This window comes from Arthrobacter sp. P2b (assembly GCF_900168295.1).
GTDB lineage: Bacteria > Actinomycetota > Actinomycetes > Actinomycetales > Micrococcaceae > Arthrobacter.
The window spans coordinates 55,747-112,537 of the sequence record NZ_FVZL01000007.1; the positions used below are offsets into that span (position 1 = coordinate 55,747).

Genomic DNA, 56,791 nt, shown 5'->3' on the forward strand with positions numbered 1-56,791 from the left:
GACGGCGCTGGATGGTGCCGTGCTGTTCTGGAGATCTGTGGGGGTACTTTGAGGCACAACGGTTCCTTGTGGGTTGGGGGTTGGCCGCATCCGGGATACGAATGATTTAGCTCACAAAATTCGGTCTTTTACTTCTTGAGCAACCGTTTGTGAGCGTAATTCTCCGTACAGCCGAAGCTTCGCGCGGCTCGTCCATCCTACAAGACGTGAGGGGGTGCTACGTGACGTGCACTACACGGCCCCCGTCTCCAGCACCAGATTCTGCTCGCCATCCAGGCTCACGCGGTAGGTGGCCAGCGGTTCCGTCCCGGTGGTTGAGCACCCGCTGAGGAGGTCGAAGGCGTGCTGGTGCAGCGGGCAGATCACCACCTGCTGGTCGATGGTGCCGTCCGCGAGTGGTCCCCCGCGGTGCGGGCAGACCGCAGACACTGCCCGCAGGGACCCGTCCCGCAGCCGGAAGACGGCCACCTGTTTCCCGTTGACGGCGAAGGCCCGCCCCTCCCCCGGCGGGATCTGGTCAGCCGGGCCCAGGTTGTGCGACCGGACGCTGCCCATGCCGCTCATCATTCCGCTCATCGGACCGGCACCTGCGGCAGGACCGTCAGCGGCAGCGAGGTGCGGAACTGGCCGGGCGTCAGCGGGTCATCGCGCTCCCGCCACGGGTCCACGTAGCCGTCCACGGAGGCCTGCATGGCGGCGTCCAGTCCGGCTGCACGGCCTTCCGCATCCTCCACGATCACGGCGCGAAGGTGCTCGATGCCCACCCGCGGCACAAACGCGTACGTCCGCTCCAGCCAGTTGGCGCGCTCGCGGTAGTACTGCATGAACCGGCCGGTAAGGACCTGGACCTCTTCGGGGCTGTCCACGGTGGCCAGCAGGTCACCCTTGCGGATGTGGGCTCCGGCCGCTCCCCCTACATAGATTTCCCAGCGGCCGCCCTCCACGGCCACAACGCCCACGTCCTTGACCAGGGATTCGGCGCAGTTCCGCGGGCAGCCGGACACCGCCAGCTTCAGTTTGGCCGGTGACTCGAGGCCCTGGAAACGGGACTCGATGTCGATGCCGAGCTTTGTGGAATCCCCTGTGCCGTAACGGCAGAAGTCCTGGCCCACGCAGGTTTTGACGGTGCGGAAGCTCTTGCCGTACGCGTAGCCGGAGGGCATGTCCAGGTCCGCCCACACCTGCGGCAGGTCTTCCTTCCGGATCCCCAGCAGGTCAATCCGCTGCCCGCCGGTCAGCTTGATCAGCGGAACCTTGTGCTTCTCGGCCACGTCAGCAATCCGGCGGAGCTGCTGGACGCTCGTCACTCCGCCCTTCATCTGCGGCACCACGGAGAACGTGCCGTCACGCTGGATGTTGGCGTGAACCCGGTCGTTGATGAACCGGGCGTCGCGTTCGTCGATGTACTGGTCCGCGAGCATCATCTTCAGCAGGGACGCCAGCCCCATCTTGGACTTGGCGTCCTCGGCGCTGCCGGGACCCAGCGCCTGGAACACCTGGGAGACCGACCGGAGCCCGCGTTTCCGGATCTCGGCCATCAGGGCCGGCTTGTCCAGCGGGATACCCGGGACGTAGTAGCTGGCGGCCGGGTCTTCCTCCACTGCTCCGCCGGCCGCCCATTCCACCACCTGCTGCACCAGCAGCTTGCAGGACCCGCAGCCCTTCCCGGCACGGGTGGCGTCCATGGCTCCGGCCACGGTGGTGCACCCGCCCCGTACGGCTCCGGCTAGCGCCTTCTTACTGACGCCGTTGCAGTTGCAGACCTGGGCGTCGTCGTCGAGCTCTGCCACTCCCACGTCGTCCCCGGGGGTGCCGAGATCGAACATCAGGCTGAGCCGTTCCTCCGGCAGCGGCAGCCCCCGGTCGAAGGCCTGGGTCAGGTAGGCCACCTTGCGGCTGTCGCCCAGGAGCGTGGCGCCCACCATTTTGTTGTCGCGGACCACGATGGATTTGAAGACGCCGCGGCTGGGCTCGGAGAAAACGATGTGTTCGTCGGTGTCCAGTTCGGGCCCGTGCAGGCCCATGGAGGCCACTTCCACGCCGGCGACCTTCAGCTTGGTGGCTGTCCGGGAGCCGAGGTAGGCGGCACTGGTGTCGGCGCCGGTGACGTGGTTTGCCAGCACCACGGCCTGTTCCCAGAGCGGGGCCACCAGCCCGTACACCTCGCCCCGGTGCTGGACGCACTCCCCCACCGCGTAGATGTCGTCCTCGTCCTGGACCCGGAGCTGGTCGTCCACCACGATGGCGCGTTCCACGGGCAGGCCGCTGAGCACCGCCAGGTCCACGTTGGGGCGGATTCCGGCGGCCACCACCACCATGTCGCAGCTGATGTCGGGCTTGTCCCGGAGGCGGACCCCGGTCACCCTGTCGGTTCCCAGCACGGCCGTGGTGCGGCTGCCCGTGTGCACCCCGATCCCAAGTGCCTCCACGCTCCTGCGGAGCACCGCGCCGCCGTCGGGCCCCATCTGCGCACTCATCAGGTGGCCGCCGGAATGGATCACCTCCACCTCGATCCCGTGGCTGCGGAGGCCGTACGCGGCCTCAAGCCCCAGCAGTCCGCCGCCGATCACCACGGCCCGGCGGTGGTGGTCCTCCTTCGCGTGGGCCACCATTTTCCGGGTGTCGTCGATGGTGCGGAACCCGAACACCCCGGGTTTCACTGATCCGGCGGGCGTGTGCAGCCCGTCCATGGGCGGCATGTGCGAGCGGCTGCCCGTGGCGATGATGAGGGTGTCGTATGGCGTCACGCGGCCGTCGCTGGAAAAGACGTGCTTGGTAAAGCGGTCGATCCGCTCCACCCGCACCCCGGCGTGCAGGTCGATGCCGTTGTCCCGGTACCAGGGAAGGGAGTTGAGGAAAATGTCGGCGTCGGACTCCTCTCCGGAGAGGACGTGGCTGAGCATGATCCGGTTGTAGTTTCCGTAGGGCTCGTCGCCGAACATGGTGATGCTGAACTGATCCGCGCCGCCCCGGGCCAGGATCTCCTCCACCGTCCGGGCTCCTGCCATCCCGTTGCCGATGACCACGAGGCGCCGGCGCGGGTCCCTGCCGGTTTTCCGGGCCCGGGGCGTGTCCAGGACGCTGGTCATCAGTGTTCCACCATGCCCAGGTCGATCACCACGGAACCATGGACACCTTCCGGCGCCGCCACATACAGCTCGATGACGGAGCCGCCCTCGATGTCCTCCACCACCCGGAGCGGAACGTGCACCTCGCTCTTGGCGCCGATGGGAAAGTACCGCATGGGGACGCCGTTGCGCAGGAGCACCACGGCGATCAGCTCGGCGCTGGAGTTGCCGCCGCGGAAGTAGAGCGTCTGGTTGATGACGCCGTCCGGGACGTAGTGCGAGAGCTCACTGTGGATGGGCACGGGCTTTTCCATCCCCACGCCCTGGAAATGGTAGATGCCCTGCAGGAAAAGGTTCTTGGTGAGCACGGGGCGGGGTCCTTTCGGCCGGCAAACAACTGGCACAGCCCATCCTGCGCCGCCGATGTTTCCGCCCGCCGGTTCCCCGGTAAAGATCCCTTAACGCAAACCTCACCGATTTTCGGGGGTGGCCGCTTAGACGGTTCCCTGCAAGGTCGACGGCGGGCAAAATCGAGTGCCCAGGGAACCGTCGAATCGGCTGCTAATAAACTGGCCTGCTAAGCCGCTGCGACAGTCCGTCTACGCCGGGCCTTGGCCATGCGGGTCCCGATCAGGCCCTGCCGGGGGCTGAACAGGTAGACCAGCGCGAACACCACTCCCTGCGTCAGCACCACCATGGCGCCCGACGCCGTGTCCAGGTAGTAGCTGATGTAGATGCCGGCGATGGAGCACACGGCCGACACCGTGGGGGCGATGACCAGCATCCGGGAGAACCGGTCCGTCAGCAGGTAGGCCGTGGCACCGGGAATGATGAGCATGGCCACCACCAGCACCACGCCCACGGTCTGCAGCGCCACCACCGATGTAAGGGCGAGCAGGCCAAGCAGCAGAGCCCCGAGCCGTTTCGGCGACAGCCCGATGGCGTGCGCGTGCGTGGGGTCGAAGGCGTAGAGGGTGAGGTCCCGCCGCTTCAGGATCAGGATGGCGAACGCCACCACACCCAGGACCAGCACCTGGATGAGGTCCGGGACGCTGACGCCCAGCAGGTTTCCGAAGATGATGTGGTTGAGGTCCGTCTGGCTGGGCGTGACCGAGATCAGCACCAGGCCGAGCGCGAACAGCGAGGAGAACACGATGCCGATGGCGGCGTCCTCCTTGACCCTGCTGGTGTTCCGGACCACCCCGATCAGGGTCACCGCAACCAGGGCAAACACCAGGGCCCCCAGGGCGAACGGGGCGCCCACGATGTACGCCAGTACGACGCCGGGAAGCACCGCGTGCGAGACGGCGTCACCCATGAGGGACCAGCCGATCAGGACGAGCCAGCAGCTGAGCACGGCACAGACGACGGCGGCGAGCGCGGTGGTGACGATGGCGCGCACCATGAAGTCGTAGGTCAGGGGCTCGAAGAGGAGTTCCATCAGACGGCCTGCCTTCCGCCGTTGGCGGGCTGGCCGTCGCGGGGCTGGCCGTCGCGGGTTTGGGTGCCGGGATGAGGTTTCGTTTCGCTGCTTGCGGTGTCCCGGTTCAGCACGTCCAGGCCGAAGGCCATCGCCAGGTTTTCCGGCTGCAGCACCAGTTCCGGGGGCCCGTGCATCAGGACCTTGTGCATCAGGAGGACGGCTTCGTCACAGAGCTGCGGCAAGGCGTGCAGGTCGTGGGTGGAGACCAGGATGGTGCAGCCGTCTCCCGCGAGCTCACGGAGGAGCCGGGTGATGGTGGCTTCGGATCTTTTGTCCACGCCTGCGAAGGGTTCGTCCAGGAGCATGGTGGTGGCTCCCTGGGCGATTCCCCGGGCTACGAAGGCGCGCTTCTTCTGGCCGCCGGACAGCTGGCCGATCTGCCGCCCGGCATAACTTCCGAGCTCCACCCGGTCCAGTGCTTCGTCCACGGCTGCGCGGTCCGCCTTGGAGGCGCGGCGGGTGAAGCCCTGGTGGCCGTACCTGCCCATCATCACCACGTCGCGGACGGAGAGCGGGAACTGCCAGTCCACGTCCTCGCTCTGCGGCACATAGCCGATCCCGCCTTCCCTGCGCGTCCGCGAAGGTGACTGTCCATTGATGCGGACGGTGCCGGCGTCGGGCTTGATCATTCCCATGATCACCTTGAACAGGGTGGACTTGCCGGAGCCGTTCATGCCCACCAGCCCGCAGATCCGCGCCGGATCCAGGGACAGGGACGCCGCATCAAGGGCCAGGACCTCGCCGTAGTGGACGGTGACGTTGTCCACCAGGATGGCGGGGGTGGTCATGACCCCGCTCCGGTCAGCGCCTTGGTGATGACCTCCGCGTCGTGGCGGATCAGGTCCAAATAGGTGGGAACCGGACCGTCGGCTTCGGAGAGCGAATCGACGTAAAGCGTGCCGCCGAATTTGGTGCCGGTGGCGCCCACCACCTGCTGCATGGGGGCGTCGGAGACGGTGGATTCGCAGAAGACGGCAGGCACGTTGTTCGCCTTGACGTATTCGATGGCCCGGGTGATCTGCTGCGGCGTGGCCTGCTGCTCGGCATTAACTGCCCAGATGTAGAGCTCGTTCAGCCCGGCGTCGCGGGCCAGGTAGGAGAAGGCCCCTTCGCAGGTGACCAGGGCGCGCTGGTTTTCCGGAACACCGGCAAGGCTGGACGTCATCTGGTCCTGCACAGCCTGCAGCTCGGCCTTGTAGGCCTCACCGTTGGCCTTGAAGGTTTCGGCATTGTCCGGATCCAGGTCTGAGAATGCCTTCACCATGTTGTCCACGTACACCTTGACGTTCAGCGGCGACATCCAGGCGTGCGGGTTGGGTCTGCCTTGGTAGGCGTCCTCGCTGATGGACATGGGCTCCACGCCCTCGCTGACCACTGCGTGGGGCACATCCAGGCCCTCCACGAACTGGCCAAACCACGCTTCCAGGTTCAGGCCGTTGTCCAGGATCAGGTCCGCCTTGGACGCCTTCCGGATGTCTCCCGGAGTCGGCTCGTAGCCGTGGATCTCGGCGCCGGCCTTGGTGATGGACTCCACGGTGAGCTTGTCCCCCGCAACGTTCCGGGCGACGTCGGCCAAAACCGTGAAGGTGGTCAGGACTACCTTCTTGCCATCGTCGCCGTTGCCCTCAGCCCCGCCTCCGCAGGCGGTCAGGAGGAGGGAAAGCACGACGGCGGCAACGGCTGCGGCGCGGAAGCGCACCGTCCGCGCGGCGCTGGTCCGGGCGGCTACTTTGGCGCACCGAAACATAGATTTAGGCATACCGAATATTCTAGGCGAAGCACGTTTTCTTGACCAACGTTCCCCGGAACACCCGGCGCCATCCCGCCTCGCGACGCACCCGCCCAACTAGGTCGCGCTAACTGTCGTTATGAGGCCCCATAACGACAGTTAGCGCTACCTGGTTGGGAGGCTAGGCTGAAGTATGGCCACCGTCCACCGCGTACCGCCCGCACCGCAGCCACAGCTGTACCGCTTCTCGCCCCTGGATTTCGCCACGCTGGCGATGTACGTGGCGATCGCCGGGTTCTTCACCGTGGCCGGGAACCTCCTGGCACCCTTCCTGCGGCAGGTGGCCCCGAGTCCGGCGGCTGCGTCCTACGCCGTGAACCTGCTCTTCTACGGTTCGGTGGGCATCCTGGCGCTGCTCGCCGCGCGCCGGGTCGTGGCGCGCGACCTGAAGGTCCTCGCCACCCGGCCGTGGTTCACGCTGATGATGGTGCCCGCAGCAGTGGTGGCCATGCTGATCCTGACGGCGATCGTGGTGGCGATTGGCGGCGAGGTGCAGACGTCGGAAAACCAGGCCGGACTGCAGCAACTGATGCAGCAGGTCCCCGCCTGGCTGATGGTGCCGGTGGTGGTGGTGGTTGGCCCATTCGTGGAGGAGTACATCTTCCGGCACCTGCTGATCGGCAAGCTCAGCCGGCGCGTCAACATCTGGGTGTGCTGTGCCCTGTCCGTCGTCCTGTTCGCAAGCATCCACATCGCGGGACAGGAAGCCATCACGCTCACCGCCCTGCTGCCGTACCTTGCCATGGGTGCAACCCTGGTGTTCGTCTATGTCTGGACCGGCAGGAACCTGATGTTCTCCTACTTCGTCCACGCCGCCAAGAACCTGCTGGCCGTCGTCTTCATCTATGCCATCCCGCCGGAACTCTTCGAGCAGATCCAGCAAGTGCCTGCCTAAGCACCCAACGCGGGGTCAGGCACGTTTCCTCAAGCATCTATCGCCGGGGCACCTGCCGCCGTACCTTGGGTGGATGGGACTGAACATCCAGATTGTCATCGACTGCCAGAAGCCGCACGAGCTTGCCGACTGGTGGGCCGAAACCCTGCAGTGGTCGGTGGAGCCGCAGGACGCCACATTTATCCGGTCCATGATCGACCAGGGCTTCGCCACCGAGGACCAGACCATGACGCACCGCGGAAACCTGGTGTGGCGGGACGGTGCCGCTATCCGGCCGCCCGAGGAAATCGAGGCGAAAGCCCCGGCACGGCGCCTCCTGTTCCAGACCGGTGAGGACGAAAAGGTGGTCAAGAACCGGGTGCACTGGGACGTGAACCTCGCCGGCCGGGACAAGGACGAGGTGCGCAGCGAGCTGGAAGCGAGGGGCGCCTCCTTCCTGTGGACGGCCAACCAGGGCCCGCATTCCTGGCACACCATGGCCGACCCCGAGGGGAACGAGTTCTGCATCAGCTGAGCCCGATTACTAGACTTGGACGGTGAGCAACCAAATCCCCGCCCCGGTGTCCGACGTCTTCGATCCCACCCGCTGGCGGGTGGTGTCCGGGTTCGAGGACTTCCAGGACATGACCTACCACCGCCAGGTGGAGCGCGACGCCGACGGCACCTGGGTGCGTGACCTGCCCACCGTGCGGATCGCGTTCAACCGGCCCGAGGTCCGCAACGCGTTCCGGCCCGGCACGGTGGATGAGCTCTACCGGGCCATGGACCACGCCCGCATGACCCCGGACGTTGCCACCGTGCTGCTCACCGGCAACGGCCCCTCCCCCAAGGACGGCGGCCACTCGTTCTGCTCCGGCGGCGACCAGCGGATCCGGGGCCGGGACGGCTACCGCTATGCCGACGGCGAGACGCAGGAGACCATCGACCCCGCCCGCGCCGGCCGGCTCCACATCCTGGAAGTCCAGCGGCTCATGCGCACCATGCCCAAGGTGGTCATCGCCGTCGTCAACGGCTGGGCTGCCGGCGGCGGCCACTCCCTGCACGTGGTCTCCGACCTCACCATCGCCTCCCGCCAGCACGGCAAGTTCAAGCAGACGGACGCCACGGTGGGAAGTTTCGACGCCGGCTACGGCTCGGCGCTGCTGGCCCGGCAGATCGGGCAGAAGTCCGCCCGGGAGATCTTCTTCCTGGCCCGCGAATATTCCGCGGAGGACATGGTCCGGATGGGCGCGGTCAACGAGGCCGTGGACCATGAGCGCCTTGAGGAGGTTGCCCTGGAGTACGCCGCCGATATCGCCCGGCAGTCGCCCCAGGCCATCCGGATGCTGAAGTTCGCCTTCAACCTTGCCGACGACGGGCTGGCCGGCCAGCAGGTGTTCGCCGGCGAGGCCACCCGGCTGGCGTACATGACCGACGAGGCGGTGGAGGGCAAGGAAGCCTTCCTGCAAAAACGCGACCCCGACTGGTCCAGCTTCCCGCACTACTTCTAAGGCAGGAACGGCATTGAATAGCGGCCCCCTCAACATCGAACCGGCCCTGAAAGCCCTCGCGGCCGCCCTCCACGGCGAGGGCCCCGCCGTCGAACTCTCCATCGGCGCGGACGGCGCCCTGGTGGTGGGCCACATCGAAACGCCCGGCTGCGATGACGCCGTGGCCGTGGTCCGCACCTCCGGTTCCACCGGATCGCCCAAGGCTACCGTCCTGACCGTGGAGTCGCTGGCCGCATCCTCCATGGCCACGGCGCTGGCGCTCAAGGGCGAAGGGCAGTGGCTGCTGGCGTTGCCCGTGCAGTACGTCGCCGGGATCCAGGTACTTGTCCGCTCCCTGTTCGCCGGCACCCGCCCCTGGGTCATGGACATGTCCGGCGGGTTCACCCCCGAGGCCTTCACGGCCGCGGCGCTGGAACTGACGGACAAAATCCGCTTCACCTCCCTGGTCCCCACCCAGCTGCAGCGGCTCCTCGACGACCCTTCCCCGGAGACGCTGGCTGTGCTCCGCCGCTTCAACGCCGTCCTGCTGGGCGGCGCGCCGGCACCGGAATCCCTGCTGGCGGCAGCCCGGGAGGCCGGCGTGCGCGTGGTCACCACCTACGGTTCCGCCGAATCCTCCGGCGGCTGCGTCTACAACGGCTACCCGCTGGAGGGAGTCTCGGTCCGCGTGGACGGGGACGGCAGGATCCTGCTGGGCGGCGACACCATCGCCGCCGGCTACCTGGAAGCCCCGGACCAGGAATCCGGCACCTTCTTCGAGGAGGACGGCGTCCGCTGGTACCGCACCAGCGATCTGGGCAGCATCGACGACGACGGCCGCCTGAACGTGCTGGGCAGGCTGGACGACGTGATCATCACCGGCGGCGTGAAGGTTTCCGCCGCCCACATCCAGGAAGAGCTGGAAAAGTCCGACGCCGTCGCCGCGGCTTTCGTGGCAGGGGTGCCTTCCGCAGAGTGGGGCCAGGCCGTGGCGGCCTACGTGGCGCTGGCGGGCGAAGCCACCGCACAGGCCGGCGGCAGTCCGGAGGCAAGCGGGGACCACGCCGTCGTGCTTGAACAGGAGTGGCGGCGCACGTTGGGGATCCTGGCCCCCAAAACCGTCCTGGCCGCGTCCTCGCTGCGGATGCTGCCCAACGGCAAACCCGACCGGCTGGCCATGACCGCCGAACTCAGCGCCCTGCACCAGGGAAAGTAGAGTGGACGTGCACCATTGCGGCGGGAACGTGCTTTTCGCCCCGCCGAACTCCCGAACCAACATGAGGTACTGACCGTGGCCACAGCCGCACAATGGATCCAAGGCGCACGACTCCGAACACTGCCGGCTGCGATTGCGCCGGTGCTGATCGGCTCTGCCGCCGCCTACGAGATGGATTCGTTCCTTCTGTTCAACGCCATCCTGGCAGCGCTGGTGGCCCTCCTGCTCCAGGTGGGCGTGAACTTCGCCAACGACTACTCGGACGGCATCCGCGGGACGGACGACGACCGCGTGGGGCCGCTGCGCCTCGTCGGTTCGGGGGCGGCCAAACCGGAGCACGTCAAAAGGGCCGCGTTCGGCACGTTCGCCGCGGCCATGGTGTTCGGGCTGGTCCTGGTGGTCATCACCCAGAGCTGGTGGCTGATCCTGGTGGGCCTGGGCTGCGTCATGGCGGCCTGGGGCTACACCGGCGGCAAGAACCCGTACGGCTACATGGGCCTGGGCGACGTTTTCGTGTTCGTGTTCTTCGGCCTGGTGGCCACCCTGGGCACCACCTACACCCAGGCGGGACAGATCAACCTGCCCGCCATCATCGGCGCCATCGGCACCGGGCTGATCGCCACCGCCCTGCTCATGGCCAACAACGTGCGGGACATTCCCACGGACATGCAGGTGGGCAAGAAGACGCTGGCGGTACGGCTGGGCGACAAGCACGCACGGGAGAGCTATGTGCTGATGCTGGCCCTGGCCATCCTGCTGGTCATAATCCTGGCTCCGGGCCGGCCGTGGATGCTGATCGTGCTGCTGCTGATTCCGGCCTGCCTGATGCCTTCGTGGCTGATGATCAACGGCCGCAAGCGCAAGAGCCTCATCCCGGTGCTCAAGCAGACCGGCCTGATCAACCTCGGCTACAGCGTGCTGTTCTCACTGGGCCTGGTGCTCGGCCACGGGTTCTAGGGCTTTGCGTTAGCCGCTTCGGTTAGCCGCGCGCCTTGGGATCCTTGGCGTCGTTGCTGATGGCGACGTCCGGGTTGGCGTCCAGCAGGGAGTCCTCAGCGTGGGCGTCCTGGACTTCGCCGGCTGAGCGGAGCGGCTTGGCCTTGCCGGAGAACCGGTGGTGCAGGGCGGCGGCTGCCGCGTCCCGCTGCTTCTGGAAAAAGAGGTAGCTGACGGCAAAGGCAATGAGTGCTGCGCAGATGACGGACATCAGCACGCCCAGCTGCAGGAGGGTGAAGAGCACGAACAACGGCACGAAGAGTGCCAGGCGGATCAGGGAATATTTCAAAAAGGCCACATTCAAGTTTAGCGGCCTCCCGCCCGCGGTTCCGTGGGCCTCCTGACGATAGACTTAATGGCATGCTCCTCCGTGTGGCTTTGGCCGTGGCAGTCCTCGTCATCTTTGTGTATGGCCTCGTGGACGTGATCCGGACCGATGGCCGCCTCACGCGTGGGATCTCAAAGCCTGCGTGGATTGTGGTCATGATCGTCCTTCCCGTACTGGGCGCCATCCTGTGGCTGCTCATCGGGCGGCCGCGCGGGACATCCCCGCAGCAGCAGAATTACCGCCATCCCGCAGCTCCGGATGATGATCCGGACTTCCTCCGCAAGCTCGAGGTCCGCCGCCGCCAGGAGGCCGAGGCTGCCAGGCTGAAGAAGCTCGAGGAAGATCTGGATGCCAAGGCCAAGGACGGCGACGGCGGGAAAGACAAGCACGAAACTGACGAGCACGATACCGACGGACTGAAGTAGGACGCATGGCTCACGAATCTGACGGACAAGAACGGCTGCGGACCGACCCCTCCGGGACCGCCTCCCCGCCAGACGGGCCAAGCCCTACCCAGTCAGATTCCCCAACCGGCCAGCCGGTACCGCCGCCGCCCACCCAGCACGCGCCGCCGCCCCGGCCCGGTTTCTCGTATTCCGCCCCGGCACCGATCGCCGTCATCCCGCCCGCGCCCGGAACCATCCGGCACGGCAGGACCCTGTGGCTTGTCAGCTTCGTGGCGGGGCTCGCCGTACTGGTGGGCTCTTTCCTCACCCGCGACGGCCATCTGGAGCGGCTTCGCAGTGTGGTGGAGGAGATGGCTCCCGGTGGTGACGCCGAAGCTGTCACCACGGCCACCGGCATCGTCTTCTGGGGAAGCGGCGGCGCCCTCCTGCTGGTGATGCTCCTGGAGGCCGTCATGCTGGGGGTGGTGCTGGGCCGCCAGAGCTGGGCACGCTGGGCCCTGGTCCCGCTGCTGGCCGGCCATGCCCTGGTCATGCTGGTGGCCACCGCGTTCCTGGTTCCCGACGGCGAGGGCGGCAGCTACGTCATGCTGCTCTGGGGTGCCGAGCTGCTCCTGGCCCTGATCGGGCTGGTGCTGTTCTTCCTGCCTTCATCCGGCGCCTGGCTTAAGTCGAGCCGGCCCGCTTAGTCGGTGGTTGAGCTGAACTGGGTTTCGACAAGCTCAACCACCGGACTCACGGTGGTTGAGCCTGTCGAAACCGGGTTTCGACAGGCTCTATCACCGGTATGCTTAGGCCGGCTGGCGGTGGCGCTGACGGGCGGAGGATTCCGCCAGGATGCCCTCGCAGCTGCGGATGACCACGCGGCAGGCGTCAAGGGCTGACCTGTCCGTCAGCGGGTTTTCGGCCACGGCGCGCCACCGCAGCAGGAAGCGGCGCGCCTCATCGGACAGTTCGTCCGGCGTCGCGTCCGCATCCAGCCCCAGGCGCACGTGGGATGCAGCGCCCCACCCCCCAATCAGGCCCTCGGCCTCGTTCGCCAGCTCGGAGCTCAGCGGCACACCGGTGGTCCGGAGCGTCGCCAACAGCCGCAGTTCCCGGAACTCGTGGGCGTTTGCCTGCAGCCGTTCCAGCGCGGCGGCCAGATGCTCCGTTCCCGGGCGGGGTGAGGTGCGCAGCAGGGACTCCACGCCCACCAGCGCGGTCCGTGCCTTCAGCGCCTCGGCGCGGGCCTGGAACTGGCGGCCCAGCAGGTCCAGCAAGGGATCCAGGCCGCTGCGCCGGGCGAGCTCGTGCGCCAGCGGTGTTGGTTCATCGAAGCCGTTTCGGATCAGGACCACGGCCAGCCGGATGCCGAACAGCCCGTACCTCGAGAGCAGGGAAGCCCTGGCCTCCGCGGTGAGCGATTCCGGGCTTGTGGACCGGAGGAACCTGTCGGCCGAGAGCAGCATCTTTTCGCGGTCTGCTCGGTCCAGTCCGGCCAGCTGTTGGAGCGACACAAAATCCTGCTGGCGCATGGCCCGGGCGCTCTGGGCGAGGAGCCCTGCCACCGGGACAACCCCCAATGCCAGCTTCCGCAGGTTATGGTCCCGACGGTACCTTTCGGCGATCTCGCCTGCGGACAGCAGCGAATCGATCCGGCCGGCGCCCACCTCGTCAGCCCTGGACAGCACGGCGAGTGCGTTGACCGTGCCGGAGCGGCCCGCTTCCGTGTCCCGGAAGGATTCGAGGAAGCGCAGGTCGGATGCGTGCATGTGGCGCATCAGGTAGATGACGGCATCCGCCTCCGATGGTGTGTCCTCGGGCGTGAGGAAGCTGGTGGACCGTGCCGATACGTCCTCGGACAGCGAAGCGATGCCGGGGGTGTCGATCAGGGTCATGGTCTGGAGCATCGGGGACGGCCACTCCACATCCAGCCGGTCCACGTCCTCCGCCTGCACGTCCCCCAGCACGAACACCAGCCGGCCGTCCACGCGTTTGAGTGGCAGGTTCCGTGGTTCGCCGGTCTTCGGGTGCAGCGTGATCCGTGGCGTGTGGCCATGGCGGTACCAGGTGACGATGCGGGTGCATTCCCCGGTGTCCGTGGGAGCTATCTCCTCGCCGATGATCGCGTTAAGCAGCGTGGACTTTCCGGCTTTCACCATTCCCGCGATGGCAATCCGCAACGGCTCCGCCAGCCTTCGGGCGTAACCCCGCAGCACGGCGGCTGCTGCGTCATCATCCCCGTAGGCTTTCAATGCCTCCTGGACCAGGCTGGCGGCTCCGGAAACAGTTGTGGCAGTCATCAGACCGCCACCGACGACAGTTTCCTGCTGCCGGCCACTTCGGCCGCAACAACTTCCGCTGCCCGGTGGAGCGCATCCACCTTCTTCAGCTCCGCCTTGATTTCCCGGATCCGGACGTCCTTCTTCAGGGCGTAGGTGGTGGCTGCCTTTTGCGCTACCGTCACCGAATCCGTCAGGGAGCGGTGGTGTTCCTCCGCGATTTCGGTGAAGTGGTCGCGGATGGAACGCTGGACCAGCCGCAGCCGGTCCTTCAGCTGCTTGCCTACCTGGAAGGTGACGTCATCGATCTGTCGCCTGACCAGGGCCTTGGCTTCGCCCTGCCGGCGCTTGAGCCGGGCTTCCTTGTCCTCCCGGTATGCCTTGCGGCCCAGCAGCAGGCCGGCGCCCACCGAGAGCGGGTTGATCAATGCCATACCGAAGATGCCGGTGAGGAGGCCGAACATCAGCACGCCGCCGTAGGATCCGCGCATGCCGATCAGTACCTTCTGCATCGGGTTGATGCGTCCATCCTCCATGCCCGGCATCGCGTCCACGGGGTCAAGTGCGTCACCGGAGTCGGACACCCGCATCACCGGCAACGACACCTCATCGGCTGCAAAGTGTTCAGCCACCTGGGCTGCCAGCCACTGGGCACGCTCGTTGGTCCAGACGAAGGTGTCGGAGATGGCAGCGGCCGCGCATTCCTCCAGCCACTTGGAAAACTCATTCCAGGTAGGGCCAGGATCTCCCTGGTCGATGGCGGTCTCGGCTTCCCGCTGGATGCGGCGGAGACGGTCCCGGAGGTCGTACTCCATGTCGGCGATGAGGTCGCTGATGCCGTCGTTGAGGGTGATCTGCCAGCGTGCGGACCGTTTCCGGAGGTCGTCGGCTTCGGCGCGGGCCAGTTCCAGCTGCGCGATCATCTGGGGCGTGCCTGCAGGGTTTTCCAGTGCTTCCAGCTCCGTCTGCAGGGAGAGGCGCAGGTTCTCGGTGACGGACAGCAGGTCCTGGCTGACAGAGCGCCGCTGCAGGCGCTGAGCGTTACCCACGATCTCGTTCCGGAGGTGGCTGATCAGCCCGGGAAAGCCGGATTCGTTGTTCAGCTCGCTGTCCTGCAGGCGTGCGGCCTCAAGGCGGAGGTCCGACGAGACCGGGAACAGCGGGATGTCGGGGGCCACCTTGCTTAGATGGAACCGGTCCGTCTCCTCCACCCGCCGCCAGTCCGGGTACAGGTCGGTCTTGGACAGGACACCCACAACGCTGGGGGTGATCCGCATGGCCTGGCGGAGGAAGCGCAGTTCCGGTTCGGTGTACTCCTGGGAGGCGTCTGAAACCAGGAGCATGGCATCGGCGGTGGGCAAAGCCGTAAGGGTAGTCAGGGTGTGGGAGGAGCCCATGCCGCCAACACCGGGCGAGTCGATGACGGTGAGCCCTCCGGTGAGGACCTTGCGGGGAAGGTAAACCTCGGCGGCGACGAGCTTCTTGCTGTTCCCGGGGTTTCCCTGCTCGGAAACGTAAGCCGGGAGATCGGCCATGGGGATCTGCTGGCGTTCAACGGTGCCTTCGTCGCCGGCATCCCCATCGGCTTTCGGAACCAGGATGGCCGCCGAGGCCGGATCACCGTACCGGACCACGGTGGGGACCGATGTGGCAATGTCGTCGTCAACGGGGCATGCCGGCGCGTTGACCAGGGCATTGATGAGCTTGCTTTTGCCTTGCTTGAATTCACCCACTACGATGACGCGGATGCTGGGATCCTTGAGCCGTCCCATGGTCTGGTCCAGGCGCTTGCGGAGATCTGCCCTGTCGCCCGTGCCAACCAGTGTGAGTCCATGCTCCACGAGTCTGACCAGTTGCCCGGCGGTGGCCGGTGTTGTCGATTTTGCCGGTCCTGCTTCTGCCACAGCGTTTCCTTTTGCGTTGAGCCCCGAATTGGAACGTGGGATGGGTTGGGAAGAGCCCGGCAGGAGGTGGGAACCTCCTGCCGGGCTTTCCTGTCCGGACTGGCTGCTAGCCCGCCGTGGCCTCGGCGTCGTCCGCGGCGAGTGCAAGGTTGTTGTCCTCTACGTTCACATCGGTGTTGATGGAGTTGTCCTCAGTGAACTCGAGCTCGTTGTCGGCGACAACAACGTTGTCCTCGACGTTGACCGGGTTGAAGGAATCCTCGACCTCTACCTCGACATCGGTCTCGGTGGTCTGCGAGTTGTCGTTGAAGGAATCGTTCAGCTCGACCTCCGTCTCGGTGGAGTTGTCCTGGAAGGAGTCCTCGATCGCGACTTCGGTGGTCTCGGAGTTGTCCGTGTTGAAGGAATCCTCGAGCTCGACGTCAACCTCGGTGTTCGTCGAGTTGTCGTTGAACGAATCCTCAACGTCGACCTCGGTGTTGGTGGAGTTGTCCGAGTTGTCGTTGAACGAATCCTCGACGTCGACCTCCAGGTCGTTGTTGGTGGAGTTGTCGGAGTTGTCGTTGAACGAGTCGTCGATGTCGGCATCGATGTCGACGTCGGTGTTGAAGGAGTCCTCGATATCGGTCTCTTCGTTGCCGATGTTGACGTCGCCGCCGGCGCGGATGGAGTTGTCCGTGGAGTTATCCGTGGAGTTGTCCGTGTTGTAGGAATCCTCGATGTTGTTGGAGTCCTCGACGTCGGCGTCGTCGCCGGCGGCGATGGCACGGTCACCGGAAGCGACCACCGAGTCGTTGTCGAACCACTGGGTGACGTCGCCGTCGGCCCAGATGTTCTGGTTCACGGACTGGTCCGTGATGGTGTCGCGGTCATCCACTGTGGAGGTGTAGGAGTAGTTGTTCACAACGTGGTGCAGCTGCTGGACTGCGTGCGCGTGGTCGTCGCCACCGTGGTTGTTGCCGCCGCCGTTGCCGCCGCCGTGGTGGCCGCCGCCGTGGTGGCCTCCACCATGGTTGCCGCCACCGGTGCTGCCGCCGCCGCCGTTGTCGTCAGTGTGGGAGCGGTTGCCGCCGGTGTTGTACTCCCGGTCGAAGCGGGAGGCGTTGACGGTGACCGGAGCGTAGTCCAGGACTACCGGCATTGCGGCGTCGACGTCTGCCGAGCAGACCTTGCCAAGTCCGTGGTCTTCAAGGACCTTCTCCGGGTCATCCAGGAAGTCCTGGGCGGCCTGGCGGTCTCCGAAGAGGTTCATGAGGAACTGGACGAGATCGTTTGCGAGTGTCATTTGAAGGTCCCCTGCTTTTCTATGAGTTGCGGTTCGCCCTGCGTCGTTGCTGGGCTTGAATCAAACGTATGGGCCGGGGGTAGGACCGGGCATCGGGCCGGTTCCCCCTACCGGCAGTCCCCCGCGTGGGGAACCGCCGGGCCCCCCGGTTAGGGGCATTAGGGGCTTACTCCTGAGGGGGATTCTCGGAGCTCAGGGCAAGGCGCAGCCGGGCCAGCAGGTCCGAGCGGTTTTCGGCACCCAGGCGGCGGCGCATCCGGGCTATGTGGTGTTCGGCAGTCCTCGGGGAGATGTAGATGGCCTCGCCGATCTCCCGGTATGTCTTGCCCTCAAGCACCAGCCGGGCAACCTCTTTTTCCCGTTCGCTGAGCCCTGATCCGTCCGGCTGCATGCCGTTGCCGGTTTCTGCGGTGGGAGCATTGCGCGTCTCGCCGGAACCCGAGGTTCCGTTGCCCGCGGACGTTCCTTGCGGATGGAGGTCCCGGGCGCAGGACAGCAGGCGCACCATGTCCTTGCGCTCTTCCGCCCGGGCAGCCGCGTGCCCGGCAAGCCTGGCACCTTCCCATGGCATCCCCACCCTGCCCAGGCCACGCGCGGCGGCCTCGACGTCGGCGGGCTGGAACCTGCCGGCCAGCACCGAAACCCACGCCTTGCCCGCGGTAGCCAGCACGGCAGCCAAGTGGCTGTGGTGGGCGGCGCGGGCCAATGCTGCGGCATGTGGCGCAAGGTCTGCGGGGCTTTCACTCAGCAGCGCAGCCTGGGCAGCGGCCCAGTGGAAAGGCACCGCCCACAGTGGCGGGTTGCCGAGGCGCTCCAGGAGCTGCTTTGCCTCGTCCAGATAATGCGCCACCCGCCGGGTTTCCCGCAGCCGGGCTGCCGTGATCATCAGCTCACCCCACGGCAGCAGGCTGTAGAGGTCCACGGACGTGTGCAGCATCGCTTCGCGGGCGCGTTCCCACGCCATGACAAGTTCGGGAATTTCACCGTTCCGCCGGGCGAGGCCCACTTCCAGCGCCGCCCGCAAAAACTCGTCCCGCGGAACCAGGGGCCAATGATTGGCCTTGGAAGCCTCGTTGATGGACAGCCGGGCGTCCTCGAGCTTGTCCTGCTGCATCGCGGACCATGCCTGGAGCAGGTAGAGCCGCGGCTTCGCAGCATTTCCGCCCTGGCCGGCGGCAGTGGCTGCCCGGCAGACCGTCTCGGCGAGATGCGGCTCTCCGCTGTTCAGCGCCGCGAGGGCGGCCAGGGCTGCCGGGGTATCGGGAAGCGGAAGGGCTGCCCCTGCCGCGTTCAGCATGTCTGACGCGTGGATCAGGACCGGCAGCGCCTGGTGCGGATCGCCGGCCAGTGACTCCAGGATTCCCTTACCGGTTTCGGTCATTGCGGCGGCCAGGAGGGTGGGCGATGCCGGGGGTGCGTCAGCTTTGAACACCGCATCGGCTCCCGGCCGGTTGCCGCAGCCCACCATGGCTACGGCGGCCAGCGGCGCCGAGGGTCCCAGCCGGGCGGCACCCAGCCAGCTGAAGGCGTCCGCACCGCGGGCCAGCATGCCGCGCTGCGCCCAGACGGCGGCGGCTACGTTCACGCCCCGGCGTACGTCCGGCGGATCCTCCTGCACCAGGAGGGTGTCGATGATGCGGGTGGCTGCATCCAGGTCCCCGTCCCCGGCTGCGGCCTGGGCACGCCGCGCGGCCGTGGCTATTTCGTCGGCTCCTGCCAGCAGGGCTTCATCGTAGAGCTGGCAGGCCAGGCCGGGGTCGTGTTCCAGCGCCTTGTCCCCCGCATGCTCCAGCTCTGCCGCCACGCGCTGGTCCGCCAGGCCCCCGCGGGCCAGCTCGCGGGCGAAGTCGCCCAGCGGCTGGCCGTCCGTGACGTACACCGTGACGAGTTCACGCTGGAGCGCGTGGACTTTCGTGGTGGGTGCCACGGTGAGCAGGGCGTGCTGGGCCGGTCCCACCACGGTCCCGTCGGGTGTCAGCAGGCCTGCTTTTTCTGCCCGTTCAACCAGCGCAGCAAGGCTTTCCACCTCGCCGCCGTCAATTTTTCGCTGCAGGTCCGCGGGCAGCGGTCCCGGCAAGGCAAAGCCCACAGACAACGCCAGAAGCAGCTCGCGGACTGCGGCGTTCTCGCCCTTGAGCTGCCGGGCCATGAGCTCTGCAGCGTGGGGTGACTGCCCCGGATGGTTCAGTTCCGCATGAAGGAAGGCCGGCTCTTGCGCGCGCATCTGATGACCCACCATGCTAAGCCGCCGGTTCAATCGCGGTAGTCGGAGCTGGCTCCACAGCAGTTACCGTCGGAGTCGGTTCGGCGGGCGGTGGTGGAGCAACCGTTTCTGATGGCGCCGGCTCCACGGGAACCGGAACACTCGGCGCGGGGTCAGACGGCAACGGATCGACCGGAGTGGGGTCGACGGGTGTCGGATCCACCGGAGTGGGGTCGACCGGCGCAGGATCCACCGGCGTGGGGTCAACCGGAGTCGGGTCAACGGGAGCGGGGTCTACAGGGGTTGGATCCACGGTGGGATCTGGAACCGGCGAGCTGGTGCCGGGAACAGCAGGATCAGTGGTCCCCGAGCCCAGCGTGGGGGTGCCGTTGGGCTCGGTGGCGCCGCCCGGCGTCGTACTTCCGGTCCCTGGTGCCGTGCCAGTGCCCGCGTCCGCTGCTGCACTGCCCGTGGATCCTCCGCCGGCGGCAGCCTTGTCCGCAGGTGCGCCCGACGACGGCCGGCTGGTGGGCGAAGCCGCCACCTCGAGGCCGGCCTTCTGGGCGGGAGCAGCCTTGTTCACCCCGGCTTCGATGCCTGCCAGGGGTGCCGAGGCGTCCCCCGGAGCACCGGCTGCGGGTCCCCCGGCACCGTTCCCGCCACCGCCGGAACCTCCGGCTTCAGGGGCGGCTTCGGCGTCCGGCATGAACACGGACGTCAGGTTGCTGAAGCCTTCCGGGCTCTGGGCTGCGGTGGCGGTAAGGACGGTGAAGAGGGCAGCGGCGGCTGCGATGGCGGTGAGCCGCACGGTGGGCTTCGGAGCATGTGCTCCGCCATGGTGCCCGTGTCCCGGGCCGTGGCCCGCGGCCGGGGCGGCGGGCGTCTTACGGGACCAGCTGGCCAGCCGTACGGGCGCGTGCCCGCCTTCCGTAGCGTCTTCACCGGAGGAAGGCGCGACGGCGGTTCCGTCGGCTTCCGCGGCGGCCCCTCCGGCAGCAGCTGCTGCCGGAGCAGCTTCCGGCTGTGCCAACACCGCGGACACGGCCGCGCCCAGGCAGATGGATGACTTGGGATCGGCGTCCACGGCGATGGGCCGGTCCAGCTGCTCCGAGATCAGCTGCGCCACGAGGGGGATGCGCGAGGATCCGCCGATGAGCAGCACGGCGGTCAGGTCCGCCGGCGCGAGCTCAAGCTGTGCCAGGGATTGTTCCAGGGCGTCAACAGTGTCCCGGATGGGTTCCTCAATCAGCTCTTCGAATTCGGAGCGGACCAGGCGGATCTGCTGCTGGATGCCGGGGAGGAGCACGGAAATGCTGGCTTCGCTGTCCGAGGAGAGAGCTTCCTTGGCCTCCACGCACTCCCGCCGCAGCCGGGTCAGCGCCGCAAGCACGCCCGGCTCGGCGGTGTCGAGGGCTGCCAGGGCGCCGCCGGTGTTTTCAGCCACGTAACGGAACACGGCAGCGTCGAAGTCGGCGCCGCCCAGGTTCTCAATCCCTTCCGGGCGCCCCAGGAGTTCAAAGTGGTTGGTGCCGGCTTTGCGCAGGACAGCTGTATCGAAGGTTCCGCCGCCCAGGTCGTAGACGGCGATGGTGCTGCCGTCCTCCACCCGCACCTGCGATGCGTAATGCAGGGCGGCGGCTTCCGGCTCCGTCAGCAAGGTGACGTTCCCAAGGCCTTTCGCTGCCAGGGCGTCGCTGATAACGGAGGTCCGGTGGCTGCCCCATGCGGCGGGGTGGGTCAGGATGATTTCCGACGGCGGTGCGCCCTCGCGCTCGGCCGCCCGGTCAACCACCCAGCGGGCCATGGTGGCGAAGACGTCCTCGGGAGCAAGGGACAGCGTGCCAACGGAGATGGGCACGGCATCGCCAACACGCCGTTTGAACTCCCGTACGACGCGCCCGGGGGAATCGAGCCCGCGGCGTTCCGCGGCCTCCCCCACCAGGATGGGGCCTTCCTCCGGGTAGTACACCACAGAAGGCACAGCTGCCCCGCGAAGGCCCAGCGGCAGGCTCTCCGGGACTGGTGTAACTCCTTGGTGAAAGCGGACAACGGCAGCAGCCGTAAAACTTGTCCCGACATCGATGGCGAGAACGTAACTCATGGAAACCCCAGGAAAAACTTGCGTTTCGCCAGCAACTTCATTACGGGCGAACGTCACCAACGTAGCACCACCCGGGGACCGGGAACACCCCCATTGCTACATCGATTTGTTATTTACCTCGGGCCCACCGGGCTTTCAGGTGAATGCCCTGCTCAGAGGCCTGAGTAGGAGTGCAGACCGTTGAAGAACTGGTTCACGATGGTGAAGTTGAAGATGACACACAGGTAGCCGACGATCGAAAGCCAAGCCGCACGGGTGCCCGTCCAGCCGCGGGTTGCCCGGGCGTGCAGGTAGCCCGCGTAGACCACCCAGATGACGAACGTCCAGACTTCCTTGGTGTCCCAGCCCCAGAACCGGCCCCAGGCCTTCTCAGCCCAAATGGCGCCGAACATCAGTGTGAAGGTCCAGCCGATAAAGGCAATCGCGTTGATGCGGTAGGAGAGGTTCTCCAGGCTGAGCGCGGACGGCACCAGGCGCATGAAGCCGAGCTTGTCCGCGCCTCCGGCCGCCACGGTCTTCTGGCGGTGGGACTGCACCAGCTGCAGGGCGGACATGGCGAAGGTCAGCGTGAACAGCGCCGATGAGAGCACGGCGATGGAGACGTGGATGATCAGCCAATAGCTCTGCAGGGCGGGAACCAGGTGCCCCACCGGCGTCCAGTACGCCACGGAGGCGGCGACCAGCATGATGATGGCCAGGCCCACCACGAAAGTGCCCAGGAAGCGGAGATCGCGGCGGATCAGCACCAGGAGGAATACCGCAATGGCCACGAAGGCGCCGGTGGTGAGGAACTCGTACATGTTGCCCCAGGGCACGCGTCCGGCGCCGAGGGCGCGGGTCACGACGCCGGCGCCATGGATGAGCGCACCCAGGACGGTCAGGGCCACCGCCACCCGTGCGGGAGCGCGGCGTTCCGCGGCATACTTCATGTCGGCGTCGGCCGTTGCAGCTCCCCCGGCCACTGCGGACTTCGCCGTGGACGACGACGGCCGTTCGGCCCGGCCCGCCGGCCCGGCAAGGTGGGACTCGCTGCGCGCCCCCGTCCCCGCGGCTACGGGAACCTTGGTGGCCTCTTCGGCCTGCGCGGCCTTGAGGTCGATGGCCCGCAAGGCTTTGCTGCTCTTGGCAAGGTCCCAGGCGAACGCGATGAAGGCGACGGTGTATGTGCCTGCGGCCAGCAGCATAAAGAGCTCGCTGTACTGGCCCATGGTTTCGTTGATTCCAAACGGCATTACTGGTCCTTTTCGGGCCCTTGCGGGCCTGCTGGGGTTGGGGTGGGGGAAGATTTTGCAGCCTGGTCATCCGCCAGCTGCCACTCTTCGGAGAGCAGCTTCCGCAGGGCGGCTGCCTCGGCGGCGAGCCGGTGGTCCTCACCGCGGGCAAGGAGCCCGTATTCCACCATGGTGCGGCCGTCGTCGTGCGTGCCGGTGCGTACCCAGGCCCGGCGGCGGTTGACGTAGAGGGAGAGGATGAGGCCGGCAACGGCGAGGAGCGCGAAGACCAGGGCGTAGAGCTGTCCGGGGTTGTGGTGGATATCCACGCCGATGTAGCGCTTTACGCCATCGAAGCTGATGGTGCCCTTGCCGTCCGGCAGGGTGTAGGAGGTTCCGGGGGCAAGGGTGATGCCGCCGGCGTCGAGGTTCCTGGCGTTGAGCGGCGTCAGGTCCTGCACATCCAGTTCGAACACGTTCTGCGGTGCGCCGTCATTCAGGCCCAGGTCCCCGTAGTAGGAGTTGAGGGTCAGCTGCGGGTTGAAGAGTTCAGGGTCACCGCTGAAGGACACGCCGTCATTGGACACGAAGGCCGTGGGCAGGAAGAAGCCGGCGAAGCCCAGCTGGTCCGGCTTGGCATCTGGAACCTTGATCACCACGGAGGAGTAGTAGTTGTCCCCCTGCAGCTTGGCCACCACCGGGCCCTGCATGGCCACGTTCCCGTCGCCGTCGCGGATGGTCACCACGGGGGCGTAGCCGTTGCCGGTGAGGTAGATGCTGGTACCGCCCAGGGTGATGGGATCGTTGACCTTCAGCGTTTCCTGCTTGGCCGGCGCTTCCGGGTTTTCCTTGGTGGTCACGGCAGCGGCGAAGTCGATGGGCTGGCCGAACTTGCCCTGGGACTCACGGTCGAACGTGATGTCGAACTTGTCCAGCTGGACCGAGTACGGCTGCAGCTGGCCCGACTGAAAATTGGTGCCGGGGTTGAACTGGTCGTAGCCCACCAGGGTGTTCACGAAGGTATCGCCCTCCACCAGGATGCGCTGGCCGCTGTAGCCGAACAGTCCGCCGACGGCCACCGACACCAGCACGCCGATCAGCGACGTGTGGAAGACGAGATTGCCCACTTCCTTCAGGAAGCCGCGTTCGGCGCCCAAAGACGGCCGCGCGCCGTCGTCGTCCCGTACTTCAACGCGGTAGCCGCGCTTCTTCAGCAGCCCGGCAGCACTGTGGATGGCATCCGACGCCGGGATGCCGGCGTCGGCGGGAATCACCAGCGTGCCGTACTCGGGAAGGCGGGAAAGCCGCTTGGGAGTCCGCGGCGGCTGGGAGCGCATTGCCTTGTAGTGGGCGATGGCGCGGGGCACCACACAGCCGATCAGGGAGATGAACAGCAGGAGGTAGATAGCGGAGAACCAGGCCGAGGAGTACACGTCGTACAGCTGCAGGGAGTCCAGCAGCTTGCCGTAGTCCGGGTTGTCCTTGATGTACTGCGTGACCACGGACGGGTTGGCCGGGCGCTGCGGGAACAGTGACCCCGGGACGGCAGCCACCGCCAGGAGCAGCAGCAGGAACAGGGCCGTCCGCATGCTGGTCAGCTGGGTCCACGCCCAGCGCAGCATTTCCTTCGGACCCAGGGCCGGCAGCGCGGCGTCCGCCTTTGCCTCGGCCACTGTGGCGCCGGGCTCGTTTCCGCCGGCCGGTGCGGAAGACTTTTTCTTTACGTTCACACGCTCGCTCATCAGATTGGCAACTTCACGTCGGTTTGGAACCAGTACTGCAGCCCTGTCACCCAGGTTCCCCAGACGCCGCTGGCCATCAGCAGTCCGAGGACCACCAGGATGCCGCCGCCGGTGCGCTGGATGGCGAGGCGGTGCTTGCGGAAGAACGCCATCACGCCCATGCCCCGGCGCAGTGCCAGGGCGATCAGGAGGAACGGGATGCCCAGGCCCAGGCTGTAGACGAACGCCAGGAAGGCGCCTTTGGCGGCCGACGATCCGCCGGAGAGGCTCAGCAGCTGGACAGCGGAGTAGGTGGGACCGATGCACGGAGCCCAGCCCAACCCGAAGGTCAGGCCCAGCAACGGTGCACCCCACAGGCCCGCCGGCGGTTTGGCATGGATCTTGGCGTCGCGCTGGAGCCAGCTGAAGCCGCCCATGAACACCACGCCCATGATGATCACCAGGATGCCCAGGAGCTGGGTTATCCAGGCGTTCTGGGAACCGGTGATCAGGGTGCCCAGTTGTCCGAAGGCGCCGCCCAGCAGCACGAAGATCACGGAGAAGCCCAGGACGAACAGTCCGATGCCCACCAGCATGCGGCCGCGTTTCTGCTTCTGCAGGTCCACGCCGCTCAGCCCGGTCACGTATCCCAGGTAGCCGGGAACGAGTGGCAGGACGCAGGGCGAGAGGAAGGAGACCAGTCCGGCGAGCAGGGCCACCGGGATGGCAAGCAGGAGCGAGCCGTTCAGGATGGCTTCGGCGAAGGGGCTGTTCACGGTCCGGGCCCGCCGCTACTCTGCCACGGCGGCAGCGATAAGGGCTTTCAGGGTGCCCTTCTGGATTTCACCGAGGACGCGGGAAGCCACGCGTCCCTGCTTGTCCAGGACCAGGGTGGTGGGAACTGCTCCCGGCGGCACCAGCCCGGACACGGACAGCAGGACGCCGCCGTCCTTGTCATCAAAGCTGGGGTAGGTCAGGTTGAAGGTCTTGTCGAAGGCCTCGGCGGTGGCTTTCTCGTCGCGGAGGTTGACGCCGAAGAACTGCACGCCCTGGTCCTTGAACTCCTGGTGGAGCTCCTCGAGGATGGGTGCCTCAACACGGCAGGGCGCGCAGGCAGCGAACCAGAAGTTCAGCACGGTTACCTTGCCCTGGAAATCGGCAGGGGCCACCGTGGTGCCGTTGAACAGCGTGCCGCTGACCTGGACGGGGGACTTGCGGTCCGCCGCGGCGAACTCGGTGACCGATCCGTCGCCGGCCACATAGTTCTTGTTGTCCCCGGCTTTGGCCTGCTGCGCCAGGGCATCCTCCTGGGCGCAGCCCGAGAGTCCCATAGTGAGCGCGGCCAGGGCCACTCCACCTGCAGCCAGGAGGCTGCGGCGGGAACTGACCGGCCCCTGGCCGGCACGGGTATTCCTGAAATTACTGTCGGTCACTACTAGGCTCCAGGGGTGCTGGCGGCACCGGGAAGAAGGGACGCCGCGGGCTCGCTGTACTGCACGCGCAGGAGGGTGCCGTCGTCGTCGAACACCAGGGACGTGATGGAGGTAAGGGTGCATTCCCGCTTCCGCGGATCATGCCACAGGGGCTTGCCTTCGGCGCTCAGGCGGGTGGCCCAGATGGGAAGCTGGTGGCTGACCATGATCGCCTCCGGGCCGGCCATTCCGAAGTCGCCATTTGCCAGTTCGATGGCGCGGACGCGCGCTTCCTGCACCGCGTCCATCACCCGGGACGCCTGCTTCTTGTAGGGCTCGCCCCAGGAGGGCCGCAGGGGGTTGACCAGCATAGGCCAGTGCTTGGGCCGGCGGAGTTCCGCCTTGGTGACCTTCATGCCCTCGAAGTAGTTTTCAGCCTCGATAATCCGCGCATCAGTGTGGATCTCCAGGCGCAGGGCCTCGGCAGTGGGTGCGGCTGTTTCCTGCGCACGGTCCAGCGGCGATGCTGCCAGATACGTGATCCTGGCACCGTTGGCAACGCGCTGGCGGAAGTGCTCCGCGAGCATACGGGCCATCTCCCGCCCCAGTTCGGAGAGGTGGAATTCGGGCAGCCTGCCATACAGGACGCCGTCGGGATTGTGTACCTCGCCATGGCGGAGCAGATGGACAGTGGCTTGGGGCATGTTTACCAGTTTCTCAAAGATGGCGTGCGATCCGAAATCTTCTACACCCAGTAGAACTGAAGTTTATGAAGAAATGTTCCGGGATCGGGAACAAAAGATGCAAATGCATGTTTATAGTAGATGCAGCAGTTAGTTGAGACTTCAACATATGAAGCTTCAACACCATCAACAGGCACGCACATACAAGGAGCATCATCATGGCACTTCCCGCAGACGTCACCACCGGCACCTGGACCCTCGACAACTCCCACAGCGAGATCGGCTTCACCGTCCGCCACGCGGGCATCAGCAAGGTCCGCGGCCAGTTCACCGAAGCCGCCGCCACCCTGGACCTCCCCGGTGACGTTGCCGACGCCAGGATCAGCGCGACCATCAACACCGCCAGCTTCGACTCCGGCGATGCCAACCGCGATGGCCACGTCAAGGGCGAGGACTTCTTCGACGTGGAGAAGTTCCCCGAAATCTCCTTCGTCTCCAACGGCCTCGTCGCCAAGGGCAACAGCTACGAACTGACCGGCGACCTCACCATCAAGGGCGTCACCCGCCCGGTCACCCTGGAAACCGAGTTCAACGGTGTAGCCGTTGACCCGTTCGGCAACACCCGGGCCGGTGTTTCCGCTGAAACCACCATCAGCCGCAAGGACTTCGGCCTCACCTGGAACGCAGTCCTCGAGACCGGCGGCGTCCTGGTCAGCGACAAGGTTGCCATCAACCTGGAACTGGCCTTCATCGCCCCCGCTGCATAGTCATCCTTTCCGCCGGATCCCCGGCACCGGCTTTCACGCCGGTGCCGGGGTTCCGGCTTTAAGGGCGTCCGTCTTGAGTGGCGTTCGGCTTTACTGGCGTCGGTCGTCCCGGCCTGCGCACTGAAGCCGCAGTCCGCTGCGCAGGGGCAGTCCCGGCGGACCGAGCCTCGCCATGGCGCCGCCCGGGCGGGACTACAGTGAACGCCATGAGCAACTCCCCCAGCGCCCGGCCCGGCGGTTTAGCCGCGCTGTTTTCACTGGCCGGCCGCCCCACGGAAATCAAGGTCTCGTTCTGGATCTGGTTCGCCGGCGGCATCCTGGGCGCCATGGGCGGACTGCTGGGCATGCTTGCATCCCTGGTGCTCTTTGCTGCGGCACCCGCGGCAGCCGCAGCCGTGGTCACCCTGATGCTGCTGGCCTCCGCGGTGGGCGTTGCGCAGATGGTTTTCGCGGTAAAGATGAAGGCGGGACGGACGTGGGCACGGGTGGCTCTGACAGCCCTCGCCGCCGTCACGTTGGGCCTGGCCGTGATGAACATGGTGACCGGCATGGGCCAGGGTGGAAACTGGGCAGCCTTCCTGGTCAGCCTCGCGGCAACGGTCCTGATGTGGCTGCCCAATTCCCAGGCATGGTTTGCCGCCGGCCCGTCCCGGAATACCTCCGCAGAATGACCCACAACGCGGCGGCCCGGGGGTACGGTGGACTTAAGCCATGCTGGGGGCAGGCTACAGGACCGCTCCCGGCAGCCTCCCTGGAAACCGACATGCAGAAGGACCGCTCATGAGTACTCCTCCCGTCCCGCCTCCCGTACCCAATGACCCGCATTCCAATGGCTCACAGGGCGGCACCAACCAGCCCGGCAATAACCAGCCCGGTGACCAGTCCGGCGGGCAGCCCCGCTACGGCGAGAACGCGCCGCAGTACGGACAAAACGCTCCGCAGTATGGCCAGAACGCACCCCAGTACGGACAGAACCCGCCGCAGTACGGTTCCCAGCCGCCGTCGGCTCCGCAGTACGGCCAGAACGCACCCCAGTACGGCCAGCAGTTTGGCCAGAACCCGCCGCAGGCTCCCGGTTACGGGCAGCCGCCGTTCGGCCAGTCCTCCTACGGCCAGTCGCCGTATGCCCAGTACCCCTCGGAACAGCCGCAGCCTTCGGGGAGCGCCGGCGTCCCGCAGCTGGTGAACATCTCCTTCTGGCTGCTGATCGCGTCAGCGGCGATCTTCGTGATTTCCCTGTTGACGGGCCTCACCCAGCTGGACGATCCGCTGTTCCGCCAGACGTTTGAGGACCAGATGGAGGCCGGTGGCGCCACCGGCGTCACCTACGAGGACATCAAGGGCGTCATTGCCGGCACCCTGGTGGTGTTCGCCATCCTGGGCGCCGGGCTGTACCTGCTGGTGGCCTTCTTTATCCGCAAGGGCAAGAACTGGGCCCGCATCCTGGGCACGGTGTTCGCCGCCCTGTCCATCTTCGGCCTCTTCGGCCCGCCCTCGATCGGAACCCTCGGAACCCTGCTGGGGATCGCCGCCATCGTGCTGCTGTATCTTCCCGCCGCGGCTCCCTACTTCCGGAAGCAGCAGCCCTTTGCCAACCCGTACGGCGGCGGCATGGGCAACCCCTACGGCCGGTAGGCGCACATTTCCACACCTGCGGGCGTGGGTTCCGGGAACTGCCGAAATCTAGGCGGTCTGACCCGGGGCCTGCGCCCGCTGTGCGTGGTAGGCCAGGATCTGCAGTTCGGTGGCCATGTCCACCTTGCGGAGGTTGACGCCCTCCGGGACCTGGAGCATCACGGGCGCGAAACTCAGGACGCTGTGGACACCGGCCGCCACTACGCGGTCGCACACGTCCTGCGCCACGGCCGCCGGCAGTGCCAGCACCACCATATTGGCTCCGGTGCGGTGCAGCACGGTTTCCAGGTCCGCGACGTCGCTGACCCGCAGCCAGCCCACCTCGTTGCCCACCACCATCTGGTCGGCGTCAAAGATCGCCACGACGTCGAAGCCCCGGGACTCGAAGCCGCCGTACCGGGCCAGGGCCTTGCCCAGGTTGCCGGCACCCACAATGGCGACTTTCCAGTCGTGCGTCAGGCCCAGGGCGGCGGCGATGTGGCGGCTGAGGTACTGCACCTCGTATCCTACGCCGCGCGTGCCGTAGGAGCCCACGTGGGAGAGGTCCTTGCGCAGCGTGGACGAGCTCACTCCGGACGCTTCCGCGAGGGACTCGGAGGAGACACGCTCCACGCCGTCTGCAAGCAGTGTGTTGAGGGCACGGAGATAGAGCGTCAGCCGGGCCACCGCTGCGGGCGGGATCTGTTTGGCTGGCGTGCCCGTGGCGCCCGGAAGATCCGGAACAGCCTGGGGGGTTGAGTCCAGCGAAGTCACCAGCCCCTCCCTTGAGTCGCGTTGTGACTCCACTCTAGAGCCCCATCGCCGGTGCCAACAAAGCAGGCGTCATCACCGGAAACCACTCCCCTTGTTTGCGCCCATCCTTACTGAACCACTGCGCTTACTGGGACACTGCGCTTATTGGGCCATGGCGCGCTGGAGTACGCGTTCCAGCCGGGTTTCGTCGATTTTCCAGAAATCGCGCTGGACGCCGTCCACCAGCACCACCGGGATTTCCTCGGCGTAGCGTTCACGCAGCTCCGGCTGGTGGTCCACCCGTTCTTCGGTCCACTCCAGCCCCAACGCAGCGGTAACCCGCCCGACGGCGAGGCGGGCCTCCTCGCAGAGGTGGCAGTCAGCTTTGGTGATGAGGACGACGCGCGGTGTTGCCATGGCTTAACCGTAGCCCCGTCCGTGGTGCCCGGCACGCCGACGGTTTCCAGCCAGTGCATTGACTAGACTCAAGTCCATGCCCCAGGAGAAGTACGTCGCCGTAGTCACCAAGCCGGTTGCTGCGCCGCAGCCCGGCGAGGCGGCGTTCTTCGATGTGGACAATACCCTGATGCGCGGTGCCAGCCTCTTCCACGTGGCACGGAAAATGTACCAGCGGGGCGCCTTCACCATGGCCCAGGCCGCCGGCTTCGCCTGGAAGCAGTTCAAGTTCATGGCGCGGGGCGAGAACATCGACGACGTCCATGCAGTCCGGGACTCTGCCCTGACCCTCGCCGCAGGGATCACCGTTGACGACATCAAGGCTTTGGGCGAAGAAGTCTATGACGAGATGATCGCCTCCCGGATCTGGCCCGGCGCCAAGGCCCTCGCCGAACAGCACCTGCGGGTGGGCAGGCGGGTCTGGCTGGTGACGGCCACCCCCATTGAGGTGGCCACGGTGATCTCCACCCGGCTCGGACTGACCGGCGCGCTCGGCACTGTGGGGGAAATTTCGGAAGGCATGTACACCGGACGGCTGGTGGGCGACATCCTGCACGGTTCCGCGAAGGCCGTGGCAGTCCAGGGCATTGCCGACGCCGAGGACCTGGACCTCAAGCGCTGCTGGGCCTACAGCGATTCATATAACGACATCCCGCTGCTCAGCCTGGTGGGCCACCCTGTGGCCATCAACCCGGATGCCCGCCTCCGCCGGCACGCCCGCGACAACAACTGGCCCGTGTACGATTTTCGCGCCGGCCGCCGCGCAGCAACCTTCGGACTGAAGGCGGCCACGGCCGGCGGCGCCGTCTACGGCCTCTGGAAGGGCTTCGCAAGGATCCGCGGCCCGCGGGCATAGGAATCCGTCAGATCCTAAGCTTGTCCGCGAATCCGAACCGTGACGGTAAGGATCTGCGAACAAGGCCAGGAAGCTGCACCAGGAAAAACGAAATGCCCGCCGCCTGGAAGGCGACGGGCATTTCTACGCTGTTCGAAGTATCTCTACTTCTTATTGCGGCGCTGGTGACGGGTCTTGCGAAGCAGCTTGCGGTGCTTCTTCTTGGCCATACGCTTGCGACGCTTCTTGATAACTGAACCCACGAAAGTTCCTTACAAACTAGATGCAGTACCTGTCTGATGGAAATTGTTCGTGGACAGAGCTACGAACTGAACAACTGACAGATTCTTACAATGACGTAAAACGTTCCTTAACAGGGTACCGCTTATCGGGAGGGGCTACTGACCGCGGGGCTCCCACCGGCTCAAATACAGGGCATTGCGACGGAAAGAGTGCGTCACGCGGTCTCGGTGTGGCCGTCCACAACAGCACCTTTGAGGTACTGCTCCACGGCATTCTCCGGAACCCGGTACGAGCGGCCGAAGCGCACGGCGGGCATTTCACCGGAGTGGACCAGCCGGTACACGGTCATTTTGGAGACGCGCATGACCTGGGCTACTTCAGCCACGGTCAGGAACTTCGCGTTGGAGAAGTTCTGTTCTGACGACATTTCCCTATTCCTTTGCTGACGGATGGACAACAGTGACCCCAGGTACATGCCAATGCGGTGTTCCGATGCTGAGCCATCCACCAACCACCTACCTAGATACTCTAGATGTTCCTGTGGCAGATGTGAAAGTAGTCCGCTCCCCTATTTGGCTCCCCTACTTCACTGCGCGGCGCTTGCGTGCGGACGCCGCAAGCTGGTCCAGCACGGAGACCGAGACGTCCCATTCCATGCATGCGTCCGTGACGCTTTGGCCGTAGACGAGTTCCGCGCGGCCGGCTGCGTTCTCGGCGACGTCCAGGTTCTGGGCGCCGCCCACCAGGAAGCTTTCCAGCATGACGCCGGCAATCGCCTGCGCGGACGTGCCGCCGTCCTCGAGCTGGGCGCCGATCTCCAGTGCCACCTCGGCCTGCCGGTGGTGGCTCTTGCCGCTGTTGGCGTGGCTGGCGTCCACGATCACCCGCGGGTTGAGGTGCTTGCCGGCCAGCTTGGCCGAAGCAGCCGCGACGTCGCCCGCGGAGTAGTTGGGCCCCTTGCGTCCGCCGCGGAGGATCACGTGCGTGTCCGGGTTTCCGGCGGTGGCCACCAGCGCCGCCCTGCCGTCGCCGTCGATGCCGAGGAAGGCCTGGGCCGCCCCGGCGGCACCGCAGGCATCGATGGCAACCTGCAGGTCGCCGTCGGTCCCGTTCTTGAAGCCGATGGGCATGGACAGGCCCGAGGCGAGCTGCCGGTGGATTTGGCTTTCCGTGGTGCGGGCACCGATGGCCCCCCAGGAGATCAAGTCCGCCATGTACTGCGGGCTGATCGGCTCCAGGAATTCGGTGGCGGTGGGCAGTCCCAGGGCCGTGACCTGCTGCAGGAAGTGCCGGGCGGTCCGGAGGCCGGTGACCATGTCGTGGCTGCCGTCCAGGCGGGGATCGTTGATCAGGCCCTTCCAGCCGACCGTGGTGCGGGGCTTTTCAAAGTAGGTCCGCATCACGATGAGCAGGTCTTCCTTGTGCTTTTCGGCCTGGCTGACCAGCCTGCGGGCGTATTCCAGCCCGGCCTTGGGATCGTGGATGGAGCACGGCCCCACGATGACCAGCAGGCGATCGTCCACCCCGTCCATGATGGCGCGGACTTCGTCGCGTCCGCGTTCGACGACGTCCGTCACCCGGGCGTCCAGCGGCAGTTCGGCGATGAGTTCAGAGGGCGTGGGCAGCGCGGTGAATTCGCTGACACGCAGGTTTGAGGTGGTTTTGGCGGCGGCGGTGCTGGCTGCTGATGCTGTTGCGGTGCTCATGGTGGGTCCTGTTCCAGATGGGAAGCGGGCCCAGTTCAGAACCCGCCGGAGAAACGGCGAAGGGCAGAGAATGATCTCTGCCCTGTTGGCTCTGAAGGAAAGTTGGATGCGTGTCAGTTAGACGCGGGCCCCTCCAGAGCCAACGAAAAATACGCATACCAACGGTTAGTCATGCCTCAGACCATAGCCGCGGTTTGTCCCCGGGCGCAAACCATGTCCGTCACATGACTTTTTCGGACGCCGCTGGCTCCCCGCTACGGCTGCCAGCTATCGGCTCGACTGCAGGCCGGCCACCAGTTCGGCGTGCCTCTTGTCCGTCAGGCGGTACCAGTACATGATTCCGGCGGCGGCCAACACGAGGGCTGCGGGCAGCAGCCCGGCAGCGGCGCGGATGGCGAGAATGGCGGATTCGGCCTGCTCCGGCGCCGCGGACGAGTATCCACCCCAGGCCAGGGAAAAAGCCACCACCCCGCCGCCGAACCCCATTCCCAGCTTCCGGGTGGCGGCCAGGAGGGCGTAGTTGATGCCCTGTACCCGGACACCGGTTTTCCACTCGCCGTATTCAACGGTGTCCGCGATGAGCGCCCAGGTGAGGATGCTGACCGAAGCAGACGAAAGCATTGCCAGCACAAGGCCCGTTACCGCAAGCCAGGGCAGCCCCGCCGGAGCGAGGAAAACAATCAGTCCGCCTGCCGCCCCGGCGCAGCCGCCGGCCGTGTAGGCAGCCCGTTTGCCCCAGCGTGCCACGAGGCGCGGCATAACGACGGCGAGTGTCAGGGTGATTGCCACCTGCGCGGCGGCCATGACGGGAAACAGGTCCACCCGGGAGAGGACATCCCGCAGGTAGAAGAACTGGGCGGCGCCCGTGGCTGAGGTGCCGGTGACGAAGAGGATGGAGCTGATGCAGAGGACCAGGAGCGGCGAGTTGGCCTTCAGCGCGTCCGTGCTTTGGCGCAGGGTGATTTTGGGGATGCTGCCGCCGATCTGTTCCCGGCAGGCAACAGCCGTGAACAGATAGAGGGCGGACCCCACGGCGGCAAAAACCAGTGTCATCACGGTGAAGATCTGCTGCATATCCCCGCCGGCGCCGAGCAGGGGCGCGATGAAGAAACCCAGGGTTGCCCCCACTGACAGGCCGCCGATGGTCCGGGCGCCGCCGAGCCGGGCCCGCTCCCGGGGGTCCTGGGTCATGGCCCCCACCAGGCAGCCGTAGGGCACATTCACCAGGCTGTAGGCCAGGCAGACCAGCCCGTAGGTGCAGTAGGCGTACAGCAGCTTGGAGGACGGATCCACGTCGGGAACGTGGAACACCGCAGCGCCCAGCAGGAGCGGAACGAAGCCGAACATCAGGAAGGGGCGGAACTTGCCCCACCGTTTGCTCTGCACCCGGTCCACGATGCGGCCGGCGGCTATGTCGGTGAAGGCATTGAACACCCGCGCCACCACCAGCAGCGTTCCTGCCGCCGCCGCCGCGATGCCGGCCACGTCCGTGTAGTAGACGAGCAGGAACATGTTCGCCGTACTGATGATCATGCTGTTGGCTGCGTCGCCGGCACCGTAGGCCACAACGCTGAGCCTGCTGAGTTTCTTCATTGGTTCCTTGATTCCCCGGACTCGGAAACCGTTTTCTCAAGTCCGCAACAAGGAACTTACCCCAAAATTTTGCGGAGAAACAGCAGCTGCCGGATCCAGTGGTGTTCCTGGCCGCCCTCGTGGTTGTTGAACCGGTACACCTCAATGTCCTTCGCGGCGCCGGTGGGAGCGGTACCGGCCGCCCCGGAGCCGTAGGCGTTGAAGCTGGCAAAAACGGTGGACGGCGGGCAGATATCGTCCATCTGGGCTGCCGAATACAACGCCGGTGCCGTCGCCAGGCGCGCCAGGTTGACGCCGTCGAAGTAGCGAAGGACGTCAAGCACGGGCTCGTAGCGGTCCCGGTGGCGCGCCAGGAACTGGGCGATCTCCGGGTACGGGCCGCGCGGGGTGATGTCGATGGCGCGGGGGAAGTCCTGCAGGAACGGAACATCCGGCAGCGCGGCGATCACGCCGTCGAGCCGTCCTGCCGTCAGCCCTGCAGTGGCAACCACGATGCCGCCGCCCTGGCTGACACCGGCCAGCACTACCTTCTCAGGATCGACGCCGGGGTGCGACTGTGCAGCCTCCACCGCGCGGAAAGCGTCCACGTACACCCGGCGGTAGTAGTAGTCTTCCCGGCTTGCGATGCCCCTGGTCATCAGGCCTGCGTGGGCCACGCCGCCGGCGGAGGGGTGCGGGTCGGGCGTCTCACCCAGGGTTCCGCCGTAGCCCTGGCCGCGGGTGTCCATGATGAAGTGCGCGTACCCGGCCTGGGCCCACCGGGTGTCCTGGTTGACCAGCCCGCGGCCGCCCGAGTATCCGACATAGTGGACCACCACGGGCAGCCTGGCCCCGGCTTCCCGGTGCGCGGGGAGGTGCAGCCAGCCCTTGACGGGGGCGCCGCCGTAGCCGGAGAACGTCACGTCGAAGGTGTCGATGACGGAGAGGTAGTTTTCTGCCGGTTCGAAGGACGCATTCAACGGAAAGGCCCGGGCTTCGGCAATGGTGGCGTCCCAGAAGGCAGTGAAGTCGGCGGGCGGCGTCACGTCCGAGGTATAGCTGCGCAGCTGGGCCAGGGGAAGGTCGAAGAGTGGCATGGGCTATCCGGTCCTGTCAGGTAGTTGGCTTGTCTACGGCCCTGCTTACAGGCCGGCGAGACGCTTCCCGAAGATCTTAGGGGCCGCCGCACAGTCCCGGCATGGACGCATGACGCCGCGTTCAGGAACGTGGCGTCATGCGTCCGCGCGTTGCGGATCTTTGCTGTGCAGGACCTACAGGCGCGACAGCTCCGGGGTGAACGCCTGCAGCTGGTGTGACCGCACCACCAGGCTCCGCAGCCCGGTCAGTCCGCCGGACACCGCACCGGCCGCCCGGGCCTGCACCAGGACGTTGCCCAGGGCAGTGGCTTCCACCGGTCCTGCGATTACTTTCTTGCCGGTCACGTCCGCGGTGAGCTGGCAGAGCAGCCGGTTCTGGGAGCCGCCGCCCACCACATGCACCACGTCCACGGAGCGGTCGGCCAGGCGTTCGGCGTCACGGATGGTGCGTGCGTAGCCGGTGGCGAGGCTGTCCATGATGCAGCGGGTGATGGCGGCCGGATCGTTCGGCAGCACCTCGCCCGTGCGGCGGACCGCTGCCCGGATCCGGTCCGGCATGTTGTCCGGCGCAATGAAGTAGGGATCGTCGGGGTTGATCTGCGGTCCGCCCGGGGGCAGCGCGGCGGCCGCTTCCAGCAACGCCGGAAGCTCCGGCCGGAATCCTTCGGCCGCCCAGGTGCGCTGGCACTCGGACAGGAGCCACAGTCCGCCCATGTTGCGCAGGTAGCGGATGGTGCCGTCCACGCCGCGTTCGTTGGTGAAGTTCGCTTCCCGGCTGGCCTCAGTGAGGACCGGGTGCTTCAGCTCCAGCCCCACCAGGGACCAGGTGCCGGAGGAGATGTACGCGAAGTCCTCTTCCTGCGCCGGGACGGCGGCGACGGCGGAGGCTGTATCGTGCGAGCCGACGGCCACCACTGTCGTGTCCTGCGGGAGCCCCACCTGGGATGCGATCTCCGGCAGGAGGGTCCCGAAGGATTCGCCGGGTTGGATCAGCGGGGGGAACAGGTCCTTCCGCAGGCCCAGGGCGGTGAGGAACTCGGTGGCCCACTCCCCCGCGACGGCGTCGAACAGGCCGGTGGTGGAGGCGTTGGTGGCCTCGGTCCGGCGCTGCCCGGTCAGGAGGAACGCGATCAGGTCCGGGATGAGGAGGGCCTGGAGGCCGGCCAGGTCCTGCTCGGTGGCGAGCTGGTAGATGGTGTTGAACTGCAGGAACTGCAGTCCGGTGGTGCCGTAGAGCCGTTCCGGGTCCAGTTTCCGGTGCACAGGCTCGACGGCGGCGCGGCTGCGGTCGTCCCGGTAGCTGAACGGCTGGGCCGTCAGCTTTCCGCCGGCGTCAACCAGGCCGTAGTCCACGGCCCAGGTGTCGATGCCGATGCTCGCTACCTTCTCGCCCTGGGCTGCGGCGACGGTTGCAGCGGCCCGCAGGCCCTCAAGCACCTCCGCGAAGAGCGCGTCGAAGTTCCAGCGGAGGCCGCCGTCGATTTCCACAACACCGTTGGGAAAGCGGTGGACCACCTCGAGCTGCACAGCGGCTTCCGTCGCGGTGCCACCGGCAGCCACCCGGCCGAGGATGACCCGGCCGGAGGAGGCGCCGATGTCGACGGCGGCGAACACCTTGCCGCCGTCGACACCCTGAACCTGCCCGCTCATCGCAGGAAGGCTGCGGCCACTCCGGCGTCCACGGGGATGTGCAGGCCGGTGGTGTGGGACAGTTCGTTGCTGGTGAGCACGGCGGCGGCGTTGGCCACGTGCTCGGGCAGGACTTCGCGCTTGAGCAGGGTGCGCTGGGCGTAGTACTCGCCCAGTTTCTCCTCATCCACGCCGTACACTGCGGCGCGCTTGGCGCCCCAGCCGCCGGCGAAGATGCCGGAGCCGCGGACCACGCCGTCGGGGTTGATGCCGTTGACGCGGATGCCGTACTCGCCCAGTTCGGCCGCGAGCAGGCGCACCTGGTGGGCCTGGTCTGCCTTGGTGGCCGAGTAGGCGATGTTGTTGGGGCCGGCGAACACGGAGTTCTTGGAGGAGATGTAGATGATGTCCCCGCCCAGGCCCTGCGCGATCATGACCTTGGCGGCGGCCTTGGCCACCAGGAACGAGCCCTTGGCCATGACGTTGTGCTGCAGGTCCCAGTCCTTCTCGGTGGTTTCCAGCAGCGGCTTGGAGATGGACAGGCCGGCGTTGTTGACCACCAGGTCCACGCCGCCGAATGCCAGGACGGCGGCGTCAATGGCGGCGGCCACCTGGGCTTCGTCCGTGACGTCGGCCTGGACACCGATGGCGACGTCCGGGCCGCCGAGCTCTTCGGCCACCTTTTCGGCGTTCTCGAGGTTCAGGTCGGCGATGACCACGCACGCGCCCTCCGCGGCGAGGCGGGTGGCGATCGCCTTGCCGATGCCGGAGGCGGCGCCGGTGACCAGCGCGATGCGGGTGGCGTGGGACTTCGGCTTGGGCATCCGGGCCAGTTTGGCTTCCTCCAGCGCCCAATACTCGATCCGGAACTTCTCGGATTCCTCGATCGGGGCGTAGGTGGAGATGGCCTCGGCGCCGCGCATCACGTTGATGGCGTTGATGTAGAACTCGCCGGCAACGCGGGCGGTCTGCTTGTTGGCGCCAAAGGAGAACATGCCCACCCCGGGCACCAGCACAATGGCCGGGTCAGCGCCGCGCATTGCCGGGATAGCAGGGCCCCCAGCCGCAGGGTCCCCTGGCCGAGCTTGCGAGGTCAGGGAGCGGCTGGGGACGTGGCGGTCGTAGTAGGCCTGGTAATCCTCGCGGTAGTCCGCGTGGAGCTCGTGCAGCCGGGCGATGGAGTCCTCGATCGAGGCGTCGGCGGGCAGGTCCAGGATCAGGGGCTTGACCTTGGTGCGCAGGAAGTGGTCCGGGCAGGAGGTGCCCAGGGCGCCCAGCCGCGGGTGCTCGGCGGCTTCGAGGAAGTCAAGGACGACGGCGTCATCGCTGAAGTGCCCCAGCTGCGGCTTGTCCGTGGAGGCCAGGCCGCGGATCACGGGTGCCAGCGCTGCGGCCTTGGCGCGGCGCTCCGCCTCCGGCAGGGCGGCGTAGCCGGGCAGCTTGGCACCGAAGGGTTCGGCCTTGCCGTTGTCCCGGATGTACTTCTCGGCCTGCTCGATGATCCACAGCGAGTTCTGCTCGGCCTCTTCGCTGGTGGCGCCCCAGGCGGTGATGCCGTGCCCGCCCAGGATGGTGCCGATGGCCTGCGGGTTGGCTTCCTTGATCGCGGCGATGTCCAGGCCCAGCTGGAACCCGGGGCGGCGCCAGGGCACCCAGACAACCTTGTTGCCGAAGATCTTGGTGGTCAGCGCCTCGCCGTCCACCGCGGTGGCGATGGCGATGCCGGAGTCCGGGTGCAGGTGGTCCACGTGCGCTGCGTCCACCAGGCCGTGCATGGCGGTATCGATCGAAGGAGCCGCACCGCCCTTGCCGTGCAGGCAGTAATCGAAGGCTGCCACCATCTCGTCTTCACGCTCGACGCCCGGGTAGACGTTCTTCAGCGCGTTCAAGCGGTCCAGCCGAAGGACGGCAAGGTTTTCGGCCTTCAGGGTGCCGAGGTCCCCGCCGGAGCCCTTGACCCATAGCAGCTGGACGTCCTCGCCCGTGACCGGGTCCTTTTCGGTGCCCTTGGCGGAGGTGTTGCCGCCGGCAAAGTTGGTGTTCCGCTTGTCCGCGCCCAGGCGGTTGGAACGGGAGATCAGGTCTTCAACAGTCTTGTTGCTCATGCTGGTTATGCGCCCCATCCGGCTTGCTGGCCGCCCACGCGGTCCTCGTTGATCTTCTTCTGGTAGCCGCTGGCTTTGAAGGCGGCCAGCGGGTCCGCGGGCAGGCCGCGGGATTCACGCCACTCGGCCAGGACCGGGCGGACGTCGGTGTAGAACGCGTCGTTGAAAACTGCGTTCGCTGCCAGGACATCCCCTGCTCGCTGTGCTTCGTTGAGTGCGGCTGTGTCCACCAGCAGGGCACGGGCAGTCATTTCCTGGACGTTCAGCACCGAGCGGATCTGGCCCGGGATCTTTTCTTCCAGGTTGTGGCACTGGTCCAGCATGAGGGCCACACCGGAGTCCTTGCCGTAGCCACCGCCCCGGATGACCTCGTACATGATGCGGAAGAGCTGGAACGGATCGGCGGCACCCACGATGAGGTCGTCGTCGGCGTAGAAGCGGGAGTTGAAGTCAAAGGAGCCCAGCTTGCCCAGGCGCAGCAGCTGCATCACGATGAACTCGATGTTGGTGCCCGGCGCGTGGTGGCCGGTGTCCAGGCAGACGAACGCCTTCTCGCCCAGAGCCAGGGTCTGGGCGTAGGACGTGCCCCAGTCCGGAACATCGGTGTGGTAGAAAGCCGGCTCGAAGAACTTGTACTCCAGCACCAGGCGCTGCTCGTCGCCCAGGGCTGCGTAAATTTCCTGGAGCGATTCGGCCAGACGGTCCTGGCGGCCGCGCATGTCATCCTGGCCCGGGTAGTTGGTGCCGTCAGCCAGCCAGATCTTCAGGTCCTTCGAACCCGTGGCGTGCATGATCTCGATGCAGTCCAGGTGGTGGTCGATGGCACGGCGGCGCACTGTCTCGTTGGACGAGGTCAGGGAGCCGAACTTGTATTCATCGTCCTGGAAGGTGTTGGAGTTGATGGTCCCCAACCCAACGCCCAGGCCTGCCGCGTACTCCTTCAGTGCGGCGTAGTCATCCACCTTGTCCCACGGAATGTGCAGGGCCACGGTGGGGGCCAGGCCGGTCAGTTCGTGGACCTTGGCGGCGTCCGCCAGCTTCTCCTGCACGGTGCGCGGAGTGCCGGGGGTACCGAACACCTTGAACCGCGTGCCTGAATTTCCATAGGCCCACGAGGGGACCTCGATGGCAAGCTCCTCGAGCCTGCCCAGCGCCGTTGCTACGTCATTCATGATGGTTCTTTCCGGTGTCTGTGATGGGTCTGTTGTTGGTTGCCCCGCTGCTGGAGCCTGTTTGGGTCAGCCCGCGTGCTTCAGGAGGAAGAGGTTCCTGCGGCCGCGAGCTGGCTGTCGAGGTTGAAGACTTCTTCCATGACCTGGAACCCTTCGTCGGGCGCCTGGCCGGAGTCTTCGAAAAGTGTTGCCATTTCCGCCTGCCACCGGGCGTTCACGTCCGTGAGGGCCATGCGGGCCCGGGCCGCTTCGAAGTCGTCGCACTCCAGGTAGCCCACCAGGAGTCCGTCCTCCCCCAGGAACAGGGAGTAGTTGTTCCAGCCGGCGTCCTTGAGGGCTCGGAGCATCTCCGGCCAGACGGCAGCGTGGCGGCGCTTGTATTCCTCCAGCAGCGCCGGCTGAACGGAGGAGCGGAAGCACACCCTCATCTGGAACTCTCCTGAACTCGCGAATCTTTGAATCGTTTCATTGTTACGATTCAAAGTACTCTTGAACGTGAGTAGGTGTCAAGCATTCCGGCGCGCAGTTTCGCGAGCTGCCGGGAGCACGGCACGCAGGCCACCAGCACGGAGAATCATGAACCGCTCAGCCAGCATCAAGGACGTCGCCACCCATGCCAGCGTGGCCGTAGGCACCGTCTCGAATGTGCTGAACTACCCGGACCGGGTATCGCAGCGCACCAAGGAGCGGGTGCTGAAGGCCATTGATGAACTGGGGTTCGTCCGCAATGATGCTGCCCGCCAGCTGCGCGCCGGCCACAGCCGCACCGTGGGGCTGATTGTCCTGGACGTGGGCAACCCCTTCTTCACGTCGGTGGTGCGTGCCGCGGAGGATGCCGCGGCACTGAACGGCAGCGCCGTCCTGCTGGGCGACAGCGGCCACGACGCCGCGCGCGAAGCCAACTACATCGACCTCTTCCAGGAGCAGCGGGTCCAGGGCCTGCTGATTTCCCCCGTGGGCGATGTCACCGAGCGGCTTGACCTGCTGCGGGAGCGCGGCGTGCCCACGGTCCTGGTGGACCGGCTGGCCGATGAGTCCAAGTTCAGTTCCGTGGCGGTGGACGACGACGCCGGCGGGTACCTCGCTGCCCGGCACCTGCTGGACACCGGCCGCCGTCGGCTGGCTTTTGTGGGCGGGCCTACCTCCATCCGGCAGGTGGCAGACCGCCTGCAGGGGGCGCAGCGCGCCGTGAAGGAGGAACCGGACGCCACGCTGGAGGTCCTGAACTCCGACGGGCAGAGCGTCCTGGCCGGCCGCAGCGTGGGAAACATGCTGGTGGAACGCGGCCGGGAGGATTTGCCCGATGGAATTTTCTGCGCCAACGACCTGCTGGCCCTGGGCGTCATGCAGTCCCTCACGATGACGCACACCTTCCGCATCCCGGAGGACGTTGCGCTGATCGGCTACGACGACATCGACTTTGCCGTCTCGGCGGTGGTTCCGCTGTCCTCCATCCGGCAGCCCACCGAGGCGCTCGGGCGGACGGCCATCGAGCTGCTCACGGAAGAAGTTGAGTCGCAGAATCCGATGCACCGTTCAGTGGTGTTCACGCCCGAGCTCGTGGTCCGGCAGAGCACCGCTGCCGCCGGGGCGTCGACGGATAGCTGAGCTTCCTCAGGTCGGTCAGGCCGGAATCAGTCCCCGCTCCTGAAGGTCCTGCCACAGCTCGCGGGGAACCTCTGCGGACATGCGCTCCGCGCTGTTACTGATTTGCTCCGGCCTGCTGGCGCCCACCGTGACGTTGACGACGGCGGGGTGGCGGAAGGGAAACTGGATGGCTGCGGTGGGAAGCTCAACGCCGTGTTCGCTGCAGACGCGTGCCAGCAGCCGGGCGCGCTCCAGGATCTCCTCGCTGGCTTGGGAGTAGTTGTAGTGGGCATCCGACGGCAGGTCGGGTTTGGCCAGGATGCCGGAGTTGTAGACGCCCACGCTCACCACTCCGGTTCCCAGCTCCAGGCAGCGGTCCAGCAGCCCTGCGCCCGGGCGGCCATCGGATCCCGGCTGCTCCAGCATGGTGAACCTGCCGGCCAGCATCAGGAAATCCAGGTCCGCGGCTTCCACGCACTCCATGGCGGCGCCCGCAGTATTGGTCCCGACGCCGATGGCCCGCACCAGGCCCTCGGCCCGGAGCTTCTCCAGGGCCGGCAGCGCCGTCTTCACCGCATCTTCCATGCTGTACACATCAGGATCGTGCAGATAGGCGATATCGATGTACTCGAGGCCCAGCCGCTCCAACGACTGCTCGATGCTGCGCTTTGCCCCGGCTTCCGAAGGATCCCATTCACGCCGGAACTCGGCGGGGACGTCAAAGCCCTCCGGATCCCTGGCGTCCTTTGTTGCCGGCGACGGCACGAGGACCCTGCCCACCTTTGTTGAGACAACGAATTCTTCCCTTGGCTTGGCCGCCACGACCTGTCCCATGCGCCGCTCGGACAGGCCCAGCCCATAGTGGGGGGCTGTGTCGAAGTAACGGATGCCGGCATCCCAGGCGGCCTCCAGGGTCGCGGCAGCCTGCTCATCGGAAATAGCGCGGTACAGGTTCCCCACCCCGGTACCCCCAAAGCCAAGACGGCCAAGCTGGTCCCGCAACTGCCATTTGCCCTGGTTCATGGTCCTTCTTCCCGCACTCTTCGGCTCACGATGGCAGGAGCCTAAAGAGCGGGCATTGGTGCTGTCAACGAATGCCCGGGCCTCAGCTGATCCTGCGGCGGTGAATCGTGGAGACTAACTTTTCGGCATGGCTACGGGTGGTGCTTCAGGCCTAAAATTGTTGCGTCGGCCTACCCCGTCCGGGGGCGCCGTATTCCGGGAAGGTCGCGGCGCCGTGGTCAAGAATCCGTTCCATCACACCCCAAGCACCGGCTCTGGGGGGAAAAAGCCGGATGGACACCACCATTCCTGGCTTCAGCGGGAAGACGCCGGAATCAGCCACGGCAAGAGCAGCCTCTTCTTCATCGCCCATGACACCCCTGTCCCGCCTTCAGTGACGTGCCTCCAAGGCCATGACATCCTGCCGGGCGAAAGCACGTGCAGGGAGGGCCATCCGATCGGCTGAGCACGGAATTGTCATAACAGCGGCAGTACCGTGCTGAGGCTCAGATCATTGCAGCAATGTGGTCCACTGCTGTGGACAATGCCGCCATGGATGCAGGACCGCCGTGCCCTTCGTCCTCGATAACGACGAGCCGGCTCGACTTCCAGCTTTGGTGCAAACGCCACGGCGTGATGGCTGGGCCGCTGATGTCCCGTCTGCCGTGGATAAGGTAACCGGGGATGCCGTTGAGCTCATGAATCCGAGGGATGATTTCCTGTTCGCCGGCCAGGAATCCGTCGTTGGCCCAGTAGTGCGTCACGAGGAGCGCGAAGGTCATGCGCTCCCGTTCGTCGTCAAACAGCGGGCCTGGCTGCCAGTTCGGATCCAGCGAGATGTGCGTGGATTCCCAACGCTCCCAAGCCAGTGCAGCAAGCCGGGCATCTTCGCGGTCCTGGCCCGCAAGCCGGCGGGCGTAAGCCTCCACCACGCGTTCGCCCGGGGCAGCCCGGGCAGCATCTGAAAATTCAGCCCACGCCTCAGGAAAGATGCGTCCCACTCCGTCCGTGATCCATTCGACCTCTTCCCGGCTGCTTGCTGTCACCGCAACCAAAGCGATGCCGAGGACCCGGGAGGGATGTTTCAGGGCATAAGCGAGGGCAAGCGTGCTGCCCCATGAAGCGCCGGTGACGATCCATTGGCTTACACCGAGGTGCTCCCTGACAGCCTCGATGTCTTCGATCAGGGCATGGGTGGTGTTCTCCGGGAGGCGGCCGAGATCGTCCTGGACGAGTGGCGTGCTTTTGCCACAACCGCGCTGGTCCAGGCCAATAATCCGGAACCGGTTGTGGTCGTGGCGTTTACGGTAGCCCCCTCGGCCAAGGGAACCGCCGGGGCCGCCATGAAGGTAAAGGACGGGGATGCCAGTGGGTGCGCCGGTAGCTTCCCAATAAATTCTGGCATTGGGCACGTCCACCCAGCCGCTTTCTGTCTTCGAATGCCCGCCCGTCACCCCTCCACCGTAATGAAACCTCTAGATCTTCTCCACCGCCAGGTTCCGGTACGCAGCCCGGAGCGGAGCCATCTGCCGGAGGCGCGCCCTGCCCCGCCGCGGCGAAGAACAGTATGGCAAGGCCAGGCTCCGCGAGCGGCAGGAAATCCCAACTGCTCCGGATGCCGTCCAGAAATTCCTCCGGGCAAGCTCAGCCAGATTTTGAATCGTTACATTAGCTGGACGGGGGACCACTGTGTGGCGCACACTGATGGATGGAAAGCGCTTGCTGGACCTCGCAGGCGCCAGACTTTTGGTGCCCCCACCGGGCAGAATGGAGAACCATGGGAACGCCAGCTGGCACCGACGTGCCGGATGCACCGGCAGAAACTCCGGCGCCGGCAGGGGGACCGGCCGCCGCTTCCGCCGGCGGCAACGGCGGGACTGCCCGCGTTGCCCTGGTAGGTGTGCATGGCTTTGGCACCCACCACCTACGGAACCTGGAGCGCCTTCAGGCGACGGGCGCCGTCGAACTCGTTGCCGTGGCGGATCCGCAGCCGCCGGCACCCGGATCGGTTCCGGCGCAGGCTGCCGTCTTTCCGGGGCTCACTGAGCTGCTCGCGGAAACACCCGCCCTCGACATAATCATCGTGGCCACCCCCATCCAGACGCATGCCCCGCTGGCGCTGGCCGCCTTGGCCACGGACGCTGACCTGTACCTGGAAAAGCCTCCCGTGGCATCCCTGGCCGACTTCAACAGGCTGCGTGATGCCGCTGCCCTCGCCGGCAGGGGCGTCCAGATCGGCTTCCAAAGCCTCGGCTCGCATGCCCTGCAGGCCATCGAGGACCTGCTGGAAGCCGGCACCATCGGCACCCTGCAGGGCATCTCGGCCACGGGCCGCTGGGTGCGCGACAAGGCCTATTACAAGCGCTCACGGTGGGCCGGAAAACGCAGCATCAACGGCGTTGACGTGGTGGACGGCGTCGCCACCAACCCCCTGGCCCACGCAGTGGCGACGGCGTTAAGGATTGCCGGGGCGCGCACCCTGGCCGACGTCGCCTCCGTGGAGACCGAACTGTACCGCGCCAACGACATCGAATCGGACGATACCTCCGTCATCCGCATCCACACTGCGGCCGGCCTGCCCATCACGTGCGCACTCACAATCTGCGCCACCGAGTCCGTGGAACCCTACGTGACCCTTCAGGGATCGGCCGGGACGGTAATGTTCCACTACACCGAGGACCGCCTCACCATCGAGACGCCGTCCGGCCGGGCCGAGGAGACATTCGGCCGGGACGACCTGACGGAGAACCTCCTGGCACACCGGAACACCGGCGCCCCGCTGATCAGCTCCCTCGTGGACAGCGGCGCTTTTATGCTCGTCCTCGAGGCCATCCGCACCGCACCGCTGCCCGCACCCATTGATGACGCCTACGTGAGGTGGGAGGGCGACGGCGAAGCAGCCCACGCCGTCGTGGTTGACATCGAGGAGGCCCTGGAGCGGGCAGGCCGGCAGCACGCCACCTTCAGCGAGCTCGGGCTGCCCTGGGCGGTCTCGGCCCCCACCGCGTTCGAGGTCGCGATCTCCTGATGGTTCGAATTTCCTGATGGTTCCGACGCCCGACAGGACGCCCGCGCCCGGCAGTGTGCACCTCGAGTGCACGGTCCCCGCTGGGGTCGCCGCGGTTGTCCGGCTGCCGTATGGCACGTACGGAGTCAAGGGCCCAACGGCGGCCCGGCCGGCAACGCAGCGACGCGCGAGTTCCGGATTCATCCCGGGACCTGGACTTTCACGCCCAAGGCGGCCTTGGCCTAGACAGTCGAGCCGCGAGATGGCACTTCGGGGCAGTGTTGCCGGCGGACACTGCTGCGAACTGCCATCTCGCGAATCAGAGCAGGGGGCGGGACCGCCTGCCATGCCACCAGAGAAGCAGCCCAATGACGGCGGCGGAGAGCATACCCAGGCCACCGGTGACAACCAGGCCGGTGCGCACTCCGAACTGTTCCGTCAGCCACCCGGCCAGGAGTCCGCCCAGGGCGTGTCCGCCCAGCAGCAGGGGCAGGTACAGGGCCATAACGCGCCCGCGGATGGCAGGGCCGGCTTCGAGCTGGACGGCAGTGGCGGCACTGGTCAGGAACAGGAGCGTCATGAGGCCCACCACCACCAGCATGATAATGAAGAGGATGAGGCTGGGCATCAGTGCGGCTACCAGCTGGGACAGTCCGAAGAGGCCTGCCGCCGCCACGATGCCCTTCCGGCCCAGGCTCCGGAGGCGGGCCGCCAGCAGGGCACCGGCCAGGGCTCCGATGGCGCTGACGGTATTGAACAGGCCGAACCCTTCAACACCGTTGAGCCACACGCGTTCGGCAAAGGCCGCCAGGACCACCGGCCCGTTCATGCCGAACATCCCCAAAAGCCCGGCCAAGGCAATAATCAGCAGCAGGGAAGGGCGCTCACGGACGTAGCGGAACCCGGCAAGGAGCTGGCCCCGCCCGCGTTCCGCAGGGATGCTCGGATGCAGCTCGGCCGGGCGGATGGCGGCGATCAGGCAAAGCACCAGCAGGCACAGCAGCGAGTTGGCTGCGAACGCTGCGGCTGACCCGGCCTGGGCGATGACTGCCCCACCCAGCGCGGGGCCCGCCATGGCGCCCAGCTGCCCGATGGCGTTGTTGATGCCGATGGCGGGCCGGAGGGCGGCGTCGCCCACTACTTCGTTGACGAACACCTGGCTGGCGGGCTGGTTGATGGCCGAGGTGACGCCGAGCGCCACGCAGCTGGCATAAACCGCCCAGACCGTGATGGTCCCGCTCGCGGCCCAGGCCGCCAGGCCGAGGGCCAGGAAGGCAATCACTGCCTGGCAGACCAGCATGATGCGCCGTTTCGGAAACATGTCCACCAGCAGGCCGCTGAGGGGCCCCACAACCAGCATCGGCAGGAACTGCAGTGCGACGGCTACACCCACGGCGGCGGGGCTGCCGGTCAGCTGCAGCACCAGCCAGTCCTGGGCCAGGCGCTGCATCCACACACCCACGCTGCCGGTGAATACGAGGGCAAGGAAGAGCCTGTAGTTGCGCTGCTTCAGCGGCTGGTACCAGGGGTGCTGGCTCTTCGAAGAACGGAGGGACTGTTCGGAACGCTGGCGGTCGGAAGACACGTCGGACTCAACTCAATAGCGGGCGGAAACCAGAAGGAGGTTTTAGCGGGTGGAGCGCAGTTTGACCGCTGCCGCGGCGAGGATCAGGGTGCCGGGGACCACCACGAAGAGTGCCGCGAGCATCCAGACGAACACGACGGCGCCGAAGAGCGCCGCGGCGAGGAGGAGGGACCCTGTCCAATCCTTCAGGGACAGGGTTTGGCCGGTTTCCAGTGCGGAGCGCCAGGTACTGCGGCCGTCTGTGTGGGGGCCGGTGAAATCGGACCAGGCAGCCGTGGTGCGCAGCAGCAGGACGGCGCCTGCGGCGGCAAGGATCAGGGTGGCCGGCAGCACCACTTCCCGGCCGGGAAGCTGCCCCACCCAAGCGAGCAGAAGGTTGAGGACAATCACGACGGCGGCAGCCGCCGTCGTGATTCCCAGCTTCCAGCTGCCCGGCAGGGCAGCCTTGAACGTGCCCCACAGGCCGCGGACCGAATCGTCGCGGCCGGTGAGGTGCCGTTCCAGATGGGCGATCCCCGCCGCGTAGGCGGCGGGGATCGTCACGAGGGGGATGGACAGCACCAGCACCAGGACCCCTGCCAGGAGGGTTTCGGAGAACAGTGCGAAGCGGTTCACCGGGACGGGCTCGGGATGGTTGGGGGCGGGTGAGGTGCGGTCCATGATGCTCATTTTCTGTCTGGCCTTCCGGGCCGTCAGCCCTTGAGGCCCTGGGTGGAGACGCCTTCAACAATGTACCGCTGGAAGACCAGGAAGAAGATCAGCACCGGCAGCAGGGCCAGGACGGACATCGCGATCATAGCGCCGTAGTCCGAGCTCTGCGTCTGGTCCACGAAGAGCCGCAGTGCCAGCGGCAGCGGGTACTTTTCCGGGGTGTTCAGGTACAGCAGCGGGCCCAGGAAATCGTTCCAGCTCCAGATGAAGGAGAAGATCGAGGTGGAGATCAGGGCCGGCTTCATGAGCGGCAGCATGATGGAGGTGAAGATCCGGACGTGGCCGGCGCCGTCGATCCTGGCGGCCTCGTCCAGCTCACCGGGAAGGTTGCGCATGAACTGGACCATCAGGAAGACGAAGAACGCGTCGGCGGCGAGGAACTTGCCGATCAGCAGCGGTACGTAGGTGTCCACCAGGCCAAGCTGCTGGAACACGATGTACTGCGGGATGATCACCACGTGGAACGGCAGGAGCAGCGTTGCGATCATCATGCCGAAGAAGATGCTTCGGCCCGGGAACTTGATCCGTGCGAAGGCGTACGCCGAGACGCTGGCCGAGAGGATGGTTCCCACCACAGCACCCAGCGCCAGGACCAGCGAGTTGGTGAAGAACTGCAGCGTGGACACGCCGCCGATGCCCTCCATCGCCGTGACGAAGTTGTCGAAGCTGAAGTTGTTGGACCACAGCGACGTGTTGGCGCCGCCGATCTCCGCGTTCGGTTTGAACGCCGAGGCGATCATCCACAGGCCCGGATACAGGACCACTGCCGTCAGCGCGAGGGCCACGACGTGGAAGATGGTGCTCTTGGCACGCTTGGCCCCTGCCGACTCGGACTTGGGGTTGTAGTTCAGCACCTGTGCGTCCGGGGAGGACTGCGTGGGGGTTGCCATGGTTGTCATTTTGCATCACCGCTGTAGTGGACCCAGGACTTGGACGTGCGGAAGATGATCAGGGTCAGGATGCCCACAACGATCAGGAGCAGCCAGGCCATTGCCGAGGCGTAGCCCATCCGGAAGTCGCTGAAGCCGCGCAGGTACAGGTAGAGGGTGTAGAAGAGGGTTGAGCCGGCCGGGCCGCCTTCACCGTTGGAAATGATGTACGCCGAGTTGAAGATCTGGAACGCGTGGATGGTTTCCATCAGCAGGTTGAAGAAGATCACCGGGGAGAGCATGGGCCAGGTGATGTTGAAGAACTTCCGCACCGGGCCGGCACCGTCCATGGACGCAGCCTCGTAAAGATCCGCCGGGATCTGCTTCAGGCCGGCCAGGAAGATCACCATCGGGGCGCCGAACTGCCAGACCGTCAGGAGGATGAACATCGGCATGGTCATGCCGGGGTTGCCCACCCAGCCGCCGAGGTTGATCCCGAAGAAGGAGAGGCCCTGGTCCACGGGGCCGGAATCGCCGAACATGGCCTTCCAGACGATGGCGATGGACACGGACGCGCCGATCAGGGACGGGGCGTAGAACGCTGACCGGTAGAAACCCTGGCCGCGGCGTTTGCTGTTCAGCAGCATGGCCACTGCCAGTGCGGCGGCGAGCTTGAGCGGGGTACCGAACACAACGTAGCTGACGGTGACGCCCACGGACTGCAGGAACCGTTCGTCCTGGAAGAGGGAGGTGTAGTTGTCCAGGCCGATCCACTTGGGCGGATCGAACAGGTTGTAGTTGGTGAAGGACAGGTACAGCGAGGAGATCATCGGCCCAACTGTGAGGGCGATGAATCCCAGCAGCCAGGGCAGCAGGAAGGTGTAGCCGGCGCGGGCATCCACCCCCTGCTGCCGCGACTTGCGCGGCAGCGGGGAGGTGGACTGCGTCGAACGCCTGCTCAGAGTTGGGCTTTGAGTCACGAGTTCATTCCGTCAGTTGTGAAGCCTGGATCAGACAATGTGCCTGATCAGGCATTCTGCTTGATGAGGTCTTCGGCTTCCTTGAACCATGCGTCTGCAGCACCATCGACGGTGAGCTTGCCGAAGTTCAGGTCCGAGGCGACGCGCTTGAAGGAAGTTTCCAGCGTGCCGAAGCCGACGATGGGCGGCTCGGGGGCGTCCTTGAGGTACTGCTCGATGGACTTTTCGTAGTCCACCACGAGCTTGTCGGTACCTTCGAAGGTGGTGCCGTCGCGCTGGGTCTTGGACGCCGGAACGCCGCGGGAGGTCTTGAAGATCTGGCCTACCTCGGGGTCGTTGACCATGAAGTCAATGAACCGGGCTGCAGCGTCCTTGAACTTGGTCTTGGCACTGGCCACCATCAGCATGGACGGCTTGAGGAACAGGCCCAGGTTGTCCGGGTCGTCGGAGGGGACCGGAACCAGCTTGAGCTCCTTGGCGCCGCTGTCCGCCAGGTAGCCGGCCATGAAGTTGTCCCAGGTGACCTCGGTGGCGGTGACGTTGGAACCGAACGGAGACTTGGGCGCCAGCTGCGTGACGCGCTCTTCGGAAACGATAGCCGGGGTGCCGCGAAGGCCGGCAGGGAGGTTCCACCACTTCTTCAGGTCGTCCTTGGTGAAGCCGAGCTTGCCGTCCTCGGTGAAGGCTTCGATGTTGTTCTGGCGGAGCCAGATGTTGAACATCCACCAGACGCCGGTGTAGTCGGTGGAGCCGAACAGGGCGCCGGAGCTCTTGGTGCCCACCTCGGTGAGGAACTCGTTGAACTCCTTGTAGGTCCACTTGCCGGTGGGCTCCGCGATGCCGAGCCCGGCCAGCTTGGCGGGGTCGTAGTAGACGGCGAACGCGTTGGTGCTGGTGGGAATGCCGTAGGTCTTGCCCTTGATCTGGCCCGACGGCAGGAGGGACTTTTCAAAGGCGTCCGTGTTGATGTTGACGGTGCTGAGGTCCAGGAGCTGGTTGCGCTGGCCGTAGTCGCGCAGGTAGGACAGGTCCCACTGCATGACGTCCGGCAGGCCGCCGCCGGCGGCCTCGGTGGCACGCTTCTGCCAGTAGCCCGCGAAGTCGGTGAAGTTGCCGTTGACCTTGATGTCCGGGTTCTTGGACTCGAACAGGGCAATGGCCTTGCGGGTGCGCTCGGCGCGGTCGTCGTTGCCCCACCAGGTGTAGTTGATGGTGACGGGGTTCTCCGCGGAACCGGTCTGTCCTGCGGTGCTGGATCCGGTGCCACAAGCGGCCAGTGCGGCGGCAGATGCGGTACCGACGGCAACGGTAGTGAGGAAATGCCTTCTATTGATCACGGGAGCCTCCTTGCTCGATGTGTGCAATCCCTGATCTCATCTACAACGTGAGTAGTGAGCTGGCTTACACGGCTTCTGAAACGATACAATATCCGCATTCCCCGATTTGGGCAAGCGTTTTCCAAAGTTCCGATTTCTTATCCAGGTTTCACCCTCCCAGCAGACAAAGGAGTCCCATGACCACGCAGGAAACCACCGGCCCGGCGAGCGTTTGGAACAACGTCGAAGGCATCGCCTTCGGCGGAGACTACAACCCCGAGCAGTGGCCCGTCAGCGTCCGGCTTGAGGATCTGGAGCTGATGAAGGAGGCCGGCGTGAACTTCCTCAGCGTCGGAATCTTCTCCTGGGCGCTGCTGGAACCGGCGGAAGGGCAGTACGACTTCGGCTGGCTGGACGAAGTACTGGACAACCTTGCCGGCATCGGCGTCAAGGTGGCCCTGGCCACCGCCACCGCCGCCCCGCCGGCCTGGCTGGTACGCAAGCACCCGGAAATCCTCCCCGTCACGGCTGACGGAACGGTGCTGGGACCGGGCTCGCGGCGGCACTACACGCCGTCGTCGGCCGTCTACCGCCGGTACGCGAAGGGCATCACGCGGGTCCTCGCGGAGCGCTACAAGGACCACCCCGCACTGGCACTCTGGCACGTTGACAACGAGCTGGGCTGCCACGTCTCCGAGTTCTACGGTGAGGAGGACAGCGCCGCGTTCCGGGCCTGGCTGGAGCGGCGCTACGGCACCATCGATGTGCTCAATGCGGCCTGGGGAACAGCCTTCTGGAGCCAGAACTATGGTTCATTCGAGGAAATCCTGCCTCCCGGAGTTGCTCCCAGCACACTGAACCCGGGCCAGCAGCTGGACTTCCAGCGGTTCAACTCCTGGGCCCTGTTGGACTACTACCGCGACCTCCTCTCCGTACTCCGCGAAGTAACGCCCGGAGTTCCCTGCACCACCAACCTGATGGCGTCCAGCGCCACCAAGTCCATGGATTATTTCGACTGGGCCAAGGACCTGGATGTCATCGCGAACGACCACTACCTCGTCGCCGCCGACCCCGAACGGCACGTGGAACTCGCGTTCAGCGCGGATCTCACGCGGGGAATTGCGGGCGGTGACCCGTGGATCCTGATGGAACATTCGACGTCGGCCGTTAACTGGCAGCCCCGCAACCAGCCAAAGATGCCCGGCGAGATGCTCCGCAATTCCCTGGCGCATGTGGCGCGCGGCGCTGATGCCGTGATGTTCTTCCAGTGGCGCCAGAGCTTTGCGGGCTCCGAAAAGTTCCACTCCGCCATGGTCCCGCACGGCGGGCGCGAAACGCGCGTGTGGCGCGAAGTGGTGGACCTCGGGTCTGCCCTCAAGCGGCTTGAGCCGGTCCGCGGTTCACGGGTGGAATCCCGGGCGGCCATCGTCTTTGACTACGAGGCATGGTGGGCCAGCGAGATCGATTCGAAGCCCAGCATCGACGTCCGGTACCTGGACCTGCTGCGGGCCTTCCACCGCTCGCTGTACCTGCGAGGTGTTTCCGTTGACGTAGTGCACCCGTCGGCATCGCTGGAGGGGTACGACCTGGTCCTTGTCTGCACGCTGTACTCCGTGACCGATGACGCGGCGGCCAACATCGCGGCTGCCGCTTCCGCCGGGGCCACCGTCCTGGTGACCTACTTCAGCGGGATCGTGGACGAGAAGGACCACGTCCGGCTGGGCGGCTACCCGGGAGCGTTCCGCGAACTGCTGGGCGTGCGGGTGGAGGAATTCCACCCCCTGCTGGCCGGCTCACAGCTGAAGCTGAGTGACGGCACCGTTTCCGCCGTCTGGAGCGAACACGTCCACCTTGCCGGCGCGGAAGCGCTCCAAACGTTCACCGGGTACCCGCTGGAAGGCGTGCCGTCCCTGACCCGCCGCGCCGTGGGCAGTGGAGCCGCGTGGTATCTCGCCACGTTCCCGGACCCCGACGGCATTGAGGCCCTGGTGGACCGGCTCCTTGCGGAATCCGGCGTTGCTCCGGCGGCGGTTGCGGATTCCGGCGTGGAGGTGGTTCGCCGGCGTTCGGCTGACGGGCGCAGCTTCCTGTTTGCGATCAACCACACCCGCTCTGACGCTTCGGTGGAGGCTGCGGGAATTGACCTGCTGACCGGCGGGGCGTTCGGTGGGATTGTTGCGGCCGGGAGCGTGGCGGTGGTTGCCGAGGGCTGACCTCCGTTCTTGGGTGCCGCTTCAGCGCGGCGCCCCTGGTGCCGGGCGGCAAGAGGGTCCCGCTCCCGCTCTTTTAGGCGTACGACGGCGGCGCCTCCTTGGGCGTCGCCTCGGGGCTTAGGGGCGCGGCACCTTGCCGCACCCCAGGCCGGTTTCACTGTTCCGGCTTTGTGCGCTGCCGCCCCCGCGTTTTCCACATAGGAATTTTGAGCAGCAGGTTTTGTCGGACCCTGCTGGAAGACTTTGTTCATGGAAGCGGTTGGGGCGTTGGCAGAGGTAAGCGGGGCGGGGAGCCGTGCTGTCCCGTCGGTTGCCGCTGTCCGGGAGGCCTTGGCTGCCGTTCAGGTTTCTGCTGATGGTGCGGGCATGATTGATCAGCTGCGGGAGCTTGAGGATTTGAAGTCTGCCGCTGCTGCCAAGCAGGCCGATATCGCTGTTGCCTTTGACCTGTTCCAGCGCCGGGTGCAAGCTGCCGCCGGGGTCCCTGCAGATGAGCAGGGTGCCGGTGTGGGTGCCCAAATTGCGTTGGCACGGCGTGAGTCGCCGTCCCGGGGCGGGCGGTTCCTGGGCCTGGGCAAAGCCCTGGTCACCGAGATGCCGCGAACGTTCGCCGCCCTGCGGAACGGTCAGCTGAACGAGTGGCGTGCCATCCAGATCGTGAAGGAAACAGCCTGCCTGTCCGTGGACGACCGGCAGGCGGTGGACGAAGAGCTCGCCGCGGACACCGGAACCCTTAACGGGTTCGGGGACCGCGCCATCGTTTCCGCGGTCCGTGCCGCGGCGTACCGGCGGGATCCGAAGTCCGTGGCGCGGCGGGCCAGCCGTGCCGTGACCGAACGCACTGTGAGCCTTCGTCCGGCGCCGGACACCATGACCTACCTGACAGCCCTGCTGCCCGTCGCCGAGGGTGTCGCCGCGTACGCTTCCCTGGCCCGGCACGCCGACGCTTTGCGGGCCTCCGGGGATGAACGCTGCCGCGGCCAGGTTATGGCCGATTCCCTGGTCGAACGCGTCACCGGCACCCCAGGCGGGATCACCGGGATCGACATCCAGCTCGTCATGACCGACCGCACCCTCTTCCAGGGCGACAGCGAACCCGCCCGGCTCACCGGCTACGGCACCGTCCCCGCACAATGGGCACGCGAAACCATCCTGAACAGGACAACCGGCCCCGGTTCAGCGGGGATGGCCGCCCCGGACGCTCCCACTGGTTCTGGTTCTGGTTCTGGCACTGCTGTTGGTTCTGGTTCCGGTTCTCCCGATCAGCATGAATTGTCCGTTTGGCTCCGCCGGCTCTACACGGCCCCCGGCAGCGGTGAGCTGGTCGCGATGGACTCGAAAGCCAGGTTCTTCCCGCCCGGGCTCCGCCGCTTCCTGCAAGTCCGGGACGACACCTGCCGGACCCCCTACTGCGACGCGCCCATCCGGCACGACGACCACGTCATCCCCTGGCACAACGACGGACCAACCAGCAGCACCAACGGCCAAGGGCTCTGCGAAGCCTGCAACCACACCAAGGAAAACCCCGGCTGGACCGCCAAACCCATCCCCGGAACCCGCCACACCGTCGAAACCCGAACCCCAACAGGCCACACCTACCACTCCACAGCACCCCCACTTCCCGGGACGCCGCTTATTGTCGCGCCCGTCAAGGCTTCAACCCCAATACCGCTAACCAATGAGGGACGTGGAGTCGATCCAGCAGCGAGGGAATGTGCGGAGCACGCCAGCCAGCAGAAACCAGGCGTCATTGTGTTGGGCCGCGTCATGCAACACCATCCCCCGGTTTCGCGTAAAAAGGTGCGTCCAAGAAGCTCCCCTTGAACAGCTCCGTTTGAGCAGCTCCACGTATATAGCTCCGGCTTAAACAGCTCCGTCCCGGAAGGAACCGCAAGGTTCCCGCCGGGACAGTGCTGCCACCCGCCGTCGGACGTTAGGGGGTGGAGGAGGCGTCCACCCGATCTGTCCGGAGCCGTGTTGGCGGTGTGAAAACTAGCTGCTGATGGCTGACTTCATCTCGTCGTGCGCCTTCTTGCCGGCTTCCTCCGTGGACAGCCGCTCGAAGAGCACCTCGGAGGTGTAGCGCTTGATGATCTCCTGGATGGAACCGGCGCCCTTCGGCGGCGGAGCCGGAGCCTCGCCAAGCTCGTCCTTGATCTGGTCGATGAACTTGACCACCTTGACGTCTGCCGGGGTCAGCTTGGATTCGATGGCTGCCCGGACCTCGGAGTTCGGGTAGACGCCACGGTCAGCAAGGAGCGTTTCGCCGGCCTTGACGTTGTTGGCCAGGAAGTTGATGAACTTGGCAGTTTCCTCAGGGTGCTTGGTGCGCGAGGAGGCTGACCAGAACTGCGAGGCCTTGTACCAAAGCCCGGCGTCAGCGGAGGACCCTGTCTTGGTGGGGAACCGCAGGATCTTCAGGTCGCTGCCGGAAGCCTTTTCCAGCGCAGGAGCCTGGTTGGACCACCAGAACGCCATGCCGTTCTTACCGGTGGCGAGGCCACTCTGGTCCAGCGGGGCAGCCTCGGCTTCAACAACCTCGGATGCCGTGGGAACTGCCTTGTTCTCGCTGAGCTGCTTCAGGAAAGCCCACCATTCGGCGATGTCACTGGGCTCGAAACCCAGCTTGCCGTCGGACGTGTATAGGGACCTGCCGTTCTGGCGGAGCCAAACGCCCAGTGAAGCCTCATCGGTTCCGTAGGCGGCGGCACCGTAAGTGCCCTTGGGGGACTTTTCCGTGATTTCGGAGGCGATCCGCTCGAAGTCATCCCAGGTCCACTTGGAGTCATCCGGCAGCGGGACGCCGGCTGCCTCGAAGACGGCCGGGTTGGCCAGGATGGTAGCGGCGTTGATGCCAGCGGCGATGCCGGTCAGCCCGTCCTCGCTCTTGCCTGCATTCAGCGCGGCTTCATCGAGCTTGGACGTGTCGATCTCGTACTTGGACAGGTCCAACAGGGCGCCGCGGCTTGAGTATTCGGTGATGTACTTTTCGTCCATCTGGATGATGTCCGGGGCGTCGTTGGCGGCAACCTGGGTGGCGAGCTTGTCCCAGTAACCGCTCCAGTCGCCGAACTCCGGCTTGATCTTGATGTTGGGGTTCTCGGCCTCGAACTGCTTGATGGCCTCCTGGGTCAGCTGGG

At 66.1% G+C, this 56,791-nt stretch carries 53 protein-coding genes and 1 pseudogene (2 of these 54 running past the window's edge); 15 read left to right on the forward strand and 39 right to left on the reverse strand.

The genetic code is table 11. The annotated features are described in order from the left end of the window. The 7 genes from B5520_RS12970 to B5520_RS13000 all read right to left on the reverse strand — a co-directional run. Nucleotides 1-57: the 5' portion of an amino acid permease gene (locus B5520_RS12970; RefSeq protein ID WP_079597485.1), read on the reverse strand. It extends 1,404 nt beyond the left edge of the window; only the first 57 of its 1,461 coding nucleotides appear in the window; the start codon lies at nt 55-57; the stop codon falls past the left edge of the window. A 174-nt stretch (nt 58-231) separates the two neighbouring features. Continuing rightward, a complete protein-coding gene (locus B5520_RS12975; protein ID WP_254865565.1) occupies nt 232-576 on the reverse strand; it encodes a Rieske (2Fe-2S) protein in 345 nt (114 codons plus the stop codon). Next, nucleotides 573-3,089, reverse strand: a complete 2,517-nt coding sequence (nirB, locus tag B5520_RS12980) for a nitrite reductase large subunit NirB (protein WP_079597486.1) — start codon at nt 3,087-3,089, stop codon at nt 573-575. The genes B5520_RS12975 and nirB overlap by 4 nt, the downstream gene beginning before the upstream one ends. Further along, nucleotides 3,089-3,436: a molybdopterin oxidoreductase gene (locus B5520_RS12985; protein WP_079597487.1), complete on the reverse strand. Its 348-nt coding sequence runs from the start codon at nt 3,434-3,436 to the stop codon at nt 3,089-3,091. The genes nirB and B5520_RS12985 overlap by 1 nt, the downstream gene beginning before the upstream one ends. Before the next feature lie 209 nt (nt 3,437-3,645). Next, nucleotides 3,646-4,509 carry a metal ABC transporter permease gene (locus B5520_RS12990; RefSeq protein ID WP_079597488.1) on the reverse strand — a complete coding sequence of 288 codons (864 nt, stop codon included), beginning with the start codon at nt 4,507-4,509 and terminating at the stop codon, nt 3,646-3,648. Continuing rightward, a complete protein-coding gene (locus tag B5520_RS12995) occupies nt 4,509-5,339 on the reverse strand; it encodes a metal ABC transporter ATP-binding protein (RefSeq protein ID WP_254865566.1) in 831 nt (276 codons plus the stop codon). The genes B5520_RS12990 and B5520_RS12995 overlap by 1 nt, the downstream gene beginning before the upstream one ends. Beyond that, complete coding sequence (locus B5520_RS13000) at nt 5,336-6,310, reverse strand: metal ABC transporter substrate-binding protein (protein WP_217700330.1); 975 nt, start codon at nt 6,308-6,310, stop codon at nt 5,336-5,338. The genes B5520_RS12995 and B5520_RS13000 overlap by 4 nt, the downstream gene beginning before the upstream one ends. Nucleotides 6,311-6,473: 163 nt before the next feature. Between B5520_RS13000 and B5520_RS13005 the strand changes: the two genes are divergently transcribed. From B5520_RS13005 to B5520_RS13025, 5 genes are all read left to right on the forward strand, one after another. After that, nucleotides 6,474-7,235 carry a CPBP family intramembrane glutamic endopeptidase gene (locus B5520_RS13005; protein WP_079597490.1) on the forward strand — a complete coding sequence of 254 codons (762 nt, stop codon included), beginning with the start codon at nt 6,474-6,476 and terminating at the stop codon, nt 7,233-7,235. Between the two features lie 73 nt (nt 7,236-7,308). Continuing rightward, nucleotides 7,309-7,749, forward strand: a complete 441-nt coding sequence (locus B5520_RS13010; protein WP_079597491.1) for a VOC family protein — start codon at nt 7,309-7,311, stop codon at nt 7,747-7,749. A gap of 22 nt (nt 7,750-7,771) precedes the next feature. Beyond that, nucleotides 7,772-8,725: a 1,4-dihydroxy-2-naphthoyl-CoA synthase gene (locus tag B5520_RS13015; protein WP_079597492.1), complete on the forward strand. Its 954-nt coding sequence runs from the start codon at nt 7,772-7,774 to the stop codon at nt 8,723-8,725. Between the two features lie 13 nt (nt 8,726-8,738). Beyond that, nucleotides 8,739-9,920, forward strand: a complete 1,182-nt coding sequence (locus tag B5520_RS13020) for an AMP-binding protein (RefSeq protein ID WP_079597493.1) — start codon at nt 8,739-8,741, stop codon at nt 9,918-9,920. Between the two features lie 75 nt (nt 9,921-9,995). Next, nucleotides 9,996-10,877, forward strand: a complete 882-nt coding sequence (locus tag B5520_RS13025) for a 1,4-dihydroxy-2-naphthoate polyprenyltransferase (protein ID WP_079597494.1) — start codon at nt 9,996-9,998, stop codon at nt 10,875-10,877. Nucleotides 10,878-10,899: 22 nt separating this feature from the next. Here the strand turns inward: B5520_RS13025 and B5520_RS13030 are convergent, their stop codons facing one another. After that, the gene (locus B5520_RS13030) at nt 10,900-11,214 is read right to left on the reverse strand and encodes a DUF4229 domain-containing protein (protein ID WP_079597605.1); all 315 of its coding nucleotides are present in this window, start codon (nt 11,212-11,214) and stop codon (nt 10,900-10,902) included. Nucleotides 11,215-11,276: 62 nt separating this feature from the next. Between B5520_RS13030 and B5520_RS13035 the strand changes: the two genes are divergently transcribed. Next, nucleotides 11,277-11,669 carry a PLD nuclease N-terminal domain-containing protein gene (locus tag B5520_RS13035; protein ID WP_079597495.1) on the forward strand — a complete coding sequence of 131 codons (393 nt, stop codon included), beginning with the start codon at nt 11,277-11,279 and terminating at the stop codon, nt 11,667-11,669. A gap of 5 nt (nt 11,670-11,674) precedes the next feature. After that, nucleotides 11,675-12,337 carry a hypothetical protein gene (locus tag B5520_RS13040; RefSeq protein WP_079597496.1) on the forward strand — a complete coding sequence of 221 codons (663 nt, stop codon included), beginning with the start codon at nt 11,675-11,677 and terminating at the stop codon, nt 12,335-12,337. Between the two features lie 102 nt (nt 12,338-12,439). On the opposite strand, the gene B5520_RS13045 is transcribed toward B5520_RS13040, so the two are convergent. The 10 genes from B5520_RS13045 to B5520_RS13090 form a co-directional block, all read right to left on the reverse strand. Then, nucleotides 12,440-13,933, reverse strand: a complete 1,494-nt coding sequence (locus B5520_RS13045) for a dynamin family protein (RefSeq protein WP_079597497.1) — start codon at nt 13,931-13,933, stop codon at nt 12,440-12,442. Then, complete coding sequence (locus tag B5520_RS13050; protein ID WP_079597498.1) at nt 13,933-15,816, reverse strand: dynamin family protein; 1,884 nt, start codon at nt 15,814-15,816, stop codon at nt 13,933-13,935. Before B5520_RS13050 ends, B5520_RS13045 begins: the two co-directional genes overlap by 1 nt. Before the next feature lie 106 nt (nt 15,817-15,922). Further along, nucleotides 15,923-17,101, reverse strand: a complete 1,179-nt coding sequence (locus B5520_RS13055; RefSeq protein WP_079597499.1) for an IniB N-terminal domain-containing protein — start codon at nt 17,099-17,101, stop codon at nt 15,923-15,925. Nucleotides 17,102-17,267: 166 nt separating this feature from the next. Then, entirely contained in the window at nt 17,268-19,325 is a 2,058-nt protein-coding gene (locus B5520_RS13060) for a LuxR C-terminal-related transcriptional regulator (protein WP_254865567.1), read from the reverse strand. 16 nt (nt 19,326-19,341) lie between these two features. Further along, nucleotides 19,342-21,405 carry an Hsp70 family protein gene (locus B5520_RS13065; RefSeq protein ID WP_079597501.1) on the reverse strand — a complete coding sequence of 688 codons (2,064 nt, stop codon included), beginning with the start codon at nt 21,403-21,405 and terminating at the stop codon, nt 19,342-19,344. A 152-nt stretch (nt 21,406-21,557) separates the two neighbouring features. Then, a complete protein-coding gene (gene ccsB / locus B5520_RS13070; RefSeq protein ID WP_079597502.1) occupies nt 21,558-22,637 on the reverse strand; it encodes a c-type cytochrome biogenesis protein CcsB in 1,080 nt (359 codons plus the stop codon). After that, nucleotides 22,637-24,358, reverse strand: a complete 1,722-nt coding sequence (locus B5520_RS13075) for a cytochrome c biogenesis protein ResB (protein WP_079597503.1) — start codon at nt 24,356-24,358, stop codon at nt 22,637-22,639. The genes ccsB and B5520_RS13075 overlap by 1 nt, the downstream gene beginning before the upstream one ends. Then, nucleotides 24,358-25,113, reverse strand: coding sequence for a cytochrome c biogenesis CcdA family protein (locus B5520_RS13080; protein WP_079597504.1), 756 nt, complete (start codon nt 25,111-25,113; stop codon nt 24,358-24,360). Before B5520_RS13080 ends, B5520_RS13075 begins: the two co-directional genes overlap by 1 nt. Nucleotides 25,114-25,128: 15 nt before the next feature. Beyond that, nucleotides 25,129-25,668: a TlpA family protein disulfide reductase gene (locus tag B5520_RS13085; protein ID WP_079597606.1), complete on the reverse strand. Its 540-nt coding sequence runs from the start codon at nt 25,666-25,668 to the stop codon at nt 25,129-25,131. A 104-nt stretch (nt 25,669-25,772) separates the two neighbouring features. Beyond that, the gene (locus B5520_RS13090) at nt 25,773-26,453 is read right to left on the reverse strand and encodes a histidine phosphatase family protein (RefSeq protein ID WP_079597505.1); all 681 of its coding nucleotides are present in this window, start codon (nt 26,451-26,453) and stop codon (nt 25,773-25,775) included. Nucleotides 26,454-26,650: 197 nt separating this feature from the next. On the opposite strand from B5520_RS13090, the gene B5520_RS13095 reads away from it, so the two are divergent. From B5520_RS13095 to B5520_RS13105, 3 genes are all read left to right on the forward strand, one after another. After that, nucleotides 26,651-27,199, forward strand: coding sequence for a YceI family protein (locus B5520_RS13095; protein WP_079597506.1), 549 nt, complete (start codon nt 26,651-26,653; stop codon nt 27,197-27,199). Nucleotides 27,200-27,405: 206 nt separating this feature from the next. Next, complete coding sequence (locus tag B5520_RS13100; protein ID WP_079597507.1) at nt 27,406-27,870, forward strand: hypothetical protein; 465 nt, start codon at nt 27,406-27,408, stop codon at nt 27,868-27,870. Nucleotides 27,871-27,979: 109 nt separating this feature from the next. Next, nucleotides 27,980-28,834 carry a Yip1 family protein gene (locus tag B5520_RS13105; protein WP_079597508.1) on the forward strand — a complete coding sequence of 285 codons (855 nt, stop codon included), beginning with the start codon at nt 27,980-27,982 and terminating at the stop codon, nt 28,832-28,834. Nucleotides 28,835-28,882: 48 nt separating this feature from the next. Here B5520_RS13105 and B5520_RS13110 read toward each other — a convergent pair whose 3' ends face one another. Together B5520_RS13110 and B5520_RS13115 are read right to left on the reverse strand one after the other, a co-directional pair. Then, entirely contained in the window at nt 28,883-29,587 is a 705-nt protein-coding gene (locus B5520_RS13110; protein ID WP_079597509.1) for a redox-sensing transcriptional repressor Rex, read from the reverse strand. Nucleotides 29,588-29,728: 141 nt separating this feature from the next. Continuing rightward, on the reverse strand, nt 29,729-29,983 hold the full coding sequence (locus tag B5520_RS13115; RefSeq protein ID WP_079597510.1) for a glutaredoxin family protein: 255 nt from the start codon (nt 29,981-29,983) through the stop codon (nt 29,729-29,731). Nucleotides 29,984-30,059: 76 nt separating this feature from the next. Here B5520_RS13115 and B5520_RS13120 point away from each other — a divergent pair, with 76 nt between their 5' ends. Next, nucleotides 30,060-30,878, forward strand: a complete 819-nt coding sequence (locus B5520_RS13120; protein WP_079597511.1) for an HAD family hydrolase — start codon at nt 30,060-30,062, stop codon at nt 30,876-30,878. Between the two features lie 143 nt (nt 30,879-31,021). Here B5520_RS13120 and B5520_RS13125 read toward each other — a convergent pair whose 3' ends face one another. The 9 genes from B5520_RS13125 to B5520_RS13165 form a co-directional block, all read right to left on the reverse strand. After that, nucleotides 31,022-31,120 carry a 30S ribosomal protein bS22 gene (locus tag B5520_RS13125; RefSeq protein ID WP_003792170.1) on the reverse strand — a complete coding sequence of 33 codons (99 nt, stop codon included), beginning with the start codon at nt 31,118-31,120 and terminating at the stop codon, nt 31,022-31,024. Between the two features lie 194 nt (nt 31,121-31,314). Continuing rightward, the gene (locus B5520_RS13130) at nt 31,315-31,527 is read right to left on the reverse strand and encodes a helix-turn-helix domain-containing protein (protein ID WP_079597512.1); all 213 of its coding nucleotides are present in this window, start codon (nt 31,525-31,527) and stop codon (nt 31,315-31,317) included. Between the two features lie 154 nt (nt 31,528-31,681). After that, the gene (locus tag B5520_RS13135; protein ID WP_079597513.1) at nt 31,682-32,806 is read right to left on the reverse strand and encodes a 3-deoxy-7-phosphoheptulonate synthase; all 1,125 of its coding nucleotides are present in this window, start codon (nt 32,804-32,806) and stop codon (nt 31,682-31,684) included. 267 nt (nt 32,807-33,073) lie between these two features. Next, on the reverse strand, nt 33,074-34,399 hold the full coding sequence (locus tag B5520_RS13140) for a glycoside-pentoside-hexuronide (GPH):cation symporter (RefSeq protein ID WP_079597514.1): 1,326 nt from the start codon (nt 34,397-34,399) through the stop codon (nt 33,074-33,076). 56 nt (nt 34,400-34,455) lie between these two features. Beyond that, complete coding sequence (locus B5520_RS13145; RefSeq protein ID WP_079597515.1) at nt 34,456-35,475, reverse strand: acetylxylan esterase; 1,020 nt, start codon at nt 35,473-35,475, stop codon at nt 34,456-34,458. A gap of 174 nt (nt 35,476-35,649) precedes the next feature. Then, on the reverse strand, nt 35,650-37,125 hold the full coding sequence (locus tag B5520_RS13150) for a rhamnulokinase (RefSeq protein ID WP_079597516.1): 1,476 nt from the start codon (nt 37,123-37,125) through the stop codon (nt 35,650-35,652). Beyond that, entirely contained in the window at nt 37,122-39,209 is a 2,088-nt protein-coding gene (locus tag B5520_RS13155) for a bifunctional rhamnulose-1-phosphate aldolase/short-chain dehydrogenase (RefSeq protein ID WP_079597607.1), read from the reverse strand. Before B5520_RS13155 ends, B5520_RS13150 begins: the two co-directional genes overlap by 4 nt. Before the next feature lie 5 nt (nt 39,210-39,214). Beyond that, nucleotides 39,215-40,381 (reverse strand): L-rhamnose isomerase, encoded by a 1,167-nt coding sequence (rhaI, locus tag B5520_RS13160; RefSeq protein ID WP_079597517.1) that lies wholly within the window; start codon nt 40,379-40,381, stop codon nt 39,215-39,217. Nucleotides 40,382-40,461: 80 nt separating this feature from the next. After that, entirely contained in the window at nt 40,462-40,809 is a 348-nt protein-coding gene (locus B5520_RS13165) for an L-rhamnose mutarotase (RefSeq protein ID WP_079597518.1), read from the reverse strand. Between the two features lie 148 nt (nt 40,810-40,957). Here B5520_RS13165 and B5520_RS13170 point away from each other — a divergent pair, with 148 nt between their 5' ends. Beyond that, nucleotides 40,958-41,989 carry a LacI family DNA-binding transcriptional regulator gene (locus B5520_RS13170; protein ID WP_079597519.1) on the forward strand — a complete coding sequence of 344 codons (1,032 nt, stop codon included), beginning with the start codon at nt 40,958-40,960 and terminating at the stop codon, nt 41,987-41,989. 15 nt (nt 41,990-42,004) lie between these two features. Here the strand turns inward: B5520_RS13170 and B5520_RS13175 are convergent, their stop codons facing one another. The 4 genes and pseudogenes from B5520_RS13175 to B5520_RS23180 form a co-directional block, all read right to left on the reverse strand. Further along, nucleotides 42,005-42,991, reverse strand: coding sequence for an aldo/keto reductase (locus tag B5520_RS13175; RefSeq protein WP_079597520.1), 987 nt, complete (start codon nt 42,989-42,991; stop codon nt 42,005-42,007). Between the two features lie 151 nt (nt 42,992-43,142). After that, nucleotides 43,143-43,343, reverse strand: a complete 201-nt coding sequence (locus B5520_RS22430) for a hypothetical protein (RefSeq protein WP_139386243.1) — start codon at nt 43,341-43,343, stop codon at nt 43,143-43,145. 133 nt (nt 43,344-43,476) lie between these two features. Continuing rightward, entirely contained in the window at nt 43,477-44,388 is a 912-nt protein-coding gene (locus B5520_RS13180; protein WP_303048428.1) for an alpha/beta fold hydrolase, read from the reverse strand. Further along, nucleotides 44,273-44,599: pseudogene (locus tag B5520_RS23180) on the reverse strand (DUF1961 family protein); the annotation flags it as partial. The pseudogene B5520_RS23180 and the gene B5520_RS13180, both read right to left, overlap by 116 nt. 148 nt (nt 44,600-44,747) lie before the next feature. On the opposite strand from B5520_RS23180, the gene B5520_RS13185 reads away from it, so the two are divergent. Then, nucleotides 44,748-45,998: a Gfo/Idh/MocA family protein gene (locus B5520_RS13185; RefSeq protein ID WP_079597522.1), complete on the forward strand. Its 1,251-nt coding sequence runs from the start codon at nt 44,748-44,750 to the stop codon at nt 45,996-45,998. Nucleotides 45,999-46,296: 298 nt separating this feature from the next. On the opposite strand, the gene B5520_RS13190 is transcribed toward B5520_RS13185, so the two are convergent. The 5 genes from B5520_RS13190 to B5520_RS13210 are packed head-to-tail and all read right to left on the reverse strand — an operon-like array spanning nt 46,297 to nt 51,459. Next, nucleotides 46,297-47,562: an MFS transporter gene (locus tag B5520_RS13190; RefSeq protein ID WP_079597523.1), complete on the reverse strand. Its 1,266-nt coding sequence runs from the start codon at nt 47,560-47,562 to the stop codon at nt 46,297-46,299. A gap of 42 nt (nt 47,563-47,604) precedes the next feature. After that, nucleotides 47,605-48,231, reverse strand: coding sequence for a Poxvirus protein I5 (locus B5520_RS13195; RefSeq protein ID WP_079597524.1), 627 nt, complete (start codon nt 48,229-48,231; stop codon nt 47,605-47,607). 23 nt (nt 48,232-48,254) lie between these two features. Continuing rightward, complete coding sequence (locus B5520_RS13200) at nt 48,255-49,172, reverse strand: carbohydrate ABC transporter permease (RefSeq protein WP_079597525.1); 918 nt, start codon at nt 49,170-49,172, stop codon at nt 48,255-48,257. Continuing rightward, nucleotides 49,169-50,122: a carbohydrate ABC transporter permease gene (locus B5520_RS13205; protein ID WP_079597526.1), complete on the reverse strand. Its 954-nt coding sequence runs from the start codon at nt 50,120-50,122 to the stop codon at nt 49,169-49,171. Before B5520_RS13205 ends, B5520_RS13200 begins: the two co-directional genes overlap by 4 nt. A 47-nt stretch (nt 50,123-50,169) precedes the next feature. After that, complete coding sequence (locus tag B5520_RS13210; protein WP_079597527.1) at nt 50,170-51,459, reverse strand: ABC transporter substrate-binding protein; 1,290 nt, start codon at nt 51,457-51,459, stop codon at nt 50,170-50,172. A 176-nt stretch (nt 51,460-51,635) separates the two neighbouring features. Between B5520_RS13210 and B5520_RS13215 the strand changes: the two genes are divergently transcribed. Both B5520_RS13215 and B5520_RS13220 read left to right on the forward strand, forming a co-directional pair. After that, nucleotides 51,636-53,651, forward strand: coding sequence for a beta-galactosidase (locus tag B5520_RS13215; RefSeq protein WP_079597528.1), 2,016 nt, complete (start codon nt 51,636-51,638; stop codon nt 53,649-53,651). Between the two features lie 366 nt (nt 53,652-54,017). Next, on the forward strand, nt 54,018-55,475 hold the full coding sequence (locus B5520_RS13220; RefSeq protein WP_079597529.1) for an HNH endonuclease: 1,458 nt from the start codon (nt 54,018-54,020) through the stop codon (nt 55,473-55,475). Nucleotides 55,476-55,643: 168 nt separating this feature from the next. On the opposite strand, the gene B5520_RS13225 is transcribed toward B5520_RS13220, so the two are convergent. Then, nucleotides 55,644-56,791, reverse strand: partial view of an ABC transporter substrate-binding protein gene (locus tag B5520_RS13225; RefSeq protein WP_079597530.1) — the 3' portion only. 211 nt of this gene lie beyond the right edge of the window; the window shows 1,148 of its 1,359 coding nt (coding positions 212-1,359); the start codon falls outside the window, past its right edge; its stop codon occupies nt 55,644-55,646.

Bases quoted from the DNA above. Each gene is read 5' to 3' on its own strand.
- B5520_RS12995 (WP_254865566.1), bottom strand. From the start codon at position 5,339: ATGACCACCCCCGCCATCCTGGTGGACAACGTCACCGTCCACTACGGC.
- B5520_RS13065 (WP_079597501.1), bottom strand. From the start codon at position 21,405: ATGAGTTACGTTCTCGCCATCGATGTCGGGACAAGTTTTACGGCTGCT.
- B5520_RS13200 (WP_079597525.1), bottom strand. From the start codon at position 49,172: ATGACAACCATGGCAACCCCCACGCAGTCCTCCCCGGACGCACAGGTG.
- B5520_RS13040 (WP_079597496.1), top strand. From the start codon at position 11,675: ATGGCTCACGAATCTGACGGACAAGAACGGCTGCGGACCGACCCCTCC.
- B5520_RS13215 (WP_079597528.1), top strand. From the start codon at position 51,636: ATGACCACGCAGGAAACCACCGGCCCGGCGAGCGTTTGGAACAACGTC.
- B5520_RS13100 (WP_079597507.1), top strand. From the start codon at position 27,406: ATGAGCAACTCCCCCAGCGCCCGGCCCGGCGGTTTAGCCGCGCTGTTT.
- B5520_RS12975 (WP_254865565.1), bottom strand. From the start codon at position 576: ATGAGCGGAATGATGAGCGGCATGGGCAGCGTCCGGTCGCACAACCTG.
- B5520_RS13115 (WP_079597510.1), bottom strand. From the start codon at position 29,983: ATGGCAACACCGCGCGTCGTCCTCATCACCAAAGCTGACTGCCACCTC.
- B5520_RS13005 (WP_079597490.1), top strand. From the start codon at position 6,474: ATGGCCACCGTCCACCGCGTACCGCCCGCACCGCAGCCACAGCTGTAC.
- nirB (WP_079597486.1), bottom strand. From the start codon at position 3,089: ATGACCAGCGTCCTGGACACGCCCCGGGCCCGGAAAACCGGCAGGGAC.
- B5520_RS13085 (WP_079597606.1), bottom strand. From the start codon at position 25,668: ATGGGACTCTCGGGCTGCGCCCAGGAGGATGCCCTGGCGCAGCAGGCC.
- B5520_RS13185 (WP_079597522.1), top strand. From the start codon at position 44,748: ATGGGAACGCCAGCTGGCACCGACGTGCCGGATGCACCGGCAGAAACT.
- rhaI (WP_079597517.1), bottom strand. From the start codon at position 40,381: ATGAATGACGTAGCAACGGCGCTGGGCAGGCTCGAGGAGCTTGCCATC.
- B5520_RS13155 (WP_079597607.1), bottom strand. From the start codon at position 39,209: ATGAGCAACAAGACTGTTGAAGACCTGATCTCCCGTTCCAACCGCCTG.
- B5520_RS13120 (WP_079597511.1), top strand. From the start codon at position 30,060: ATGCCCCAGGAGAAGTACGTCGCCGTAGTCACCAAGCCGGTTGCTGCG.
- ccsB (WP_079597502.1), bottom strand. From the start codon at position 22,637: ATGCCGTTTGGAATCAACGAAACCATGGGCCAGTACAGCGAGCTCTTT.
- B5520_RS13105 (WP_079597508.1), top strand. From the start codon at position 27,980: ATGAGTACTCCTCCCGTCCCGCCTCCCGTACCCAATGACCCGCATTCC.
- B5520_RS13090 (WP_079597505.1), bottom strand. From the start codon at position 26,453: ATGCCCCAAGCCACTGTCCATCTGCTCCGCCATGGCGAGGTACACAAT.
- B5520_RS12990 (WP_079597488.1), bottom strand. From the start codon at position 4,509: ATGGAACTCCTCTTCGAGCCCCTGACCTACGACTTCATGGTGCGCGCC.
- B5520_RS13045 (WP_079597497.1), bottom strand. From the start codon at position 13,933: ATGACTGCCACAACTGTTTCCGGAGCCGCCAGCCTGGTCCAGGAGGCA.
- B5520_RS13145 (WP_079597515.1), bottom strand. From the start codon at position 35,475: ATGCCACTCTTCGACCTTCCCCTGGCCCAGCTGCGCAGCTATACCTCG.
- B5520_RS13095 (WP_079597506.1), top strand. From the start codon at position 26,651: ATGGCACTTCCCGCAGACGTCACCACCGGCACCTGGACCCTCGACAAC.
- B5520_RS13165 (WP_079597518.1), bottom strand. From the start codon at position 40,809: ATGAGGGTGTGCTTCCGCTCCTCCGTTCAGCCGGCGCTGCTGGAGGAA.
- B5520_RS13135 (WP_079597513.1), bottom strand. From the start codon at position 32,806: ATGAGCACCGCAACAGCATCAGCAGCCAGCACCGCCGCCGCCAAAACC.
- B5520_RS13195 (WP_079597524.1), bottom strand. From the start codon at position 48,231: ATGAGCATCATGGACCGCACCTCACCCGCCCCCAACCATCCCGAGCCC.
- B5520_RS13220 (WP_079597529.1), top strand. From the start codon at position 54,018: ATGATTGATCAGCTGCGGGAGCTTGAGGATTTGAAGTCTGCCGCTGCT.
- B5520_RS13130 (WP_079597512.1), bottom strand. From the start codon at position 31,527: ATGTCGTCAGAACAGAACTTCTCCAACGCGAAGTTCCTGACCGTGGCT.
- B5520_RS22430 (WP_139386243.1), bottom strand. From the start codon at position 43,343: ATGGGCGATGAAGAAGAGGCTGCTCTTGCCGTGGCTGATTCCGGCGTC.
- B5520_RS13140 (WP_079597514.1), bottom strand. From the start codon at position 34,399: ATGAAGAAACTCAGCAGGCTCAGCGTTGTGGCCTACGGTGCCGGCGAC.
- B5520_RS13150 (WP_079597516.1), bottom strand. From the start codon at position 37,125: ATGAGCGGGCAGGTTCAGGGTGTCGACGGCGGCAAGGTGTTCGCCGCC.
- B5520_RS13175 (WP_079597520.1), bottom strand. From the start codon at position 42,991: ATGAACCAGGGCAAATGGCAGTTGCGGGACCAGCTTGGCCGTCTTGGC.
- B5520_RS13035 (WP_079597495.1), top strand. From the start codon at position 11,277: ATGCTCCTCCGTGTGGCTTTGGCCGTGGCAGTCCTCGTCATCTTTGTG.
- B5520_RS13060 (WP_254865567.1), bottom strand. From the start codon at position 19,325: ATGCGCGCGCAAGAGCCGGCCTTCCTTCATGCGGAACTGAACCATCCG.
- B5520_RS13000 (WP_217700330.1), bottom strand. From the start codon at position 6,310: ATGCCTAAATCTATGTTTCGGTGCGCCAAAGTAGCCGCCCGGACCAGC.
- B5520_RS13010 (WP_079597491.1), top strand. From the start codon at position 7,309: ATGGGACTGAACATCCAGATTGTCATCGACTGCCAGAAGCCGCACGAG.
- B5520_RS13055 (WP_079597499.1), bottom strand. From the start codon at position 17,101: ATGACACTCGCAAACGATCTCGTCCAGTTCCTCATGAACCTCTTCGGA.
- B5520_RS13075 (WP_079597503.1), bottom strand. From the start codon at position 24,358: ATGAGCGAGCGTGTGAACGTAAAGAAAAAGTCTTCCGCACCGGCCGGC.
- B5520_RS13170 (WP_079597519.1), top strand. From the start codon at position 40,958: ATGAACCGCTCAGCCAGCATCAAGGACGTCGCCACCCATGCCAGCGTG.